Annotated in this window: 48 protein-coding genes (2 of these 48 running past the window's edge); 26 read left to right on the top strand and 22 right to left on the bottom strand. The window is 72.5% G+C overall.

Annotated features, from left to right (window positions below):
- The 5 genes from KGD83_RS21115 to KGD83_RS21095 all read left to right on the top strand — a co-directional run.
- Positions 1-573 carry the 3' portion of a YggS family pyridoxal phosphate-dependent enzyme gene (locus tag KGD83_RS21115; protein ID WP_212640816.1) on the top strand. The gene continues 156 nt to the left of window position 1, outside the view, so 573 of the gene's 729 nt are visible here — the last part of the coding sequence; its start codon lies off the left edge, out of view; the stop codon is at positions 571-573.
- A 127-nt stretch (positions 574-700) separates the two neighbouring features.
- Positions 701-1,219 (top strand): cell division protein SepF, encoded by a 519-nt coding sequence (locus KGD83_RS21110; protein WP_013151954.1) that lies wholly within the window; start codon positions 701-703, stop codon positions 1,217-1,219.
- Between the two features lie 39 nt (positions 1,220-1,258).
- On the top strand, positions 1,259-1,546 hold the full coding sequence (locus KGD83_RS21105; protein WP_212640815.1) for a YggT family protein: 288 nt from the start codon (positions 1,259-1,261) through the stop codon (positions 1,544-1,546).
- Positions 1,547-1,680: 134 nt separating this feature from the next.
- The gene (locus KGD83_RS21100; RefSeq protein ID WP_047869230.1) at positions 1,681-2,562 is read left to right on the top strand and encodes a DivIVA domain-containing protein; all 882 of its coding nucleotides are present in this window, start codon (positions 1,681-1,683) and stop codon (positions 2,560-2,562) included.
- A 91-nt stretch (positions 2,563-2,653) separates the two neighbouring features.
- Entirely contained in the window at positions 2,654-4,477 is a 1,824-nt protein-coding gene (locus KGD83_RS21095; RefSeq protein ID WP_249351986.1) for an AAA family ATPase, read from the top strand.
- Between the two features lie 373 nt (positions 4,478-4,850).
- On the opposite strand, the gene ileS is transcribed toward KGD83_RS21095, so the two are convergent.
- A complete protein-coding gene (ileS, locus tag KGD83_RS21090; protein ID WP_212640813.1) occupies positions 4,851-8,051 on the bottom strand; it encodes an isoleucine--tRNA ligase in 3,201 nt (1,066 codons plus the stop codon).
- A 353-nt stretch (positions 8,052-8,404) separates the two neighbouring features.
- Between ileS and KGD83_RS21085 the strand changes: the two genes are divergently transcribed.
- The 5 genes from KGD83_RS21085 to KGD83_RS21065 all read left to right on the top strand — a co-directional run bounded on the left by KGD83_RS21085 (position 8,405) and on the right by KGD83_RS21065 (position 11,567).
- Entirely contained in the window at positions 8,405-8,665 is a 261-nt protein-coding gene (locus KGD83_RS21085; protein ID WP_013151959.1) for a TIR domain-containing protein, read from the top strand.
- A gap of 147 nt (positions 8,666-8,812) precedes the next feature.
- Entirely contained in the window at positions 8,813-9,331 is a 519-nt protein-coding gene (locus KGD83_RS21080) for a GNAT family N-acetyltransferase (protein ID WP_212640812.1), read from the top strand.
- A gap of 252 nt (positions 9,332-9,583) precedes the next feature.
- A complete protein-coding gene (locus tag KGD83_RS21075; RefSeq protein ID WP_212640811.1) occupies positions 9,584-9,994 on the top strand; it encodes a TraR/DksA family transcriptional regulator in 411 nt (136 codons plus the stop codon).
- A 29-nt stretch (positions 9,995-10,023) separates the two neighbouring features.
- The gene (gene lspA, locus KGD83_RS21070; protein ID WP_212640810.1) at positions 10,024-10,644 is read left to right on the top strand and encodes a signal peptidase II; all 621 of its coding nucleotides are present in this window, start codon (positions 10,024-10,026) and stop codon (positions 10,642-10,644) included.
- Complete coding sequence (locus tag KGD83_RS21065; protein ID WP_212640809.1) at positions 10,641-11,567, top strand: RluA family pseudouridine synthase; 927 nt, start codon at positions 10,641-10,643, stop codon at positions 11,565-11,567. Before lspA ends, KGD83_RS21065 begins: the two co-directional genes overlap by 4 nt.
- Before the next feature lie 242 nt (positions 11,568-11,809).
- Here KGD83_RS21065 and KGD83_RS21060 read toward each other — a convergent pair whose 3' ends face one another.
- Positions 11,810-12,790 carry a DMT family transporter gene (locus tag KGD83_RS21060; protein ID WP_212640808.1) on the bottom strand — a complete coding sequence of 327 codons (981 nt, stop codon included), beginning with the start codon at positions 12,788-12,790 and terminating at the stop codon, positions 11,810-11,812.
- Positions 12,791-12,862: 72 nt separating this feature from the next.
- On the opposite strand from KGD83_RS21060, the gene KGD83_RS21055 reads away from it, so the two are divergent.
- On the top strand, positions 12,863-13,768 hold the full coding sequence (locus KGD83_RS21055; protein ID WP_212640807.1) for a LysR family transcriptional regulator: 906 nt from the start codon (positions 12,863-12,865) through the stop codon (positions 13,766-13,768).
- Between the two features lie 334 nt (positions 13,769-14,102).
- Here the strand turns inward: KGD83_RS21055 and KGD83_RS21050 are convergent, their stop codons facing one another.
- The 4 genes from KGD83_RS21050 to KGD83_RS21035 form a co-directional block, all read right to left on the bottom strand.
- Positions 14,103-15,785: a thiamine pyrophosphate-dependent enzyme gene (locus tag KGD83_RS21050; RefSeq protein ID WP_212640806.1), complete on the bottom strand. Its 1,683-nt coding sequence runs from the start codon at positions 15,783-15,785 to the stop codon at positions 14,103-14,105.
- A gap of 431 nt (positions 15,786-16,216) precedes the next feature.
- Positions 16,217-16,534, bottom strand: a complete 318-nt coding sequence (locus KGD83_RS21045) for an AzlD domain-containing protein (protein ID WP_212640805.1) — start codon at positions 16,532-16,534, stop codon at positions 16,217-16,219.
- Positions 16,531-17,283, bottom strand: a complete 753-nt coding sequence (locus KGD83_RS21040) for an AzlC family ABC transporter permease (RefSeq protein WP_394358079.1) — start codon at positions 17,281-17,283, stop codon at positions 16,531-16,533. The genes KGD83_RS21045 and KGD83_RS21040 overlap by 4 nt, the downstream gene beginning before the upstream one ends.
- 247 nt (positions 17,284-17,530) lie before the next feature.
- Complete coding sequence (locus tag KGD83_RS21035; protein ID WP_394358122.1) at positions 17,531-18,382, bottom strand: AraC family transcriptional regulator; 852 nt, start codon at positions 18,380-18,382, stop codon at positions 17,531-17,533.
- Between the two features lie 315 nt (positions 18,383-18,697).
- Here KGD83_RS21035 and KGD83_RS21030 point away from each other — a divergent pair, with 315 nt between their 5' ends.
- The 3 genes from KGD83_RS21030 (at position 18,698) to KGD83_RS21020 (ending at position 20,695) form a co-directional block, all read left to right on the top strand.
- Positions 18,698-19,135: a GNAT family N-acetyltransferase gene (locus KGD83_RS21030; RefSeq protein WP_212640803.1), complete on the top strand. Its 438-nt coding sequence runs from the start codon at positions 18,698-18,700 to the stop codon at positions 19,133-19,135.
- A gap of 146 nt (positions 19,136-19,281) precedes the next feature.
- Positions 19,282-19,959 (top strand): PaaI family thioesterase, encoded by a 678-nt coding sequence (locus KGD83_RS21025; RefSeq protein WP_212640802.1) that lies wholly within the window; start codon positions 19,282-19,284, stop codon positions 19,957-19,959.
- A 427-nt stretch (positions 19,960-20,386) separates the two neighbouring features.
- Positions 20,387-20,695, top strand: a complete 309-nt coding sequence (locus KGD83_RS21020) for a chorismate mutase (protein WP_212640801.1) — start codon at positions 20,387-20,389, stop codon at positions 20,693-20,695.
- A gap of 27 nt (positions 20,696-20,722) precedes the next feature.
- On the opposite strand, the gene KGD83_RS21015 is transcribed toward KGD83_RS21020, so the two are convergent.
- Positions 20,723-21,997, bottom strand: a complete 1,275-nt coding sequence (locus tag KGD83_RS21015) for an endonuclease/exonuclease/phosphatase family protein (RefSeq protein ID WP_212640800.1) — start codon at positions 21,995-21,997, stop codon at positions 20,723-20,725.
- 545 nt (positions 21,998-22,542) lie between these two features.
- On the opposite strand from KGD83_RS21015, the gene KGD83_RS21010 reads away from it, so the two are divergent.
- A complete protein-coding gene (locus KGD83_RS21010) occupies positions 22,543-24,783 on the top strand; it encodes a rhamnogalacturonan lyase family protein (protein WP_212640799.1) in 2,241 nt (746 codons plus the stop codon).
- A gap of 262 nt (positions 24,784-25,045) precedes the next feature.
- On the opposite strand, the gene KGD83_RS28790 is transcribed toward KGD83_RS21010, so the two are convergent.
- Positions 25,046-25,612, bottom strand: coding sequence for a hypothetical protein (locus KGD83_RS28790; protein WP_249351985.1), 567 nt, complete (start codon positions 25,610-25,612; stop codon positions 25,046-25,048).
- Between the two features lie 519 nt (positions 25,613-26,131).
- Between KGD83_RS28790 and KGD83_RS21000 the strand changes: the two genes are divergently transcribed.
- Positions 26,132-26,377 carry a DUF397 domain-containing protein gene (locus tag KGD83_RS21000; RefSeq protein ID WP_338036927.1) on the top strand — a complete coding sequence of 82 codons (246 nt, stop codon included), beginning with the start codon at positions 26,132-26,134 and terminating at the stop codon, positions 26,375-26,377.
- A gap of 129 nt (positions 26,378-26,506) precedes the next feature.
- On the opposite strand, the gene KGD83_RS20995 is transcribed toward KGD83_RS21000, so the two are convergent.
- A complete protein-coding gene (locus KGD83_RS20995; protein WP_013151975.1) occupies positions 26,507-27,868 on the bottom strand; it encodes a glutamine synthetase family protein in 1,362 nt (453 codons plus the stop codon).
- Positions 27,869-28,220: 352 nt separating this feature from the next.
- On the opposite strand from KGD83_RS20995, the gene KGD83_RS20990 reads away from it, so the two are divergent.
- The gene (locus KGD83_RS20990) at positions 28,221-29,993 is read left to right on the top strand and encodes an NAD+ synthase (RefSeq protein WP_212640798.1); all 1,773 of its coding nucleotides are present in this window, start codon (positions 28,221-28,223) and stop codon (positions 29,991-29,993) included.
- A gap of 333 nt (positions 29,994-30,326) precedes the next feature.
- Here the strand turns inward: KGD83_RS20990 and KGD83_RS20985 are convergent, their stop codons facing one another.
- On the bottom strand, positions 30,327-33,308 hold the full coding sequence (locus tag KGD83_RS20985) for a helix-turn-helix transcriptional regulator (RefSeq protein WP_338036926.1): 2,982 nt from the start codon (positions 33,306-33,308) through the stop codon (positions 30,327-30,329).
- A gap of 43 nt (positions 33,309-33,351) precedes the next feature.
- Positions 33,352-33,525, bottom strand: a complete 174-nt coding sequence (locus tag KGD83_RS20980; protein ID WP_200904083.1) for a hypothetical protein — start codon at positions 33,523-33,525, stop codon at positions 33,352-33,354.
- Between the two features lie 220 nt (positions 33,526-33,745).
- Here KGD83_RS20980 and KGD83_RS20975 point away from each other — a divergent pair, with 220 nt between their 5' ends.
- The 3 genes from KGD83_RS20975 (at position 33,746) to KGD83_RS20965 (ending at position 37,005) form a co-directional block, all read left to right on the top strand.
- A complete protein-coding gene (locus KGD83_RS20975; RefSeq protein WP_212640796.1) occupies positions 33,746-34,336 on the top strand; it encodes an LPXTG cell wall anchor domain-containing protein in 591 nt (196 codons plus the stop codon).
- Between the two features lie 107 nt (positions 34,337-34,443).
- On the top strand, positions 34,444-34,782 hold the full coding sequence (locus KGD83_RS20970; protein ID WP_212640795.1) for a hypothetical protein: 339 nt from the start codon (positions 34,444-34,446) through the stop codon (positions 34,780-34,782).
- Between the two features lie 390 nt (positions 34,783-35,172).
- Entirely contained in the window at positions 35,173-37,005 is a 1,833-nt protein-coding gene (locus KGD83_RS20965) for a carbohydrate-binding module family 20 domain-containing protein (protein WP_212640794.1), read from the top strand.
- A 209-nt stretch (positions 37,006-37,214) separates the two neighbouring features.
- Here KGD83_RS20965 and KGD83_RS20960 read toward each other — a convergent pair whose 3' ends face one another.
- A complete protein-coding gene (locus KGD83_RS20960; protein ID WP_212640793.1) occupies positions 37,215-37,844 on the bottom strand; it encodes a TetR/AcrR family transcriptional regulator in 630 nt (209 codons plus the stop codon).
- Positions 37,845-37,914: 70 nt separating this feature from the next.
- Here KGD83_RS20960 and KGD83_RS20955 point away from each other — a divergent pair, with 70 nt between their 5' ends.
- Positions 37,915-38,787 (top strand): ketopantoate reductase family protein, encoded by an 873-nt coding sequence (locus KGD83_RS20955; RefSeq protein WP_212640792.1) that lies wholly within the window; start codon positions 37,915-37,917, stop codon positions 38,785-38,787.
- A gap of 200 nt (positions 38,788-38,987) precedes the next feature.
- On the opposite strand, the gene KGD83_RS20950 is transcribed toward KGD83_RS20955, so the two are convergent.
- Both KGD83_RS20950 and glnA read right to left on the bottom strand, forming a co-directional pair.
- Positions 38,988-42,089 carry a bifunctional [glutamine synthetase] adenylyltransferase/[glutamine synthetase]-adenylyl-L-tyrosine phosphorylase gene (locus KGD83_RS20950; RefSeq protein ID WP_212640791.1) on the bottom strand — a complete coding sequence of 1,034 codons (3,102 nt, stop codon included), beginning with the start codon at positions 42,087-42,089 and terminating at the stop codon, positions 38,988-38,990.
- A 205-nt stretch (positions 42,090-42,294) separates the two neighbouring features.
- Positions 42,295-43,719 (bottom strand): type I glutamate--ammonia ligase, encoded by a 1,425-nt coding sequence (glnA, locus tag KGD83_RS20945; protein ID WP_013151983.1) that lies wholly within the window; start codon positions 43,717-43,719, stop codon positions 42,295-42,297.
- Positions 43,720-44,070: 351 nt separating this feature from the next.
- Between glnA and KGD83_RS20940 the strand changes: the two genes are divergently transcribed.
- The 5 genes from KGD83_RS20940 to KGD83_RS20920 all read left to right on the top strand — a co-directional run bounded on the left by KGD83_RS20940 (position 44,071) and on the right by KGD83_RS20920 (position 48,881).
- Positions 44,071-44,547, top strand: a complete 477-nt coding sequence (locus tag KGD83_RS20940; protein ID WP_212640790.1) for an RDD family protein — start codon at positions 44,071-44,073, stop codon at positions 44,545-44,547.
- Positions 44,548-44,829: 282 nt separating this feature from the next.
- Positions 44,830-46,272: an LCP family protein gene (locus tag KGD83_RS20935; RefSeq protein ID WP_212640789.1), complete on the top strand. Its 1,443-nt coding sequence runs from the start codon at positions 44,830-44,832 to the stop codon at positions 46,270-46,272.
- A gap of 195 nt (positions 46,273-46,467) precedes the next feature.
- Positions 46,468-47,844, top strand: coding sequence for an LCP family protein (locus KGD83_RS20930; RefSeq protein ID WP_212644531.1), 1,377 nt, complete (start codon positions 46,468-46,470; stop codon positions 47,842-47,844).
- 162 nt (positions 47,845-48,006) lie between these two features.
- Positions 48,007-48,657 (top strand): DUF2975 domain-containing protein, encoded by a 651-nt coding sequence (locus KGD83_RS20925; RefSeq protein ID WP_212640788.1) that lies wholly within the window; start codon positions 48,007-48,009, stop codon positions 48,655-48,657.
- On the top strand, positions 48,657-48,881 hold the full coding sequence (locus KGD83_RS20920) for a helix-turn-helix domain-containing protein (RefSeq protein WP_212640787.1): 225 nt from the start codon (positions 48,657-48,659) through the stop codon (positions 48,879-48,881). Before KGD83_RS20925 ends, KGD83_RS20920 begins: the two co-directional genes overlap by 1 nt.
- A gap of 83 nt (positions 48,882-48,964) precedes the next feature.
- Here the strand turns inward: KGD83_RS20920 and KGD83_RS20915 are convergent, their stop codons facing one another.
- The 8 genes from KGD83_RS20915 to KGD83_RS20880 form a co-directional block, all read right to left on the bottom strand.
- A complete protein-coding gene (locus KGD83_RS20915) occupies positions 48,965-49,690 on the bottom strand; it encodes a DUF4191 domain-containing protein (RefSeq protein ID WP_047867606.1) in 726 nt (241 codons plus the stop codon).
- A 215-nt stretch (positions 49,691-49,905) separates the two neighbouring features.
- A complete protein-coding gene (gene lipA, locus KGD83_RS20910; protein ID WP_047867607.1) occupies positions 49,906-50,859 on the bottom strand; it encodes a lipoyl synthase in 954 nt (317 codons plus the stop codon).
- 93 nt (positions 50,860-50,952) lie between these two features.
- The gene (gene lipB / locus KGD83_RS20905; protein WP_212640786.1) at positions 50,953-51,657 is read right to left on the bottom strand and encodes a lipoyl(octanoyl) transferase LipB; all 705 of its coding nucleotides are present in this window, start codon (positions 51,655-51,657) and stop codon (positions 50,953-50,955) included.
- A gap of 10 nt (positions 51,658-51,667) precedes the next feature.
- Positions 51,668-52,594, bottom strand: coding sequence for a TIGR01777 family oxidoreductase (locus tag KGD83_RS20900; protein ID WP_212644530.1), 927 nt, complete (start codon positions 52,592-52,594; stop codon positions 51,668-51,670).
- 559 nt (positions 52,595-53,153) lie between these two features.
- Positions 53,154-53,720 carry an NADPH-dependent FMN reductase gene (locus KGD83_RS20895; protein ID WP_212640785.1) on the bottom strand — a complete coding sequence of 189 codons (567 nt, stop codon included), beginning with the start codon at positions 53,718-53,720 and terminating at the stop codon, positions 53,154-53,156.
- A 304-nt stretch (positions 53,721-54,024) separates the two neighbouring features.
- The gene (gene sucB / locus KGD83_RS20890; protein WP_249352485.1) at positions 54,025-55,797 is read right to left on the bottom strand and encodes a 2-oxoglutarate dehydrogenase, E2 component, dihydrolipoamide succinyltransferase; all 1,773 of its coding nucleotides are present in this window, start codon (positions 55,795-55,797) and stop codon (positions 54,025-54,027) included.
- A gap of 121 nt (positions 55,798-55,918) precedes the next feature.
- A complete protein-coding gene (lpdA, locus tag KGD83_RS20885; RefSeq protein WP_212640783.1) occupies positions 55,919-57,295 on the bottom strand; it encodes a dihydrolipoyl dehydrogenase in 1,377 nt (458 codons plus the stop codon).
- Between the two features lie 138 nt (positions 57,296-57,433).
- Positions 57,434-57,671 carry the 3' end of a leucyl aminopeptidase gene (locus KGD83_RS20880; protein ID WP_212640782.1) on the bottom strand. It continues 1,262 nt past the right edge of the window, so 238 of the gene's 1,500 nt are visible here — the last part of the coding sequence; the start codon falls outside the window, past its right edge — the gene reads right to left on this strand; the stop codon is at positions 57,434-57,436.

The raw sequence follows: 57,671 nt of genomic DNA, 5'->3' as shown, positions 1-57,671 counted from the left end.
ATTCTCGCCTCACTCGGGGTGACCGACGTGGGCGAGAACCGCGACCAGGAGGCGGCGCCCAAGGCCGCCGAGACCGCAGACCTCGGCCTGACCTGGCACTTCGTGGGCCAGTTGCAGACCAACAAGGCGCGCTCTGTGGCCTCCTACGCCGACGTCGTGCACTCGGTGGACCGCGCCAGGCTGGCCCGGGCGCTGGGCGAGCGCGCCGCCGCGGCCGGACGGAGTCTGACCTGCCTGGTCCAGGTCAACCTCGACGAGGATTCGCGGGCCGGGGTGATCGGTCCGCGCGGGGGAGTCGATCCCGGGGACGCGCCCGAACTCGCCGAGCGGATCGAGGAGCACGAGGCGCTCGCGCTGGGCGGGGTCATGGCGGTCGCCCCCCGCGAGGGCGACCCCTCGGCCGCCTTCGCGCGTCTGCAGGAGGTCGCGGCCCGCATCCGCGATCGCTATCCTCGGGCGACGGTGGTGTCCGCGGGTATGAGCGGGGACCTGGAGGCGGCGGTCGCGCGAGGCGCGACACACCTGCGACTCGGTACGGCGTTGCTCGGCAACCGGGGACCGATCGTGGGGTAATGTCCCCACATAGACCTTGGAACCCGTCTGTGGAGTTCGCCCGAATGGACGCTCTCCCCGAGAGCGGACGGGACAGTACGGAGGAGTCGGCTGCGGTGAAGGCCGCGGGGACGACGGAGGACATGAGATGGCCGGCGCGATGCGCAAGATGGCGGTCTACCTCGGCCTCGTGGAGGACGACCGTTACGATCACCGCTATGCGGACGAATATGATGAGTTCGACGATTTCGACGAGGGGGTGGAGGAGCAGCGTGAACGCGACGCTGACGCCCCGCCCGGCGAGGAAGCGCGAGGCGACGTGATGGACACCGGCGGTTACCTGGGCTCAGGTCGCGGTGGCACGACCGCGACCGCCTCCACCGCCGACCTCGCGCGGATCACCACGCTCCATCCGCGTACCTACAACGAGGCGCGTACCATCGGAGAGCACTTCCGAGAGGGTACACCGGTGATCATGAACCTGACCGAGATGGTCGACAGCGACGCCAAGCGTCTGGTCGACTTCGCGGCTGGTCTGATCTTCGGTCTGCATGGCAGTATCGAACGCGTCACCAACAAGGTGTTCCTGCTGTCCCCGGCCAACGTCGAGGTGACCGCCGAGGACAAGGCGCGGATCGCCGAGCGAGGGTTCTTCAATCAGAGCTAGAACATCACATTTGTCCAGAGATTGGGTCGAGGAACGACCGTGAGTACCATCCTGTCCGTGCTGATCATCATCCTGCAGCTGTTTGTCTTCGTGCTGCTGGCCAGGGTGATCCTGGAGATGGTGCAGTCCTTCTCCAGATCGTGGCGCCCCACGGGGTTCGTGCTCGTGATCGCCGAGATCGTGTACACGATCACCGACCCGCCACTGAGGTTCCTGCGTCGGTTCATCAAGCCCGTACGCCTGGGGAGCATCGCGCTCGACCTGAGCGTCCTGGTGCTCTTCTTCGGCGTCTACATCTTGATCGCACTGCTCGGGAGCTTCGCCTAGCAGGAGAGTAGACGTAGGCGGAAGGAACCGCCCCGGATTCCGCTATGTGGTCTTGGTCATGATCTGGATTGCCGTAAGGTCACGATCATGTAGCGTCCCTACGGACAGACTCCAAGCGCGCCAAGGAGACGAACATGCCGCTGACACCCGCCGATGTGCGGAACAAGCAGTTCAGTACCACCCGGCTCCGACCGGGATACGACGAAGAAGAGGTCGACGCCTTTCTCGATGAGGTCGAGTCCGAGCTCGACCGCCTGATCCAGGAGAACGAGGAACTGCGCGGCAAGCTGGCCGAGTGCCTGCGGGGCAAGGTGCCCAACGCCGGCATGCAGGACTTCCAGCAGCAGGACCAGGCGCCCGAGCCGCAGCAGCACGAGCAGATGCGTCCCGAGCCGGTCCAGCCCCCGCAGGCCGTCGAGCCCCAGCCCCCGGTCCAGCAGCAGCAGATGCAGATGGCCGGCCCCGGCATGGGCATGGGCGGCGAGGAGAACATGGACACGGCCGCCCGTGTCCTGGCCCTCGCGCAGCAGACCGCCGACCAGGCGATCTCCGACGCCCGCCGCGAGGCCGACGAGACCCTCGGCCGCGCCCGCCACGAGTCCGAGGACATCCTCGGCAAGGCCCGCCGCCAGGCCGACCAGATCATCGGTGAGGCCCGCGCCCGTTCCGAGAACCTCGACCGCGACGCGCAGGAGCGCCACCGCCAGGTCATGGGCAGCCTCGTCCAGCAGCGCGAGGAGCTGGAGCACAAGGTCAACGTGCTCAAGGACTTCGAGCGTGAGTACCGCAGCCGCCTCAAGGACTACTTCGAGCGCCAGCTGCGCGAGCTCAAGAGCGAGGAGGAGAAGGCCCAGGAGCTGAACAACCCGAACACCACGGGCGGCTTCCAGACCATGGCTCCGCAGACCGGCGCCACGCCCTCGCTCCAGCACGGCCCCACGGGCAACCCGTTCGGGCAGCCCGAGCCGGCCCAGCACGGCGGGTTCCACCCGGGCGAGCCGCACGAGCGTCGCTGATCAGCACGGCGTCTGCTCGAACAACTGAAGACTCCGGCACAACACGTGTAAAGGTCCTGGTCGACCCGTGATCCTTAGCATCCTCGCAACCGTGGCGGTGCTGACGGCCATAGCCGTCATCGTGGCCGCCCTGGTGTTCGCCGAGACCGTCCTGGTGTACGTCGCACTGGGACTGGCGGGCGTCAGCGTCCTCCTCCTACTGGGGGCGCTGCTCCAGGGAAGGTCCGGCGGCGGGGGCAGACCGGATCGGACGGACGGTTTGGGGAAGGCGTCCGTCCCCGTCATGGCCGCCACGGCGGCATCGGCGGTGCCCATCGCGCACGTGGAGTCGGAGAACCCTGGGCGCGTACCCGCACCGGTCGCCGAACCGGTGCGGGAGCCCCACGTCCCGGAGCGGCCCGCCTGGCCGACTCCGGCCGCGGAGGACTCCGGCCACGGAGAACCCGAGTACGACGTCCCCCGCTGGCAGACCCCCACGGCCCACGACTGGCCGGAACCGGACACGGCGGCGCACGACGCCGCCCCCTCCGCTCCCCCCGCCGGGCCGAGCCCCTCCTGGGCGGCCTCGGAGCAGGAACCGCAGCTCCGCGCCCCGGCGCCCTGGGAGAGCGGAACCGACACCGCCGACACCGCCGCGGGGGCGGAGCGGGACGAGCCGAGCGGTACCGGCGCCGAGGACGGACCCGACACGGGGGACACCGGCGAGCGCACCGCGGCCGCCTCCGGTCCTGACTTCACCTATGACATTCCCGGTCGCGTGCCCCCGGCCGATGACGGTTCCTCCGCAGAGGACCGCTCCCCGTCCGGAGAGGACGGCGCCCCCGACGAGGACGATGAGCGGGAGCGGGGCGGCTCCGTGTTCGCCTCCGAGGAGCCCTTCGTCTACAGCATCCCCCGCCCGGCGCGGGCCGTGGAGGAGAGCTTCCCCGAAGGCGGGGACGACGATTCCGCGGGCGGGGACCGGGAGGCGTCCTCCTTCGCCTACGACGCTCCCGGAAACGGGGACCAGGACGGCGACGAGGACGGCGGTCAGGCGGCCGACGCCTCGGACAGGGCCTCGCTCTCCTACGACGTCCCCGATCGGGCGGCCACGGAGGAGACCGTCGAGGAGGACGCCTTCGCGGACGACGGCGACGACGGGGACCGTCCCGCCGAGGAGGAGACCGGGGTCTTCGCCTACGACCTTCCCGGCGCGTCCACCGCCGAGGACGACTCCTCATACGGTGACGAGTCCCGGAACGCGGTGGAAGAGGACGTCCACGACGCGCCCGCCACGGACGCCCCCGAGAAGCGTGACGCGGAGGAGCGCGACTCCGCTGAGCCCGGTGAGGACACGGCCACCGCCGGGGCTGACGGGGCTTCCGAGCCCGACGAGGCCTCCGTACCCGCCGCTGGCCACGATGACGCCCCGCAGGGCCAGCAGTCGCACGACACGGAGCGGCTGGAGGAACCGGACGAGGACTCCGACCCCGCCGACGACGCGGAGCACGCAGAGGACGCACCGCGGGCGCACGCCTCGGAGCAGGGCCCGGCCGGACCCGCTGCGGAGGGGGAGGACCCGGAGACGGCCGCCCTCCCGGTGGTCTCCGCGGACTCCGAGCCTGAGGAGCACGCCCCCGGCGGCGACCGCGACGACGCCCGGACCGGTGACGAGGACGCCGACGACTCCGACGGGCGAGGGGACGGCGGCGCCTTCTCCTACCGCATCCCCCGTGGCGCGGACGAGGAGGACGGGACGCGGGCCGAGGACGCCCAGGCCGACGCCGAACCCGACCAGCAGACCACCGGGGAGGACGGCTCCGACGCCCGTGCGGACCGCCCCGCCGACCGTTCCGGGGACGGGCCGGACGAGGACGCGGTGCGGGGCGCCGCCGACCGCGCCTCGGGCGACGACGCCGCCGACACCAAGCGCTGAGACCCGACGAGGGCGCCGCTCACCCGAGCGGCGCCCTCGCGTGTTGAGGGCCGGGTCCGGCGCGGACCGGTTACCGGACCGCGCGGCGGCGTTCTCGCACGGGGCCCGGTGCCGGTGCGGACCGGGGCTGCCCGAAACCAGCGGTGCGGCGCCCGCGCGCGTCGGACTTCCTCCCGGGAGCGGAGGAGGGCCGCCAAGGGTCCCAGCGGCGGACCGGTCCGACAAGCGGCGCCTAAGGTGTTGCCTCTGCGGCTCGGCCGCCCGGACGTCCGGGCGGTCACCGCGGCGCGCGCACCCGCCGCCGTGGAACGGGAGCGGCCCGGTCCGCCCGCCGACGGCGGGCGGACCGGGCCGCTCCGGCCACTGCCTCCGGTCAGGCCTTGCGGAACCCGAAGGTCACGCCGAACTCCTCCGAGGACGCGGTGTGCAGCTCCCGGCCCGGCTCACCGGCGACGAACACGTCGGCCAGCACCTCGGCGGCGATCGTCCGACCGTGCTCGGCCAGCGCCAGCTCGGTCGCCTCGTCCGTGACCGTCCACCACACCTCGATGCGGTCCGACACCTCCAGTCCGCTCCGCTTGCGGGCCTCCTGGAGCATCCGGACCATCTCGCGGGCAAGGCCCGCGCGGCGCAGCTCCGGTGTGAGCTCCAGGTCCAGGGCGACGGTCTCGCCCGCCTCCGAGGCCACCGCCCAGCCCTCGCGGGGCTGCTCGGTCACCAGCAGCTCGTCGGCGCTCACCTCCACCGGCTCGTCCTCGACGTGCACCCGCGCCCAGCCGGTGGCGCGCACCCGCCGCACCAGTTCGGCCGGGTCGGCGGCCTGGACGGCCTTGGCCACCAGCGGGGTGCGCTTGGCGAACCGCTTGCCCAGCGCACGGAAGTTCGGCTTCACGGTGAAGTCCACCAGGTCGCCGCCCACCGAGGACAGCGAGTCCAGGGAGGCCACGTTCAGCTCGTCCGCGATCTGTCCGCGCAGCTGCTCGGGCAGGTCCGCGAAGCCCGGGGCGCCCACCAGGGCGCGGGCCAGCGGCTGGCGGGTGCGCACGGCCGAGTCCACCCGGGCGGAGCGGCCCAGCTCCACCAGACGGCGGGTCAGCGCCATGTTCCGGGACAGCTCGGGGTCGATCAGGTCCTCGCGCACCTCGGGCCAGGACGCCAGGTGCACCGAGTCCGGGGCGCCCGGACGGCGCAGCGCCGACCACACGTGGTCGGTCAGGAACGGCACGATCGGCGCCATCAGCAGGGTGACGGTCTCCAGGGCCTCGAAGAGCGTCGCGAACGCCGCGGCGCCCTCGGGGGTGGCGGCCCCGCCCCAGAACCGGCGGCGGGAGCGGCGCACGTACCAGTTGGACACGTCGTCCACGAACGCGGTCAGGCGGCGCCCGGCGGCCGTCGTGTCGAAGGTGTCCATCGCCTCGGTGACGTCGCGGACGACCTCGTTCAGCTCCGAGAGCAGCCACCGGTCCAGCAGCGGCCGGTCGTGCGGCGCGGGCGCCGAGTCCAGCAGCGCGTGGTCCCAGCCCTCACCGGCGTTGGCGTACAGGGTGAAGAACGACACGGTGCTGTGGTAGGTCAGCAGCACCTTGCGGACGATCTCCTCCAGGGCGGCGTGGCCCACCCGGCGGGCGGTCCACGGCGAGCCGCTGGCCAGCATGAACCAGCGCAGGGCGTCCGCGCCGTGCTGGTCCATCACCGCGATGGGCTCCATGACGTTGCCCAGGTGCTTGCTCATCTTGCGGCCGTCCTCGGCGAGGATGTGGCCGAGCACGACCACGTTCTCGAACGAGTTGCGGCCGAACACCAGGGTGCTCACCGCCAGCAGCGAGTAGAACCAGCCGCGGGTCTGGTCGATGGCCTCGGAGATGTACTGCGCCGGGAAGTTCTCCCGGAAGGTCTCCTCGTTCTGGTGCGGGGCGCCCCACTGGGCGAAGGGCATGGATCCGGAGTCGAACCAGGCGTCGATGACCTCGGGGACGCGGCGGGCCACCCGCTCCTCCTCGGGCAGGGAGGGGTCGGCGTCCGGGTCGGGGATGACGATGTCGTCGACGTAGGGGCGGTGCGGGTCCAGGGAGGACAGGTCCCGCCCGCTGAGGCGGCCCAGCTCCTCCAGGGAGCCCACGCAGATCTGTCGCCCGTCGGGGAACTCCCAGATCGGCAGCGGGGTGCCCCAGTAGCGGTTGCGTGAGAGCGCCCAGTCGACGTTCCCGCGCAGCCACTCGCCGAAGCGGCCCTCCTTGACGTTCTCGGGCACCCAGTGGGTGGCCTGGTTCTGCGCGATGAGCTCGTCCTTGACCGCGGTGGTGCGGATGTACCAGGACGGCACCGCGTAGTACAGCAGCGCCGTGTGGCAGCGCCAGCAGTGCGGGTAGGAGTGCTCGTAGCTGACGTGGCGGAAGAGCAGGCCGCGGTCGCGCAGGTCGCGCACCAGCGTCTTGTCGGCCTCCTTGAAGAACACCCCGCCCACCAGCGGCAGGTCGGCCTCGAAGGTGCCGTCGGGGCGGACCGGGTTGACCACGGGCAGGCCGTAGGCGCGGCACACCACCATGTCGTCGGCGCCGAAGGCGGGGGACTGGTGCACCAGGCCGGTGCCGTCCTCGACCGTGACGTAGTCGGCGAGCACGACGTAGTGGGCGGGCTCGTCGAAGGGCACCAGGTCGAAGGGGCGCTCGTAGGTCCAGCGCTCCATCTCGTCGCCCTCGAAGCTCTCGCCGGTGAGCTGCCAGCCCTCGCCGAGGACCTTCTCGAACAGCGGGCGCGCCACGACCAGGCGCTCCTGGCCGTCGGTGGCCACCACGTACTCCACGTCCGGGTGCACGGCCACGGCGGTGTTGGAGACCAGCGTCCAGGGGGTGGTCGTCCACACCAGCAGCGAGGTGGGGTGCTCGGCGGCGGCCAGCGGGCCCGAGGTCACCGGGAAGCGCACGTACACCGACGGGTCGGTGACGGTCTCGTACCCCTGGGCGAGCTCGTGGTCGGACAGCGTGGTGCCGCAGCGCGGGCAGTAGGGGCTGATCCGGTAGTCGCGGACCAGCAGCCCCTTGTCCCAGATCTGCTTGAGCGCCCACCAGACCGACTCCACGTACTGGGGGTCCATGGTGCGGTAGGCGTCGTCCATGTTGACCCAGTAGCCCATGCGCTCGGTCATGGAGGTGAAGGCGTCCACGTTGCGCAGGACGGACTCGCGGCAGCGGTCGTTGAACTCGGCGATGCCGAAGGACTCGATGTCCTTCTTGCCGGACAGGCCCAGCTCCTTCTCCACGGCGACCTCGACGGGCAGGCCGTGGCAGTCCCAGCCCGCCTTGCGGTCCACGTGGTAGCCGCGCATGGTGCGAAAGCGCGGGAAGACGTCCTTGAAGGCGCGGGCCTCGACGTGGTGCACGCCGGGCTGGCCGTTGGCGGTGGGCGGGCCCTCGTAGAAGACCCAGTTGGGGCCGCCGCGGGTCTGGTCGAGCGAGCGCTGGAAGACGTTCTCCTTCGACCAGCGGCCGAGGATCTCGCGCTCCATGGCGGGCAGGTCGATCTGCGCGGGCAGCTGGGGCAGCGCGCGGGATTCGGGCCGGGGGTCGTTGGCCACCGTCGTACCTTTCCATCAGGTGTGTTCCTGACGGAGGGACGAGGCGTGCGGCCCCGCGGTACCACCCTCCTTGGACCGCGGCCGTGCCGCTGGGCGGCGGGCGGCGGATCCCTCTTCGTTGCGCTGTGCCGGTTCTACTGGGACGCGGCGCGTCCGTTCCTCCGGCGGCTCCGGGGTGATCTTCGCGCTGGTCGTGCCCCCGGGCTCGCACCGCCCCCGGGTCGCTTGGACGGTCCAGCCGTTCTAGGCTGTTGCGCGTCCGGTCGGGGCCAGCGCTACTCGTCCCCATCGACACCTGAGGTCAGGATAACGCAGCGGGGAGGGCCCCGCCGCTCGTTCGGGGGAGGGCCGCCGTGGCTGAGGACGTCCGGGGCGCCGTGCTGGTGACGATGGCGGACCGAGAGGACGCCGAGGAGCTGGCCGACCAGCTCCTGGAGCAGGGGTACGAGCCGTGCCTGGTGCACCGCGACATGCTCGCGGGCGAGGACGACGCCGAGGACGTGGACTGGGTGATCGAGGTGCACACCGGGCCGCACGGCGGTCCGGCGGTGTTCGACGAGCCCCACTTGGCGGCCCTGGCCGAGGACTACGGCGGTTTCGCGTTCGCGGAGTGAGCTAAGGTACCCGGACCGACGGGTGAGCGGGACGGGCTGGGCGCGGGGGCCCGGAGGGTTCAGCGGGTCGCGTGGGCCGGACGGGTCTCGTGCGTCGGCCGGAAAACCGGTTGGGCACGGGCCGGGGGAAGCGCGAGGATGCTCCCCATGCTGATACGCGAAGCCCTGCCCGAGGACGGCCCGGCCGTCGCCGACGTGGAGGTGCGCTCCTGGCGGGCCGCCTACCCGGGCATCGTCCCGCAGGACTACCTCGACGCCATGGACGCCGCGGAGCGTGGAGACCGGTGGTCGGACTGGATCGCCGGAGCCGTCCGGCCGGGAGCGGGGCTGCTGCTCGCCGACGACGGCGCGGGGGCGGTGGCCTTCGCCTGCTTCGCCCCCGTCGGGGAGGCGGCGGGCGGCACCGCCGGGTCCTGCGAGGTGGAGGCCTTCTTCTCCGTCCCCGAGGTGTGGGGGAGCGGGGTCAACCGGCGGCTGATCGCCGAGGTGCACCGGGTCGTCGCCGGGGCGGGGTACACCGAGGCCGTCCTGTGGGTGCTCCGGGACAACCCGCGCGCCCGGCGCTTCTACGCGGCGCACGGCTGGGAGGCCGACGGGGCGGTCACCGAGGAGGGGCCCCTCAACGGCGCTGTCCTGCCCCGCCTGCGCTACCGGCGGGGGTTCTGACCCGGAGCCCGTCGGTGCGCGGCCGCGCGGGATCCGCGCCCCCGGGACGAACGGCGCCCGTACCCCCGTAACCCGTGCCGGGAGTGTTCGGGCAGGTCGGAGCCTTGTCCGTGCGGAAGGCGCGTCGCCCCGGATCTTTGCCTTGTCCGGGCGGATTGCCTAGGCTTCCCACCACTCGCGGTACCGCCCAGGGGGAGAGTCCGCGCTCCGGCGGACTCCGGGACCGGTGCCGAGCCGTCTGGAGGGATTGCGATGAAGGCCACCGACGCCGCCCGGCTGCCGGTCCTGCCGGGGGAGGGCCCCTGGACGGCGGAAGAGGTCGCCGCTGTCCGCGCGCGGCTGGAGGAGGATGTCGCCGCGGCCAAGCGTGAGCTCGGGGAGGTCGAGGCCGAGTTCACCGAGCTGCTGGAGGACCCCGTGGAGGGGGCCGGGGACGACAGCGCGGACGCCGGGGCCAGGGCCTTCCAGCGCGAACAGGATCTGGCGTTGGCCTACAATACTCGTGACCTGCTCGCCGAGGGCGAGCGGGCGATCGAACGGATGGACGCGGGGACCTACGGGGTCTGCGGCTCATGCGGGCAGGCCATCGGGAAGGCGCGCCTTCAGGCTTTCCCGCGTGCGACCCTGTGCGTCACCTGCAAACAGCGCGAGGAGCGTCGCTGACTGAGGTAGAGCCCTCCGGGGACAGGAACATGACCACGACCGACAAGACGGGCGCGCGTCCGCGCAGGTACCTTCTCCTGCTGCTCGTCGCGCTCGCCGCGATCGGCGTCGACTTCCTCACCAAGGAGTGGGTCCTGGCGACCTTCGCCGAGGGCGAGTACCTCGACGTCATCGGCGACTTCGTCCAGTTCACCCTGGTGTTCAACACGGGCGCCGCCTTCTCCATGGGCACCGACTTCACGTGGGTGTTCACCTGTATCGCCAGCATCGTGGTCCTCGCCATCGGCTACATGGGTCTGCGGGTGCGCAGCGTGTGGTGGGGCGTGACGCTCGGACTGATGATGGGCGGCGCCGCCGGGAACCTGGTGGACCGCTTCTTCCGAGACCCGGCCCCCTTCCACGGCGCGGTCGTCGACTTCATCAGCGTGGGGACCTTCCCGGTCTTCAACGTCGCCGACTCCTGCGTGGTGGTGGGCGCCTGCCTGGTGGTGGCGCTGACCTTCAAGGGACTCAACCTGGACGGGACCCTCATCGAGGACGACCGCGACGCCAAGAAGGGCCCGGCCGAGGCCGGGAACGGCGAGAACGCCGGAGGCACCGGTGAGACCGGTGCCGCCGGAGACGACAGGACCGGAGGGAGGGACCAGTGAGCGACGTCCGAAGCCTGCCAGTGCCCGACGGGCTGGAGGGCGACCGGCTCGACTCGGCCATCGCCCGCATGTTCGGCCTGTCCCGTACCCGCGCCGCCGAGATCATCGGTGAAGGCGGTGTCCTGGTCGACGGCTCCGAGGCGGGCAAGTCCGACCGCGTCAGCGCGGGGGCCTGGCTGGAGGTCACCCTCCCGCCGCCGCCCACCGCCCCCGTGCCGCGCCCCGAGGCCGTGCCGGGCATGCGGATCGTGCACGAGGACACCGACATCATCGTGGTGGACAAGCCGGTCGGCGTGGTCGCCCACCCGACCGTGGGCTGGACCGGCCCCAGCGTCCTGGAGGGCCTTCTGGCCTCGGGGGTGCAGGTGGCCACCAGCGGCGCCGCCGAGCGCCAGGGCATCGTGCACCGGCTGGACGCCAACACCACCGGCCTGATGGTGGTCGCCAAGAGCGAGACCGCCTACAGCGTGCTCAAGCGGGCCTTCAAGGAGCGCACCGTGGACAAGCACTACCACACGCTCGTCCAGGGGCACCCGGATCCGCTCCGGGGCACCGTGGACGCGCCGATCGACCGCCACCCGGCGGGCGACGGCCGCTGGGCCGTGGTCGCGGGAGGGCGCCCGTCGGTGACCCACTACGACACGCAGGAGGCCTTCCGGGCCGCGAGCCTGCTGGAGATCAAGCTGGAGACCGGGCGCACCCACCAGATCCGGGTGCACATGTCGGCCCTGCGCCACCCGTGCGTGGGCGACATGCTCTACGGTGCCGATCCGACCCTGGCCGAGCGGCTGGGCGTGCGCCGCCAGTGGCTGCACGCGGTGCGCCTGGGCTTCGACCACCCCACCGAGCACCGCCCGGTGGAGTTCTCCAGCCCCTACCCGGACGACCTCGCCGCCGCCATCGAAACTCTGCGCGAGGACTGACCCGCTTCCGGACCGCTCCGCCGGTCACGGCGCCCCGGCCCGGTCCGTCCACAGGCGCGGACCGGGCCTTGCCGTGCGTGCGCGCGGCCAAGGACACTTGAAACGGGGGAAGCCCCACCCCCAGGGGGTGCGCGGCACCCCCGGTTCTCAGTCTGGCACGGAGCGTCGGCCCCGGCCAGGGCCTTTCCGGAGCTGTGGACGGCGGCCCGGCCCGGGCCGCCGCTCCAGCCCGAGGGGCCCGGTCACCTCCTCCGCGAGGGCGGGGTCACGTACCGGGTGCGGATCACGCCCTGGCACAGGGCGGCGCCCAGGATGATGACCACCGCGCCCAGCGGCTGGTTCCAGCTCAAGGTCTCGCCCAGCAGCACGACCCCGGCGGCGATCGCCACCACCGGCGCCACGTAGGTGACCGTGGTCGCCACCGTCGCCCCTGCCTCGCGCACCACCGCGTACTGGAGGATGTAGGCCACGCCGGTGCCGAAGACGCCCAGGGTGCTCACCGCCGCCACCACCTGCCACGTCACGCCTGTGGGCATCTCGGTGAACAGCGGAACCAGGACCACCAGCGGCACCGAGCCCAGCAGCAGTTGCAGGCTGCTCAGCTCCAGGGCGCCGTGGGAGCTGCCCGCCACGAACCGGCGCAGGTAGGGCGTGCCGATCCCATAGCAGACGGTGGCGCCCACCACGAACAGCATTCCCAGCACGGCGTCGCCGTCGCTGACGGCCACCTCGCCCAGCGATCTCCACACCCCGAAGACGGTGAGCACGCCCAGGAAACCGATGCCCAGGCCCATGACCCGGTCGCGGTCGGGCCGCTCGTCTGATAGCAGCAGCATCGAGAACACCACGCCGAACAGGGGTGTCGAGGCGTTCACGATGCCCATGAGCGCGGACGGGATGAGCTGGGCGGCGAACCCGAACAGGGTGAAGGGGACGGTGTTGAGCAGCAGCGCCGCCACGAACATGTGCCCCCACAGGCGGGGCGAGCGCGGCAGCCGGCCGCCCCGCAGCAACAGGACGACGAGCAGGGGCAGCGCTCCTGTGGCCATGCGCCCGAGCGTGAGCTGCGCGGGGGAGAGCGCCTCGGCCCCGATCTTGATGAACAGGAAGCTCATGCCCCAGATCAGGGAGAGCAGGACGAACTTGGCCCGCCAGTCGGAGAGCGCGCGGTGCGGGCTGCCGGGCGGGGCGGACACGGGGGAGACAGCGGAGGCAGCGGACATGGGACGTTTCTATCCCGAAGGATGTGTTAGGTCTACTTCGTATTTCTTAAGCCAGACCTTAGGCTTGCTTACATGCTCAGCGTCGACCGACTCCGGGTCCTGCACACCATCGCGGCCCACGGCTCCCTCAGCGCCGCCGCCGAAGCCCTCCACGTCACCAACTCGGCCGTCTCCCAGCAGCTCACCAAACTCGAACGCGAGGTCGGACAGCCCCTCGTCGAACGCAACGGCCGGGGCGTGCGCCTCACCGACGCCGCCGAACTCCTGGTCGAGCACACCGCCAGGATCCTGTCCATGGTCCAGCGGGCCGAGGCCGACCTGGAGGCGCACCGCGACGACGTCACCGGACACCTGCGCCTGTCCGCCACCCCCACCGCCGTCCGCGGCCTCCTGCCGCACGCGCTCTCCTCCCTGCGCGAGGCCCACCCCGGCCTGCGCGTGGAGCTGCACGAGGAGGAGCCGCACGAGAGCGTGCCCGCCATGGCCCGCGGGGACGCCGACCTGGCCATGGTCGTCGACTGGATCGGGGCGCCGCTGAACCTGCCCGGCGGCATGAGCCGCGCCCCGCTCATGGAGGACGTGGGCGACATCGCCCTGCCAGCCGACCACCCCCTGGCCCACCGGGAGATCCTCGCCCCCGAGGAGATCCTCGACCTGCCCTGGATCAGCTGGTCGCGCGGATCGATCTGCGACGACTGGCTGCACGGCCTGATCCGGGCGCACGGCGGCGAGCCCAACGTCATCCACAACGTGGAGGAGCACCAGACGAAGCTGGCGCTCATCGCCGCCGGGATCGGCGCCGCCGTCATGCCCCGCCTGGGATGCGGACCCCTGCCGGAGGGGGTGCGGGTGGTGCCCGTGCAGCCCGCGCTGGTGCGCCAGGTGTACGTGTTCTGGCGCACGGACGCCTCCCGCCGTCCGGGCATCCGCGCCACGGTGCGCGCCCTGCGCGAGGCGGCCGCCGTCTACACCGCCTGAGTGCTGGGCCCCCTTCCGGAGCGGTTCGGGTCCGACGAGGGCGCACGGGCGCCGTCCCGCGCCCGGCGGCCGGTACGGCGCCCGTGCGCCCGTGCACGCCGGGGGCGGGCCCGCGAGGCTCCGCCCAGCGCCCGGGAGGCGTTCCGTGGCCCGGAGGCCACTGGCGACCCCGAGGCGATCGGGCGGCCTGGAGGCGGCTGACGCCCGGGAGGCCGCCGTGCTCCGGTCGCCCGCAGCCGAGGCCGGCCATCGGGTCGGGGGAGCGGTGGCGACCGCCGGTCCGAAGGCCCGGACGGCCCCGCTGGGCGGCCCCCAGCCGTGCGGCGGTACCGGCTCAACCGTTCAGCAGGCCCGACAGGGTGGCGGCCGGGGTGATCACCTCCGGGTCCGTCCGCACGTCGACCAGGGTGGGCAGGTCCGCCTCCACCGCCTCCGCCAGTGCCTTCTCCAACTCCTCGCGCGTGTGCGCGGTCGCACCCCTGGCCCCCAGGGACCGGGCGTACCCGGCCAGGTCCAGCGGCCCGCTGATCCGGGTTCCGGCGATCCGCCCCAGCTCACGGGCCTGGTGCATGGCGATCGTGCCGTACAGCCCGTTCTGGAACACCACCACGGTGACCGGCGCGTCCATCCGCACCGCGGTCTCCAGCTCCTGTCCGGTCATCAGGACGCCGCCGTCTCCGGCCACCGCCACCACCGTCCGGTCCGGGGCGGCGATCTTGGCCGCCACCGCGGCGGGCACGGCGTAGCCCATGGCTCCGCTGGTCGGCGCCAGCTGGGTGCGCGGATGCCGGAACCACCAGCCCCGGTGCAGGAAGGAGGCGAAGTTGCCCGCGTCGTTGGTGATCAGCGCGTCCTCGGGCAGGACCGCCCGCATCCCCGCGACCACCGCCCACGGGTGCAACCGGGAACCGGTGTGCCCGGCGGCCTCGGGCGGCACCGTCGCGGTGTCCACCCACACCCGGCGGGCCGAACTCCAGTCGCGGTAGGGCGCCTGGACCGGTGCCCCGGCGAGTTCGCGCAGCGCCTCCCCGGCGTCGGCTACCGCGCCGAACCACAGGTCGGTACCGGCCCCGAGCTGCCCCGGATCCACGTCGATCTGCGCGACCCGGACGCGTCCGCCGCGTTCGGGCAGCCGGTACCCCTGGGTGGTGGTCTCGCTCATCCGGCAGCCGACCACGAGGACCGCGTCGGCCTCCGCCAGGGCGTTGAGCACCGGCGGAGAACAGCCCAACCCGAGGTGGCCCAGGTAAAGCGGGTGGTCGTTGGGGAACACGTCCTGGCGCCGCCAGGCGGCGTACACGCCCGTGTTGAAGCGTTCGGCGACCCGGATCAGGTCCTCCCGGGCCGCGCGGGCGCCGCCGCCCGCGACGATCACCGGGCGCACCGCCCTGGCCAGCCAGGTCGCCAGCCGGTCCCTGGCCTCGGTGCCCAGGACCGGCCGCGGGACCATGGGCGGTCCGGGCGGGTCCTGGGGGCCCACGCGTTGGCCGAACAGGTCGCCGGGCACCGCGATGGCGACCGGGCCGGGCCTGCCGGTGGTGGCGACGCGGACCGCCTTCGCGGTGACCTCCGCGAGCCGGTCGGCCCGGTGCACGGTGGTGGACCACTTGGTGATGGGCGCGTAGAACGCGGTGAGGTCCACCTCCTGGAAGGCCTCTCTGCCCAGGTACTCGGTCTCGGCCTGTCCGAGGAACACGATCATCGGCGTCGAGTCCTGCATGGCGGTGTGCACGCCCACCGCCAGGTTGGACGCTCCCGGCCCCCGGGTGGCCGCGGCCACGGCGGGAACGCCGGTGAGCTTGGCCTCGGCCTCGGCCATGAACCCGGCGCCGTTCTCGTGCCGGGTGGAGACCAGCTGCATGCGCGGGTGCCGGTCGATCGCGTCGGCGAGCTCCAGGAAGCTCTCACCGGGGACGGTGTAGCACCGTCTGATCCCGGCCGCGGCCAGCACCCCCACCACCGCGTGCGCGGCGGTGTCGTTGGGCGGGCTGGGGCGTTGTGCTGCGCCTGTGGCCATGGGGGCGGGGTCCTTCCATCGTCGCAAGGTCCACTCGGCGCGTCCGGGCGGGTCCAGACCGGGTCTGGCACGTCCGGACGCGTGCGGCCGGTGGTGACCGGCCGCTGCCGTTTCGAGCCTCGTGGGCTCCGTGGCGTTCCGGGTGCTGCCACCCGGAGGCCGCCCTCCCCGGGCGCCGCCGTCCGGCGCCCGGGGAGGGTCTTGGGCTTCCTTCCCAGGGGGTGGGGAACTTGCACTCCCCGCCCGCCGTGTACGGGGACGGTCGTGGTGGGGCGACCGGTCGGCACCCGCGCCGGGGCGGCTCCGGCACCGCACGGGCGGACCGGTAAGGCGCCGTCATCGGCTGGTACGCCGTCCTACGTCCCACCACCTCCAGGAAACCCCAGCGCGGCGGCCTGCGGTAGGGGATGTGGACAACCTCCACGGGCCGCTCAGCCGACGCCGAGGGCGCGCAGGCCCGCCGTGGTGGCCGCGGCGGCGACGATGACTACGAGGAAGGGCGCGCGCAGGACCAGGGCCAGGACGGCGGCGCCCAGGCCGCCCATCCGCGCCGCGTCCCAGGCCAGGGCCTGGCCCTCGCCGCGCAGCGCTTCCACCGCGATCAGCGCGGCGAGCAGGGCGAGCGGTACGGCGGTGGCGAACCGCCGCAGCCACGGGTTGTCCAGGAGCCGCCGGGGAGCGGCCAGGCCCGCGTACTTGAGCAGGTAGCAGCCCGCCGCGGTGGCGACGAGCACGATCCACAGGGTCATGACCGGGCCTCCCCGCGCTCCGCCTCGGACCGCCGGTCGCCCTCCTCGCTGGGCACGGCCGGACCGCTCTCCCCGGCGGCGGGACCGATCAGCGCCACGAGCGCGGCCGAGGCGGCCAGCAGCACCGGGACGCCCGAGGGCAGGAACGGGGCGGCCGTCAGGGCCAGGCCCGCGCCCAAGCCCGCGATCAACCACGTGCGGGCGCCGCCCTCCCGCAGCCGGGGCCACAGCAGCCCCAGGAAGACCGCCGGACCCACCGCGTCGAGCCCGAACGCGCTGATGTCGCCCACGCGCTCGGTGGCCAGTGCCCCGGCCAGGGTCGCCACGACCCAGGAGCCGCCCAGCACGGCGTAGGTCGTCACGAACGCCGTGCGCGCCGACGCGCGGTCCGGCTGGGCCAGCGTCACGGCGGTGGTCTCGTCGATCACCCCGTGCGCGGCCAGCGCCCGCCGCGCGCCCCGCCAGCCCAGCACGTCCGCCAGGCGCAGCCCGTACAAGGTGTTGCGGGCGCCCAGGAGCAGCGCGCCCGCCGCCCCGGCGACCAGGCTGCCGCCACCGGCGATCACCCCCACCAGGGCGAACTGGGAGGCTCCGGTGAACATGAACAGGCTCATGAAGACGGACTGCGCCGGGGACAGCCCGGCTGCCACGGCGGCGGTGCCGAACGCCAGACCGGCCGCGCCCACGGCGACGCCGATCCCCACGCTGTCGCGCACCGCGGGTGTACGGAGGGCGGAGAAGGATTTCACGCGCCCCACGCTAGGAAGGCCGACCTCGCGGTGTCTTGAACGTTCTTGCCCGGCCGCCGCCCGCTGCCGACCGCCCCCCGGTCGGCGCGGCCCGCTCCCGGTGGCGGCCGAAAGGCCCCTGCCGCCAGTGCGGGCGAAGAGCGGCCGGGCGAGCGGAACCGGTCCCGCGGGAGGGGAGACCGCCCGGATGCCGCCGCCCCTGACGCCACGGACCCCTCGGATACCTCGGCGCCGACCCGCCAGCGGCTCAGGTGGACAGCAGGGCGCGCTGGTAGGCCACCGGAGGAACCCCCAGGTGGCGCTTGAAGTGGCGGGTCAGGTGCGGCTGGTCGGCGAACCCCACCTCCACCGCGACCTCGCCCGCCCGGCGGCCCGAGGCCAGCAGCGTCCGGGCCCGGTCCACCCGCAACTGGTTGAGGTAGGCGTGCGGCGGCAGGCCGTGGACGGCGCGGAAGGCCCGCGACAGCGCGAACGGGCCGATGCCCAGTCCGGCCGCCAGCTCCTCCAGCGTCGGCGGGTCCACCAGGCGCCCGGCTAGGATCCGCCGTGCCCGCTCCACCTCGGGGCGCGCCGCGTGCCCGGCCGGTCCGGCCGCCCGTTCGCGGCCGTGGGAGCGCAGCAGCATGCCCAGGCCGTGTCTGGCCAGGGAGGATGCGGTGAGGCGGTCGCCGTTCTCGGCGGCCACGTGCGCGGTGGCCAGCACCCGGGCGGCCTCGGGCGCGTGGATGCCGGACTCGGTGAACGCCGGGGTTCCGCGCATGCCCAGTTCGCGGGCGATGTCGGCCACCACCTCGGGCAGGGGGTAGAACACGCGGTAGCTCCAGCCCTCGGGGATTCCGGCGTGGCCGGTGTGCACCTCCCCGGGGCCGACCACCGCCAAACCGCCCGGTCCCACACGGGCACGCCCCCGCCCGTGCGTGTACTCCTCGATGCCGCCGGTGATCACCCCGATCGTGTAGGTGGGGTGGGTGTGGCGGGTGAAAGCCGTGGTGACGAAGCGGGCGGTGAGCAGTTCCGTCTCGGGCAGCCCGGAGAAGCGCCAGTAGCGCGCCCGCTCCGCGCGCGGGTCCTCGATCCGGGGGTGAACGTCTCCGGGCATGCCCATCGCTCAAGGTTAGGCAGTGCGCTGCGCGGGCGCCGCCACGGACCTTGCGCGGGCGGGGCGGGAACGCCGCCACGGGTTCCGGCGGAGGTCGCTGGTAAACCGCCGCGGGCCCGGTCCCCGGGGAGACCGCCTGGATTTCCGCGGGCGGGAGCGGGATGGGCACCGATGCCTGAGGCGGAGCGGGCGGTGCGAGAGCACGGGCGCCGGGGACGACGCGGACACCGGCTGACGCCGCCCCCAGCTCCGCGCTAGCCGGGGAACGGCACCCACGATGCGTGTTTCGCCCTGTCATGGGACTAATCTGCCTGCATGACTACGACCGAGATCCGCCTGGCGCGGGACGAGCGCGACCGCGCCGCAGTGTTCGTCATCCGGGGAGCCGTGTTCGTCGCCGAGCAGCAGGTGCCCGTGGAGGAGGAGTGGGACGCGCGCGACGCCACCGCCGACCACCTCCTCGCCCTGGACGGCGGCATCCCCGTGGGCACGGTCCGCCTCGTGGACCTGGGCGGAGGCGTGGGCCTCCTCGGCCGCCTGGCCGTCCTGCCCAAGGGACGCGGCACCGGGACCGGCGCCGCGCTCGTGCGCGCGGTGGAGGAGCGGGCCCGCGAACGCGGTCTGTCCAAGGTGGAGCTGCACGCCCAGACCCACGCGCTGGGCTTCTACGCGCGGCTGGGCTACGCGGCCCACGGCGAGGAGTTCCTGGACGCCGGGATTCCGCACCTGCACATGGTGCGTGAGCTGGACTGACGCCGCCGCGCGTGCCGTCCGTCTCCGTGCCGTGTGACAGGGAGCGCACCGCCCGGCCCCGCCCCACCGGAATGCGACCGAGTAGGATTCGGTTTGACGGTGGTGCCCCCAGCCGCCCGTGCACACCCCGATCCGACGAGGAACACATGACGGTCAACACGCAGCCGGTAGCCGAGCGCCCCGACCCCCGCGCCTTCGGCCTCCCGGTGGTCGACCAGGCCCAGATCCCCGCCGAACTGCGCTCCCTCGTGGCCCGCGTCCACGATCTCGTCGACGCCGTCGCCAACACCGAGGTCGACACCGACACCCTGGCCGAGGCCGCGGCGACCGTCGAGGGCATCACCGGCAGGCTCAACGTCGCCCGCCGCCAGATCGGCACCATGGTCCAGCGCGACCTCCCGAGCGGAGACGTCGAGTACGGCACCATCACCAACATCGTCTCGGGCGACACCAACCCCGCCGCCCCGCCGCTCCTGCTGGAGCGCACCCCCGAGGGCCTGCGCGGCGAGGTCACCCTCAACACCGTCTACCAGGGCCCGCCCGGGCTCGTGCACGGCGGCTGGATCGCGGCCCTGCTCGACCAGGCCGTCGGCAGCGTCTCCGCCGTCGAGACCACCCCGGGGCTCACAGCCAAGCTGGAGGTGAACTACCGACAGCCCACGCCGCTGTTCACCCCGCTGGAGGTCACCGCGGAGGTGGACCGGGTGGAGGGCCGCAAGGTCTTCGTCTCCGGACGGATCCGCGCCCACGGCGAGGTCACCGCCGAGGCCACCGCCCTCATGGTCCAGGTCAGGATTCCCGAGGCCGAGGTCCAGCAGAGCTGAGCCGCCAGCCGGTGCACCCGGCCCGAAGCACCGTGGGGCGGCCCGCGCCGACGGGCGGGGCCGCCCCGCGCGCGTGCGCGGCGGAGAGGGCGCGCTCCCCCACACGCGCGGTGACGCGACCCCCGCAGGGGGCGGACCGTCGCGTCCTCACCGGCGGATTCGGTAGTATCTCCCCTATGACCCGCCGCTATCACGTGTTTAGCCAGCCGACGACCTCGTCGGCCGCTCTCACGTAGGCGGAACCAGGGGTCGTCGGCAACGGAGCACCAGGGCAGCAGCCCGGTGCTCCTCCCCGTTTTCAGGCGGCCGACGCCCCACGACACGCTCTCCACGCACCGCGCGCAGCCCGCGGGGGCGTCCGGCCGCACCGCGACCGCGACCGCGCCCGGCCCGTCGCCGGGGCCGCCCCACCCGAGGGAGAACCACCGTGTCCGAGCACCGCACCACCCCGCCCGCCGCCCAGGAGCAGATCCGCCGACTGCGCGGACGCATCGACCAGATGGACGCCGAACTGGCCTCGCTCCTCGAACGCCGCGCCCTCGTCGCCGCCCAGGTACAGCGGCTAAAGCCGGTCGGCTACTTCGCCGGGCGCGACACGCGGCGTGAGCGCGAACTGGTCGAGCGCATGGCCGAGCACGCCCCGCGCCTGGGCCCCGACCGGCTCGCCGCCATCATGGACAGCGTCATCAGCGCCGGGCTGGCCGCCGCGCAGGAGGAGGCCGCCCGCGCCGGGTGACCGCGTCCCGGCCGCGGGCGGACGCGGTCAGTGGCGGAGCACGTCCACCCACACCATCCGGTGGTCGGAGCTGGGGAAGGGGTAGTCGCCGGTCAGCCGGAACAGCGGGTCGTCCACGGTCGGCCAGAACACCCCGGACGACCGGGTCGGCACGGTCCGCGAGGGCAGCACGTAGTCCACGCGCAGGTTGCCCGGGCCGGGCTCGTCCGCGAAGTCGGCGCTGTCCAGCACGGGGTCGCCCCCGTGCCCGTCGTTGGCTCCGCCCTGGCGCTGGGCCGCGCCCCTGCCGCCCTGGCTGGAGGGGCGCACGTCGTTGATCCCGGGGTGCTCCAGGAGCTGGGTGATGGCGTTCGGGTGGCCGTCGCCGTCGTTGGGGTCGGCGTTGAGGTCCCCGGCGATCACGAACGGGGCGCCCACCGGCAGGCCGCCGCGCCGCCCCCGGTCGTCGTAGATGTAGGAGCCCGCGCGCGGGGTCACGTAGTCGGCCCAGAAGCGGATCTCGTCGTGGTTGCGGGCCACGTTGCGCTTCTCCGGGCCGTCGAAGGACGGCGGGGTCGGGTGGCTGGCCAGCAGGTGGACCGGGCGGCCCCGGCCCGTGTCGATCGGCAGGTCCCAGTGGCTCTTGGAGGACAGCCGCACAACCTCCAGGGCCTCGGGGGAGTAGTAGGACTCGCCCGTCTCGGGATCGGTGGGCAGGAGCGCGCCCGGCATGTCCGCCCACCGGAAGGTCTGGAACGTGCGCACGTCCTCGGTGACGATCGGGTACATCGAGTACACGACCATCCCGTACTGGCCGGGGAACAGCCCGTACCCGAAGGCGTCCTCGGCGTAGGCGGGGCTGCCGGGCTCGGTCACCGCCTCGCCGTCGCCGTTGAGGTCCGCGCCCGAGGCCACGCCCGTGTTGACGGGCGCCGAGTAGACGTAGGGGTACTCGATGGCGTCGGCGCCGTTCTGGCCCACGGACAGGTAGTTGTCCTGGAACCGGCGGGGCCCGTTCCCCTCCTCGTCGTAGTCGAACTCGTTGACCAGGAGGACGTCGGGGCGCACGTGCTGGATGATCTCGGCGACGTTGCGCGCCTGCTCGCTGTCGGGGGTGGCCAGCTCCTCGGCGAGCACTCCCCGGCCGGGGCGCTCCAGCGCGGTGTTGAAGGTGGCGAAGCGCACCTCGTGCGATCCGGGCGGCTGGGGTACCGACGGCGACGCCTCGGCGGACGCTGGGGCCGCCACCAGGGCGGACGCGGCCAGGACGAGGGTGGCGGTGGAGGCCGCCGGTCTGACCAGCGGGCGTGAACGCGGCTTCATGGAGGCATCCTCTCAGCGGTGGGCGGGGTGGGAAAGGCCGGGGCTCCTGCGGCCGCGGCTTCCGACGGCCGGGGGCCGCGACGGTGTGGGTTCGGTCGGCCGTTGGTGCCGACAGCCCTCGGCGGAGCGGGGGGCGGATCCGCGTTGTCCACAGGGGCAGAGACCCCGTAGCGGCGACGACCGCCTCCCTGCTTCCCTGTTTCCCTGTTTCCATGGTCCGCGAAGAACCCAACCTGCCCTTCCGCCGGGACGTCGCGTGCGCAGGCCCGCGCAACCCTCCGTCACGCCGGAGGCGCCACTCCGTTCGAAACGTTTTGCCCTCCACTGCGCCCCTCCCGTTTCCCCACGCGCACCGCGGTCGGATGTCCCATGTCAACTGGGACTCAGGTCCTCCGATCGGACGTAAATCGGTTTAGAAAGAGCCGTTGTCGCGTCGCTACTCCCCGTGTTACATTCGCGTTGTTTTCGGGAGCGCTCCCATCACATCGACGCATCCGGGCCGCCGCGACACGTCGGTACCGGATGCGGTGAGGAGTTGCCTGCCCATGCCCCCCGACCCCCCTGCCGCCCGTCATCGCGCACGGCGCGGCGCCTGCCTCGCCACCGCCCTCGCCACGGGCGCGGCGCTCGCCGCCGTGACGACCGGCCCCGCCTCCGCCGCCGTCGGCTGCGAGGTCGACTACACGATCCGGAACCAGTGGAACGACGGGTTCACCGCCGCCGTGTCCGTCACCAACCTCGGTGATCCCGTCGACGGCTGGACCCTGGAGTGGGACTTCACCGCGGGCGAGCGCGTCACCAGCGGCTGGAACGGCGAGTTCTCCGGTTCCGGGGAGCGCGTCAGTGTGGCCGACACCGGGTGGAACGCCGCCGTCGCCACCGGGGCCTCGGTCGGCTTCGGCTTCAACGGCTCCCACGGCGGCACCCCCGAAATCCCCGAGTCCTTCACGCTCAACGGCACCGTCTGCGCCGGCGACACCGGGGAACCGCCCGGAGAGGAGCCGCCCGACGGCGAGGACCCGCCCACCACCGGAGAGGGGCGCCAGGTCGAGGAACTGGGCCGCGGCCTGGTGAGCGTGCACGGCTCGCAGGGCAACCTGGTGAGCTGGCGGCTGCTGGCCACCGACCCCGAGGACGTCGCATTCAACGTCTACCGGGGCTCCACGCGCCTCAACTCCCGGCCCCTCACCGGAACCACCTCCTACCTGGACGGCGGAGCCTCCGCCGACGCCGACTACACGGTCCGCCCCGTGATCGGCGGCCAGGAGGCGGAGGCGTCGGGGACCTCGCTGGCGCTGCGCGACGGCTACCTGGACGTGCCCCTGGACGTCCCGTCCGGCGGCAGCGCCCACACCTACGACGCCAACGACGCCAGCGTGGGCGACCTCGACGGCGACGGCGAGTACGAGATCGTCCTGAAGTGGGAGCCCACCAACGCCAGGGACAACTCCCAGTCGGGACGCACCGGCCCCGTGCTGCTCGACGCCTACGAACTCAGCGGCGAGCGGCTGTGGCGGATCGACCTGGGGCGCAACATCCGGGCGGGTGCGCACTACACCCAGTTCCAGGTCTACGACTTCGACGGCGACGGTCGGTCCGAGGTGGCCGTCAAGACGGCGGACGGCGCCGTGGACGGCACCGGCGGGGTCATCGGCGACGCCGGTGCCGACCACCGCAACGGCGACGGCTACGTCCTGGACGGGCCGGAGTTCCTCACCATGTTCGACGGCCGCAGCGGGGCCGAACTGGACTCGGTGGACTACGTGCCCGGACGCGGTGACGTCTGCGCCTGGGGCGACTGCTACGGCAACCGGGTGGACCGGTTCCTGGCGGGCGTCGCCTACCTGGACGGCCAGCGGCCCAGCCTGATCATGGCGCGCGGCTACTACACGCGCTCGGTCATCGCGGCCTGGGACTGGCGCGACGGGCGCTTCACCCGGCGCTGGACCTTCGACAGCGACGAGGCCGGATCGCGGTGGGCCGGGCAGGGCAACCACCAGTTGAGCATCGCCGACGCCGACGGTGACGGCCGCGACGAGGTCGTGTACGGGTCGATGGCCGTGGACGACGACGGAAGCGGGATGTGGGCCACCGGCCACGGCCACGGGGACGCCATGCACGTGGGCGACCTGCTGCCCGACCGCTCCGGCCTGGAGGTCTTCACCATCACCGAGCGCACGGGAGGCGCGGCGGGCGCCTACGTGGCCGACGCCGACAGCGGGGACGTGGTCTGGCGCAGGCCGACCGCCAGCGGTGAGGAGGGGCCCGGCCGGGGCGTGGCCGCGGACGTGTGGCCGGGCAACCCGGGAGCGGAGTTCTGGGTCACGGGCGGCGGCATCAGCGGCATGTACGACGCCGAGGGGAACCGCCTGGGCGTTCGCGCCCCCTCGTCCGCGAACTTCGTGGCCTGGTGGGACGGCGACCCGCTGCGGGAACTGCTGGACGGCACCCGTGTCGACGAGTACGGGACCGGGGGCGACACCCGGCTGCTGACCGGCTCCGGGGTGGCCTCCAACAACGGCACCAAGTCCACACCGGCGCTGAGCGGGGACATCCTCGGTGACTGGCGCGAGGAGGTCGTCTGGCGCACCGAGGACAACCGGGCGCTGCGGATCTACTCCACGCCGCTGCCCACCGAGCTGCGGATGCCGACGCTGATGCACGACACCCAGTACCGGGTGGCCGTGGCCTGGCAGAACACCGCCTACAACCAGCCGCCGCACCCGGGCTTCTTCATCGGGGACGGCATGGAGCCCGCTCCCTGGCCGGAGGTGTACACGCCCTGATTCCCGGGCGGGCGGGGCGGGGACGGCCGTGCGGGTGCGCCCGTGCGGCCGCTCCGCGCCCGGCGGAGTTCCCCCGGGAAAGGTGGCTGTCGGATGAGGGACCGGTCGGACGAGGAGTCAGGCGGTGAAGGGTTCGGTCAGATAAGGGGGCCGTCGGACGAGAGGGCCGTCAGGGAACCAGCCGTCAGAGAACGGGCCCTCCTGCCGGTCGCGTCCTCCGGGGGAGGGCCCGTGGTCTTCCGTGCGGTCGCCACTGTGGGTCTCACCAATACCTGCGGGCGAGGTCACCCTCCTGGAGTTCGGCGAAGGTCACCATCCGCATGCCGGGGCGGGTGAGGACGGACCCGCCACGGGCGAAGAAGACGGTGCCTCCGGCCTTGCGCAGGTTGAGTAGGCCGACGGCCGAACAGAGGATCTGCCGGGGCGTCACCCTCTCCAGCCCGGTGCGGTGACGAGGGACGCGGCCGCCTCGGGGGAGACCTCGGCGAGGAAGCGGGGGAGTTCGTGCGCGCTCACGGGCCTCCTCCCCGGCCTCCGCGACCTCCAGAACGCTGAGGAGGAGGCGGGCCATGTCGTGCTCCCGGCCGATCGTAAGGCCCTGCTCGTACTCCCGGGCGTCCTGCGTGCGGAGGGGCTCCCACATCCAGAACCCGTGCCACTGGCCCGAGCCCGCCCGCATCAGACGCACCGACTGTTCCCGAGAACCCCGCTTCACCGCCAGCGCCATTCCCGGCTGGGGGAGTGGCCCAAGGCTCAGTTTGTCCAGTTCCAGGGCGAGCCGCTTGGCCGCCTCCCCGATCACTGTGGTCTCATTCTCGGGTTCTGGCATGTCCCTTTTCCTCCATCGAATGGTGGAATTTTCTCAAGGTCACTGTCGCAGGCCGTCGCTGGCCGTGAAACTGATCATCCGAGAGAGAAGTTCAGAACCATAGAGGGAATGGGTGCACGGGAGGATCCGAGAAGTGCTTTTTCCGGTGGTGCGGAGATGGTGGAGAAGGGTGAAGTAAGGCGAAACACAAGATCGGGCCCCACGCCCGGGAGCGGGGGACTGAGTCGAAGGTTCTGCGCGCCAGGGAAGGACCCAGAAGAGCCTGGCCGCCCCGCTGAAATGCTCTGACACCCTCGTCTGCGGCTTCGAGTCCGGTACGCACCGGCCCTCACGCGAGATGGCGGTGGAGTTGGACGACCTGATCGCGGGGGAAGGGGCTCTGGGCTCGCCTCAACTCCAAGAAGTCATATCCTGACCGGGTGGTTGACCTGGCAAAAGCTGAGCCCAGGGCGACTGTTGTGCGAGAGTTTGAGACCACGTGAGCCGGATGGATAGGATTTTCAGTGACCTCTTGGGGTCGTGCTGTCACCTGAGAAGTCGTTCAAGGCTCTCTGCCAGCACCGAAGGAAGCACGATGAGAAGCTCTCGACTGAGTGGAAGAAGTCCGCCCGAAGCGGTGGTAACGGTGGTCAGTGCGTAGAGGCGAAGCGGATTTCTGCGGGCGCGGCCGTCCGTGACACCCGTAACCGCCACCTTGGCCGCCTGGAAGCGGACAGCACCGAGTGGACCGCTCTCCTGGAAGCCGTGAAGGGCTCCGCCCCCTGAAGCCCTGACTCCTGCCCCTGACCCCTTCGAAGCATCCCTGAAGCGCCCCCGAGACGCACCGAGCCCCCTCCCCGGTACACCCGGGAAGGGGGCTCGCGCAGGCTCACGGTGCTACGGGGCCACCCGGCGCTACAGGGTCGGCAGGTACCTGTGCAGCTCGTACGGCGTCACCTGGCGGCGGTAGTCGTGCCACTCCGCCTTCTTGTTGCGCAGGAAGAAGTCGAAGACGTGCTCGCCCAGCGTCTCGGCGACCAGCTCGCTGTTCTCCATGATCCGCAGCGCCTCGTCCAGGCTCTGCGGCAGCGGCCGGATGCCCAGGGCCCGGCGCTCGGAGTCGGTCAGCGCCCAGACGTCGTCCTCCGCGCCCGGAGGAAGCTCGTAGCCCTCCTCGATGCCCTTCAGGCCGGCCGCCAGAATCACCGCGTAGGCCAGGTAAGGGTTGCAGGCCGTGTCCAGCGAGCGGATCTCGATCCGGCTGGAGTTGGACTTGCCCGGCTTGTACATCGGCACTCTCACCAGCGCCGAGCGGTTGTTGTGGCCCCAGCAGATGTAGGCCGGAGCCTCGCCGCCCATGCCCGCCGAGGCGGCGGGGTCGTCCCACAGGCGCTTGTAGGAGTTCACCCACTGGTTCGTGACGGCCGTGATCTCGTCGGCGTGCCGCAGCAGGCCCGCTATGAACCCGCGCCCGACCTTGGACAGCTGGAAGTCCGCCCCCGGCTCGTAGAAGGCGTTGCGGTCCCCCTCGAACAGCGACAGGTGCGTGTGCATGCCCGAGCCCGGGTACTGAGTGAACGGCTTGGGCATGAAGGTGGCGTACACACCCTGCTCCATCGCCACCTCCTTCATCACGAGCCGGAAGGTCATGATGTTGTCGGCGGTCGTCAGCGCGTCGGCGTAGCGCAGGTCGATCTCCTGCTGCCCCGGCCCGCCCTCGTGGTGGCTGAACTCCACGGAGATCCCCATGGCCTCCAGCATGTTGATGGCGTTGCGCCGGAAGTCGTGCGCGCTGTTGTGCGGCGTGTGGTCGAAGTAGCCCCCGGAGTCGTTGGGCTCTGGCAGCTCGCCCAGTTCGGGCATCTTCTTGAGCAGGTAGAACTCGATCTCGGGGTGCGTGTAGAACGTGAACCCCAGGTCGGAGGCCTTGCCCAGCGTGCGCTTGAGCACGTGGCGCGGGTCGGCCGACGACGGCGAGCCGTCGGGCATGAGGATGTCGCAGTACATGCGCGCCGTGCCGTGCGGCTCGTTGCGCCAGGGCAGCACCTGGAAGGTGGAGGGGTCGGGCTGGGCCAGCATGTCGGCCTCGTAGACGCGCGCGAACCCCTCGATGGCAGAGCCGTCGAAACCGATGCCCTCGGAGAAGGCCGCCTCCAGTTCGGCGGGGGCGACCGCCACGGACTTGAGGTACCCGAGCACGTCGGTGAACCACAGCCTCACGAACCGGATGTCGCGCTCCTCCAACGTGCGGAGCACGAATTCCTGCTGTCGATTCACGATCAACCTTCCTCGATGCGGTCGGTGTCCGGGCCCTCCCGGCGTACAGCGGGGCCGGTTCGGACACGGTCTCCCAGGTCCAGTGTGCCGTGCGGATATTTCCGGGGTATTTCCGCACCCGCCGAGCAGCCTGCCCGGTCCGTCACCCGCACACGCATTATGGCCCGTGACCGGGCGTTTCCGGCCATCCGCCCGCCGTCGGCGGCGGGACCCGCGTGGGCCCCGCGCGGAACCCGCGGCAGCCCCCGGCGCGCGCCCCCGCGCCCCGGCCGTCCGCGCCCGGTGCCGTGCCGCGTGCCCGGGCCCGCCGCGAACGCGCCCCCGGAAACATCCTGCGGCTAGGCTCGGGCCCGTGGCACAGCTCAGAATCGCACTGGCCCAGGTCAACCCCACCACGGGCGACCTGGACGGCAACCTGTCCCTCGTCGTCGACTCCGCGCACAGGGCCGCCGAGGAGGGCGCCCACCTGGTCGTCCTCCCGGAGATGGTCGTCACCGGCTACCCGGTCGAGGACCTGGCGCTGCGCAACTCCTTCGTGTCGGCCTCGATCAAGGCCACCCGCGCCCTGGCCGCCGACCTCGCCCGGGAGGGCCTGGGCGAACTCCCCGTCGTAGTGGGATACCTCTCCCGCCGCGAGGGCCCGGGCGCCCGCTACGGCCAGCCCGCCGGGGCACCGCAGAACTCCGTCGCCGTCCTGCACCGCGGCGGCGTCGTCCTCTCCTCGGCCAAGCACCACCTGCCCAACTACGGCGTGTTCGACGAGTTCCGCAACTTCGTCCCCGGCGACACCCTCTCCGTGGTCCGGGTCCGCGGCGTGGACGTCGCCCTGGCCGTCTGCGAGGACCTGTGGCAGGAGGGCGGCCCCGTCACCGCGGCCCGCGCCGCCGGGGTCGGCCTCCTGGTCTCCCTCAACGGTTCTCCCTACGAGCGCCACAAGGACGACGTGCGCTTGGAGCTGTGCCAGCGCCGCGCCCGCGAGGTCGGCGCCGCCCTGGCCTACGTCAACATGGTCGGCGGCCAGGACGAGCTGGTCTTCGAGGGAGACTCGCTGATCGTGGACTCCGAGGGGGAACTGGTGGCCCGCGCGCCCCAGTTCGCCGAAACCCTCCTGGTCGCCGACCTGGAGCTGCCCGAGGCCGGACCGGCGCCGGACGGTCCGGGCGCACGAGTGGACGGCCTGCGCGTCATGCGCCACACCGTCTCGGCCGATCCCGTCGCCCCCTACCCGCCGCGGGCGGCCGCCGTCACCCCGCGGCCCGACCCGCTCTCCGACACGGGAGAGGTCTACCGCGCGCTGGTCACCGGCCTGCGCGACTACACCGTCAAGAACGGCTTCGGTTCGGTCCTGGTCGGCGTCTCGGGCGGCATCGACTCCGCGCTGGTGGCCACTATCGCGGTGGACGCCCTGGGCGCGGACCGGGTGCACGGCGTGCTCATGCCCAGCGCCCACTCCAGCGACCACTCGGTCGGCGACGCCGAGGAACTGGCGCGCCGCCAGGGATTCGCCGCCCGCACCATCGCCATCGCCCCGGCGGTGGAGGCGTTCACCCGGTCCACGGAGGAGGCGGGCGTGCCGCTCACCGGCCTGGCCGCCGAGAACCTCCAGGCCCGCGTGCGCGGCACGCTCCTGATGGCGCTGTCCAACGAGGAGGGCCACCTGGTCCTGGCCACCGGCAACAAGAGCGAGGCGGCCACCGGCTACTCCACGCTCTACGGCGACTCCGTGGGCGGGTTCGCGCCCATCAAGGACTGCTGGAAGACCCTGGTCTGGGAGCTGGCCCGCTGGCGCAACGAGGAGGCCGACCGATTGGGGCAGACCCCGCCCATCCCGGAGAACTCCATCTCCAAGCCGCCCAGCGCCGAACTGCGCCCCGACCAGCTCGACACCGACTCCCTGCCCGACTACACACAGCTCGACGCCGTCCTGGACGCCTACGTCGGCACGGACAAGGGGGAGGCCGAACTGGTCTTCGCCGGGTACGACCCCGAGCTGGTGCGCCGGGTCATCCGCATGGTGGACCGCGCCGAGTACAAGCGCCGCCAGTCCGCGCCGGGCACCAAGATCAGCTCGCGCAACCTCAGCCGGGACCGCCGCGTGCCCATCACCAACCGCTGGACGGTCTGAACCGGGGCCCGCCCGCACCCTCCGGCGCGGGCGGCCCGCTCCTAGGCAGTGTTCTTTTGGACCCTCCGCTCCGCTTCGTCCCGCCCGTCGCCCGCCACCACCCCCAACGGACGCTGCGCGCGGTCCTTCTCGTGTCCGGGCGCCCGGAGAACGGGGACCTTCGGCGCCTATGACGGGTGACGGGTTCGCCCGCGCCCACCCGTCGCCCGCCACCACCCTCAACCGACGCCTACGGCGCGGTTCCCCCACGGGAACCCGTCTCCGGCACCTCCGGAACCCCGTGGGCGCCCGAACCAACCCTCCGCAAGCCGAGACCGGTTCGGAGAACAGACCTCAGGCCAGGCCCAGCGCCCGCAGCCTCGCTCCGGCCGCGGCCCGGTTGGGCACGTCGAGCTTGGCCAGGATGTTGGACACGTGCACGCTCGCGGTCTTGGGCGTGATGAACAGCCGCTCGGCGATCTGGGCGTTGGTGCTGCCCACCACCAGCATCCGCGCCACCTCCGTCTCGCGGGCCGTCAGCCCGGCGGGGACGGCGGACGGGGCGGTGTCCTCCTCCAGGCCGGAGCCCATCCTGCGCGCCAGGTCCGCTGAGGCGTCGGCCAGCGGCACCGCTCCGCACTCCCGCGCGGTCGCGTGCGCCTGCCGCACCCACGCCACGGCCTGTTCCCGCAGCCCGGCCGCCACGGCGGCCTCGGCGGCCCGCAGCCGGGCCCCCGCCAGGTGCAGCACCAGCGGCGTGGCCTCCCAGGCGGCCACCGCCTCCTCCCACGCCCGCCGCACCCGCTCGGCGGACGCGGTCCCCTCCGCCAGCCTGGCCCGGCACGAGGCCCGCAGCGCCTCCTGCACCGGGCCGAGCACCGGCATCCGCTCCAGCGCCGTGCCCACGCGCACGCGCAGGGGGTCGTCCCCGGGCGCGGCCGAGCACCGGACCGCCTCGGCGGCCAGGTCCAGCAGAGTCCACCCGTAGCCGGGGGAACCGGAGAACCTCAGCCGCCCCAGGACCTGCTCGGCGTAGGCGCGGGCCCCGCCGGTGTCGCCCTCGGCGAGCAGCAGGTCCAGCCAGGCCGTCGCCGCCTGCTGCGCCTGGTCCAGGCGCTCCATGCTCAGCACCGACATCCGGTCCACCCGGTCGATCCCCGCCCGGGTTCCGGCGAGGTCCCCGTGCGCGGTGCCGGAGCGGGCCGCGGCCAGGTCTCCTTGGGCCAGTGCGGCGCGGCACCCCGGCACCAGCAGGAACACCCGGTGCATGGGGGTGGGGCTGCGGCGCAGCGCCTCGTCCACGACCTCGCGCGTGCGGTCCAGGCGCCCAAGGTCGAAGAGGGTCTCGGCGATGTTCTGGTGGAGGAAGCTGGCGTGCACGGCGCCGACGCCCCCCGGCCGGTGCTCGGCCCGGAACCGCTCCAGCGACTCCAGGGCCTCCTGGTGCGCGCCCTGTTCGCGCAGGTAGTGCGCCAGGTTGTTCACCCCGCGCGCCTCCATTGCGGTGTCGCCCACCTCCCGGCTCAGCTCCACCGACCTCTCCAGGACCGGCCGCCCCCGCGCCGGGTCGCCGCGGCCCATGCGTACCGAGCCCAGCGTGACCAGCGCGGCCGCCTCGGCGCAGCGGTCGCCGGTGCGCCGGGCCACCCCGATCGCCTCCTCCGCCAGTGACTCCGCCGTCCGCCCCGGCCGGGTCCGCTCCCCGGCGCGGAACATGGTCTCCCGCGCCAGGATGGACAGCATCCGGCCGTACCCGGGCATGTGCGGCGGGTGCGTGCGCAGCGCCTCGGCCAGGTCGGCCTCGGCGCCCGCGTCCACGCAGTGGGTCCGTGCCTGGCCCCGGCAGCGCAGCAGCACCGCCCGCACCGTCATCGCGCGGTCGTCGCCGGGGGACTCGGGCACCGCGGCCAGACCCTCGTCGCACAGGCTCCATGCCTGGCGCGGGCGGCCCGACTGCAACGCGGACAGGGCCGCCTCGGCCAGCACCTCCGGCCGGGTGGCGCCCCCGACCCGCTCCCCGGCGTCGGGGACGCGGTCCCACAGGGCCAGGACCCGCTCCAGGACGGTCAGCCGCTCGCCGTGCGCGAGCGACTCCCCGGCCCGCAGCGCCGCCGACCAGGCCGCCTGGAGGGCCCGGGGCAGGTCCCGGGCGGCCTGGTAGTGGTGGGCCTGCTCGGCGGCGCGCCGCTCGGCGGGGAAGGCGTCGGGGAGTTCGTCGATGAGCTGGGCGAAGCGCAGGTGTAGCCGGGAACGCGCCCCGGGCAGCAGCGAGTCGTGGACGGCCTCGCGCAGCAGCGCGTGCCGGAACCGGTAGCCGTCGCCGCTCACCCGCAGCAGCCGGGCGTCCACCAGCGCGTGCAGCGCGGCCTCCAGGCCGTCCTCGGGCAGGTCCGAGACGTGCGCCAGCGGCCCGTGGCCCACCTCTCCGGAGACCGCGCCGACCGAGGCCACGCGCAGCACCGAGGCCGCTCCCGCCTCCAGCCGGTACACCGGGGCCAGCAGCAGGTCGCGGAAGTGGTCGGGCACGTCCTCCGCGGCCGCGTGCGCGGAACCGGTGCGCGACTCGGTCAGCGCCTCGACGTAGAGGGGGATGCCGTCGCTGCGCCGGTGCAGGTCGTCCAGCAGCTCGTCGGTGAGTTCTGAGCCGGTGATGGCGTGCGCCTGGAGGCCGACCTCCTCCCGGGTGAGCGGGCGCAGGTCCAGCCGGGTCACCGCGGGCAGGCGCTCCAGTTCGGGCAGCAGGCGGCGCAGGGGGTGGGTGCGGTGCAGGTCGTCGCTGCGGTACGTGGCGACGACCTGCACGCCCGGCAGGTCGAGGTTGCGGACGAGGAAGACGAGCAGGTCGCGGGTGGCGCCGTCGGACCAGTGCAGGTCCTCCAGGACCAGGGTCAGGCCCGCGTCCCCGGCGGCCCGCTGCACCAGGCGCAGCACCTGTTCGAAGAGCACGCCGCGCTCCTCGCCGCGGTCCTCGCCCGCGCCTGCGGTCAGGGGGCCCAGTTCGGGCAGGAGCCGGGCCAGTTCGCCCGTGCCCCCGGGAGCGGCCTCCTCGAACACCGTGCGTCCGCGCTCGCGCAGGAGCTGGCGCAGCACCGCCGTGAAGGGCGCGTAGGCCAGGCCGTCCACGCCCAGCTCCAGGCAGCCGCCGACGAACACCGTCCCCCTGGGCAGGCCCGAGGTGAACTCGGCGACCAGGCGGCTCTTGCCCACCCCCGCGTCACCGCTGACCAGCACCGTTCCGGAGGTCTCGGCGCGGCAGCGGCGGGCGTGCTCGCCGAGCAGCCGGAGCTGGTCGCTGCGGCCGACGAGGAGCGGGCTGGTCCTGGAGAGGAGGGGCATGCCCGACATTATGCGTTTCCTCCCTCCCCTCCCGCGTGCGCCCTCACGCGGCGCGGCCGTAGGAGCGCCGCCGGCGCTGGCGCTCACGGCGCTCCTCCCTGCGCCGCGCGCGCTCCTCGGCGCGTGCCCGCAGTGCCGCCCGCGCGTTCTCCGCCTCCCGGACGCGCCGCTCGGTCATCTCCCGGGCGTTGGCGTTGAGCAGTTCGCTGTGGAACACGGTGCTCTCCTCCTCACTCGCGCGGCGGAACCGGTGTCCCGCCGTGTGCTCCCCACGTTCTCCCTAAGACCCCGGGGCGCACATGGGGAGGAATCCCAGTCCTGGGAGGTCTGGGAGCCGGTACTCCCTAAGACCCGGCCCCCGACGGCGTGTCACACCGCGCCTTCGACCGCTCACCCGTAGTTGTCTAGGCGGCAACGACGCACGTGGGAGGCGCGACATGACGCGGAAGTACTGGGCTGGGACGGCGGGCGCGCTCGCAACGGGCGCGCTCACGGCGGGGCTGGCGGCGGGCGCGCTGGGCGCTCCCGCGCCCGCCGCCGCGGAGCCGGTGGAGGGGGAGGGGCGGGCGGGCCTGTTCCTGGAGGCGGGCGAGGCGCCGCGGCCGGGTGAGGAGTTCACGCTGAGCACCACCGTCGGCGACGGTCCGGTGGAGAACGCCCTGCTGGCCCAGCACGTTCCCGGGGAGCTGGAGATCGTCGAGGTCGGGCAGGAGGGTGTGGTCCGGGACGGGATCGTGAACTGGCGGGTGACGGTGCCCGAGGGGGAGGAGGCGGTGTACACGGTCCGCGTCCGCGCTCCGGAGGCGACGGGGGAGCGCCTGACCAGCACCGCCTGCCTGCTGCTGGAACGCGACGCCGACCCGGCCGCCTGCGCCAGCGACTCGGTCCTGGTCGCGCAACAGACCGCCATGTCGCGGGTCTCGGAGTACACCGACCCCGCGAACCTGCTGCGGGCCGCGGGGATCGCCCTCGCGGCGGGGCTGGCCTGGATGCTGTGGCGGCGCAGGAGGGCGGTTTCGCGCGGGTGAGGAGCCGTGCGGGCGTGCGGTCGCGCGGGCAGGGGTGCCGGTTTTGTTACGTCAGTGTGTCATGAACCCGGGGAGGGAAAACTACAGGGCGTAGTAGTGTTTCCGGCATGGACATTCTCTACTCCGCGCTCGTCTTCCTGCACATGATCGGCCTGGCCGGAATCATCGCGGGCTTCCTCATGCAGGTCATCACCAACCACCCCAAGTCGACCAAGGTCCTGCTGCACAGCTCCCTGCTCCAGTTCGTCACCGGCCTGCTGCTGGTCGGGGTGGCCGAGATGGCCGACCTCGGTGAGCTGAACCACGTCAAGATCGCGGTCAAGCTGCTGGTCGCGCTGGCCGTCGTGGTCGTGGGCGTGCTCAACCTGCGCAAGCCCGCCAAGAACCTCGCGATCATCGCGGGCGTGCTCGCCATCGTCAACATCGGTGTGGCCGTCTTCTGGTAGGCCCCCGGGGCGGTCCCCGCAGGCCGCTCCGGAGCCACCGCCGGTGGCGGCACGAACCGTGCCGCCACCGGTTTTTTCTGGGTGCGTTTCCGTAATCTTGCGAAATCTTTCCCGCGGACTTCGGGGTCTCGCGCGGGTGTCGTCCCAGCTCACGCGGGAGTGCACCCCGGGGGTCGGGCGGCAGGAGGGGCGGCTCGAAGCGCATAGCGGCAGGTGGAGACGGAGTCCGTCGCGCTGGGTGAGCGGTGTGACGTTCAGATCAACACCCGTTCACAAGAGCGTTCCGTTCTGTTAGCTTCGTCACGCTCACGCAAACTCTTGCAAACACTGCAAGGGGACAGCGGACGGGGCAGTGCAGCCCCGCCGCGCTACCTCCCCCAAGGAGCGCACATGAAGCACATCCGACCCGGCGCCGTCGCCGGGGCGGTCCTGATGGGGGTCGGCCTGCTGGCCGCCCCCGCGCAGGCCGCCCCCGCCCCGGAGGCCCCCACCACACAGGTCCCGGCAGCCCCCGCTCCCGCCGAGGACGCCCGGGCCGCCGACAACGGCGAGACCCTCGTCCAGCTCTTCCAGTGGAACTGGGACTCCGTCGCCACCGAGTGCGAGGAGTTCCTCGGCCCCCACGGCTTCGGCGGGGTGCAGGTCTCCCCGCCCCAGGAGCACGTGGTCATCCCCTTCGCCGAGGGCGGAGACTACCCCTGGTGGCAGGACTACCAGCCGACCTCCTACCGCATCGACAACACCCGGCGCGGCACCGCCGAGGAGTTCCAGGCGATGGTCTCCACCTGCGCCGACAACGGCGTGAGGATCTACGCCGACGCGATCATCAACCACATGACCGGCGACGGCTCGGGCACCGGCAGCGCGGGCACCGACTGGGCCAAGTACGAGTACCCCGACCTGTTCGGCGACGGCACCGCCTCCCGTACCGGGGAGGACTTCAGCTCCTGCCGCAGGGAGATCAGCAACTGGAACGACAAGTGGGAGGTGCAGAACTGCGAGCTCGTCGGACTGTCCGACCTCGACACCGGTGACCCCGAAGTGCGCGCCCAGATCCGCCGCTACCTCAACGGCCTGGTGGACATGGGCGTGGCGGGCTTCCGCGTGGACGCCTCCAAGCACGTTCCCGAGGCCCACGTCGACGCGATCTTCTCCGACCTGAACGAGGTGCCGGTCTTCGGCGGCCAGCCCGACGTCTTCCACGAGGTCTACGGGGACCAGACCATCCCCTACACCGCCTACGCGCCCTACGGCCGCGTGACCGCCTTCGACTACCAGCGCGACATCTCCAACAAGTTCGCCGATGGCGACATCTCCGGCCTGGCCCAGTTGCCGGACTACGGCGGGCTCACCGACGAGCAGGCCACCGTCTTCGTCGACAACCACGACACCCAGCGCTACCACCCGACGCTGACCTTCAAGGACGGCGACCGCTACCACCTGGCCGTGGCGTTCATGCTGGCCCACCCCTACGGGCGCCCCGTGGTGATGTCCAGCTACGACTTCGGCTCCAACGTCACCCAGGGCCCGCCCAGCGTCGGCGAGGAGCAGGGCAACCCGGCGGGCTGGATCACCGCCGACACCGACTGCTCCAGCGCGGAGTGGGTCTGCGAGCACCGACACCCGACCGTCGCCGGGATGGCCGCCTTCCGCAACGCGACCGGCGACACCCCCGTCGTCCAGCGCGCCGCCGACGGATCCTCCCGGCTCGCCTTCGACCGGGGCGACCGCGGCTTCGCCGCCTTCAACGCCACCGGCGCCGCCTGGAACCTGACCGCCGACACCGACCTGCCCGACGGCAGCTACGACAACGCCGCCGGGAGCGGAACCCTCACCGTCGCCGATGGCCGGATCAGTGCCCGGGTCCCCGCCGACGGGGCCGTCGCCCTGCACGTGGGCGGCACCTGCGACGACCCCGCCGAGTGCGAGGGCGGCGGCGACCCGGGCGAGCCGGGCCCGGCCAGCGTCTCGGCCACCGTGGAGACCTGGTACGGACAGGAGGTGTACGTGGTCGGCTCCACCCCCGCGCTGGGGTCCTGGAACCCGCAGAACGGGGTGAAGCTGTCCACCGACGCCTCCACCTACCCCGTGTGGTCGGGCACCGCCCCCATCGGCGCCGACACCGAGTGGAAGCTGGTCAAGGTCGACGGCGCGGGCAACGCCGAGTGGGAGTCCGGCGCCAACCGCGTCGGCCCCGCCACCAGCGTCGCCTGGCGCGACTGACCCGTGCGCGGCGCCCCGGCCGGGGCGCCGCGCACGGCCCTCCGGGAGGCCCTCCCCGGAGCCGCGAGCCGCTTCCGCGGGGTCGGCCGCTCCCGGCCCCGCCGCCCCCGCGTCCGACTCCTCCGGCGCGGGGGCGGCCACCGCGCCGAGACCGTCCAGACCCCGACCGGCGGGGCGGACGCCTCCCGGCCCGCGCCCGTCCCGGGTGGTCAGGTCCGGGTCGGTGGCGCACTCATCGCCGCGGTGAGGAACGTGACCGCCCACCGCCGGGCCGCCTCGCCCGCTGCCGGGTGCACGCAGCCGGGGGAGGGCCGCTGGTGGACCTCGAGGCGGTCGACGGCCGTCACGGCAAGGATCCCCCGCATCCTGAACCGCAGCTCCTCCGGTGAGAGGTCGGGCAGCACACGAGCGAAGGCCGCGAGGTAGCGCTCGCGGACCGAGTCCTCGGCCGGACCGGTCCAGGCGCGCGCCTCCTCGGCCGGGTCGCTGAGGATCGTCACGATCATCCGGGACGTCCGGGCGCCGCCCTCGTCGCCGACCGGCATCCCGTCGAACAGCGGCCCCGCGAACGCCTCCACCAGTTCGCCGACCGGCGGGTCGGGGGTCCGGGCGAGCAGCGCGTCGAGCCCGGCGCGCTGGGCGGCGCTGATGGGCTCGACCACGCGGCGGGCGACCGCGGCCATCAGCTCCGCCTTCGAGCCGAAGTGGTAGCCGACGGCGGCCAGGTTCGCCCCGGCGAGCGCGGTGATAGCGCGGACCGAGGTGCCGCGGTATCCGTGCTCGGCGAAGAGGCGCTCGGCCGCGTCGAGGATCTGGGTGCGGGTGTCTGTGGTCGCCACACGAGGGACTCTACATATGTTTGAATGAAACGAACGTATGAATCAAACGAACGTATGAAAGAGGACTGTCATGAAGCTGCTCGTGTACGGCGCCGGTGTCTGCGGCAGCCTGTTCGCCGCCCGCATGCACGAGGCCGGCCACGACGTCTCGCTCCTCGCCCGGGGCGAGCGTCTGACCGCCCTGCGCCGACACGGAGTACGGCTCGCCGAGGAGGACGCCCCGGCGGTCGAGCGGGTGCCGGTACCGGTGGTCGAGCACCCGGACGGCGGGTACGACCTGATCGCCGTCTTCGTCCGCACCCACCAGGCGGACGCGGCGCTGGGATCACTCGCCGGTGTCCGGGGCGACGTGCTGTCCCAGTTCAACTGGGCAGCCGGTCCGGAGGCGCTCGGCGCGGCGATCGGCCGCGAGCGGCTGCTGCTCGGCTTCCCCCCGTTCGGCGGCACTATGGACGGCGACGTGGTCCGCTACCGAGGAAGCGGCCCCGTCATCCGCCGGGTCGCGATGCCGGTCGGCGAGCCCGACGGCCGTACCACCCCGCGACTGGAACGGATCGTGGAGACGTTCCGTGCCGCCGGGATCAACGCCAAGGCCGAGCCGCGGATGGACGCCTGGCTCAGGACGCACGCCGCGTTCGAGGTCCCGCTCGGGCAGGCGGTACACGCGGCGGGCGGCCCGGTGGCGCTGGCCGAAGACCCGGACGCGGTCCGCGGCATGCTCCACCTCATGCGGCGCAACCTCGCCGCGCTGGAGACGCCGCCGGTGCCCCGCGCGTTCGCCGGGTTGCGGGCCCTGCCGCAGGGGCTCCTCGTGGCCGTGCTCCGGCGCTTCCTGAAGAGCCCGACGGCCGTGCACAGCGGACTCAACGACCGCTCGCCCGCCGCGGCGGCCGAACTGGAGCGACTGGCCGAACAGCTCCTTGCCCCTGGGGGAGTCCGCTAGCCGCTGCCACGTCCCTCGAACAGCGCGGCGCCACGGGTCGAGGGCCGGCCGACGCGGCACCGGGCCGTGTGCCTCGAACCGTTTCGGTCCCGCCCGCCGCCCTCAGCGGAGAGCCTTCGGCTCCAGGCCCGCGCGAACCGTCCTGCGGGAGATGGTCCGGACGGTCTCCCGCTGATCCGGAAGCCCGCGCGGAACACTCCCTAGTCGTCGTAGAAGACGCGCTCCATCACCGCCCGCGCCCGCCGCGTGGCGCGCAGGTAGGTCTCCGTCAACTGCTCGGCCGGGCCCTCACGCACGGACTCGGCGCCCTCCCCGGCGCCCTCCTCCTCGTCCTCGCCGTCTCCGCCGCAGGGGCAGCCCATCGCCTCCGCCAGCGACGCCCGCACCCGCAGGTCCGAGGGCAGCGAGTCCCCGCCCCGGCCGCGCACCAGCATCACCATGCCCCGCACCCGCGACGCCAGCCGCCAGGCCCGGCCCAGCACCTCGCCGTCCTCCGCGTCCAGCAGACCGTGCGCCACGGCCGCCTCCAGCGCCTCCAGGGTGCCGGTGGTCCGCAGGGCGGGGTATTCGTGCGCGTGGCGCAGCTGGATCAACTGGACCACCCACTCCACGTCCGACAGCCCGCCCCGGCCCAGCTTGGTGTGCAGCGTCGGGTCCGCGCCGCGCGGCAGCCGCTCCGACTCCATCCGCGCCTTGAGCTTGCGGATCTCCAGTACCGCCGAGGAGTCGATCCCGCCCTCCGGGTACCGGATCGGGTCGATCAGCCTCGTGAACGCCTCCCGCAGCTGCGGGTCGCCCGCGACCGGCTCGGCCCGCAGCAGCGCCTGGCTCTCCCACACCTGCGACCAGCGCCCGTAGTAGGCCGCGTAGGAATCCAGCGTGCGCACCACCGGACCGCTGCGGCCCTCCGGGCGCAGGTCGGTGTCCACCTTCAGCGGCGGCTCGGCCGCGGGCATCTCCAGCAGCCGCGCCAACTCCCGCACGACGGCCAGCGCCTGCCTGGTCGCCGCGCCCGTGTCCACGCCCGGCAGGGGGTCGTGCACGTACATCACGTCCGCGTCGCTGGCGTAGGTCAGCTCACCGCCGCCGAACCGGCCCATCGCCACCACGCACACCCGGGTGAGCGGCTCGTCCCCCGACGCCGCCACCACCAGGTTCTGCGCCAGCCGCAGCGCCGCCTCTATGGTCACCGCGGCGATGTCGGTCAGCGCCGCCCCCACGTCCTGGACCGGGGCGACTTCCAGCAGGTCGGCCGCGGCGGTGCGCAGCAGCTCGCGGCGGCGCAGCGCGCGCACCGCCGACACCGACTCCTCGGCCGTGTCGTACCGGCGCCGCGCCGCCTCCGCCTCCCCGGCCAGCACCTTCGGGTCGCGCCGCACCAGGTCGCCGTCGTCGTCGAACATCGCCACCGCCTCCGGGGCGCGCAGCAGCAGCTCCGTCACGTACCGGCTCGTCCCCAGCAGCCACGCCATCCGCTCGGCCACCCGCACGTCGTCGCGCAGCAGGCGCAGGTACCACGGCGTGGTGCCCAGGGCCTCGCTCACCTGCCGGAAGCCCAACAGGCCCGCGTCGGGGTCGGGGGAGTCGGAGAACCAGCCCAGCATCACCGGCAGCAGCGTCCGCTGGATCGCCGCCCTGCGCGAGACCCCCGAGGTCAGCGACTCCAGGTGGCGCAGCGCACCTCCCGGATCGACGAACCCCAGCGCCTCCAGGCGGTCCCTGGCCTGCTCCGGCGACAGCCGCGCCTCCTCACCCGGCAGCCTGGCCACCGCGTTGAGCAGCGGCCGGTAGAACAGCTTCTCGTGCAGGCGCCGCACCTCCGACGACACCCGGCGGCGCGCTTCGGTCAGCTCCCGCACCGGGTTCGCGGTCATCCCCAGCGCCCGCCCCAGACGGCGCAGCTGGTCGGGACCGTCCTCGGCGGCAGCGACGGGCATCAGGTGCGTGCGCCGCAGCCGCTCCAACTGCAACAGGTGCTCCAGCCGCCGCAGGAACCGGTAGGCCTCGGCCAGCCCCGCCGCGTCACTGCGCCCCACGTACCCGTGCTCCGACAGCGCGGCCAGCGCCTCCAGCGTGTTGCCCGACCGCAGCCGCTCGTCGGTGCGCCCGTGCACCAGCTGGAGCAGCTGCACGGAGAACTCGATGTCGCGCAGCCCGCCCGGGCCCAGCTTGAGTTCGCGCTCCGCCTCGCCCGCCGGGATGTGCGCCACCACCCGGCGGCGCATCGCCTGCACGTCCTCCACGAAGTCCTTGCGGCCCGCCGCCTCCCACACCATGGGCGAGATGACGTCCATGTAGGCCCGGCCCAGCTCCGGGTCCCCGGCGATCGGCCGGGCCTTGAGCAGCGCCTGGAACTCCCAGGTCTTGGCCCAGCGCTCGTAGTAGGCGCGGTGCCCCGACAGCGGGCGCACCAGCGGGCCGTTCCTGCCCTCGGGGCGCAGCGCCGGGTCCACCTCCCACAGGGCGCCCTCGGCGTCGGTCTCGGCGGGGATGCGCATCATCGCGGTGGCCAGCCGGGTCGCCGCGCGCATCGCCGCCTGCTCGTCCACCGGCCTCCCGGAACCCGCGCCCGCGTCCCCGTCCGCTTCCACGACCGGCTCGGCCACGAACACCACGTCCACGTCGCTGACGTAGTTGAGCTCGCGGCCGCCGCACTTGCCCATGCCGATGACGGCCAGGCGGCACAGCGCGGCGTCCTCGGGGTGCTCGGCGCGGGCCACCGCCAACGACGCGTCCAGCAGCGACGCGGCCAGGTCCGCGAGTTCCCCGGCGACCTCGTCCACCGTGCACAGCCCGGTCAGGTCGCGCCCGGCCAGGCGCAGCACCCGCCTGCGGTAGGCCACGCGCAGGACGTGCCGCAGGGCCTCCGGCGAACCGTCGCCGACCACGGCCGGGTCGGCGGTCGGCGCGGGGCTGTGGGGGTCGGCGCCCACGGTGTGCAACAGGCCGCGGCGCACCTCCTCCGGCCCGGGGGATCGGGCGGCGTCGGCGCCCCGCAGCTCCCGCCAGTCGCCCGGGTGGCGCACCAGGTGGTCGGCCAGGGCGGTGCTCGTGCCCAGCACCCGGCACAGCCGGGCCCGCAGCTCCCGGTCCTCGCGCAGCGCGTGCAGGAACTCGGCGGGGTCGGGTTCGGACTCCAGGATGCGGATCAGCCCGAGGAGCGCCTGGTCGGGGTCGGGGGCGGCCGCGAGCGCTCCGATGATCTCGGTGTCGGCCCGGGCGTCGAGCCCGGCCTCCTCCACCAGCCGCAGGGCCCGGGTGCTGTCGCTGAAACCGCGCCTGGCGAGTGCGCCTGCCGTCATGTTCGTCGTTCCGTCCCTCACCACGTGTTCAACGGTAACGGTCCGGCCGGTGAGCGGCCCCGGTGCCCCGGACCGGTCCAGCCCCCGGCGCACGGGGCGGACCGTCCCGCGCACCCGGAACCGGGTCGGGGCCGGTACCCGAACGGATACCGGCCCCGATGGGGGAGTGCGCGGTGCGCGCCCTCCCGGAGCTGCCGTCTACGCCTTAGATGTCGTAGTAGAGCTCGAACTCGCGCGGGTGCGGGCGCAGGCGCAGGGAGTCGATCTCCTCGGTGCGCTTGAAGTCCACGTAGGTCTCGATGAGGTCCTTGGTGAACACGCCGCCCTCGAGCAGGAACTCGTGGTCGGCCTCCAGGGCCTCCAGGGCCTCGTCCAGCGACGCCGGGACGGTCTTGATGGCCTGGGCCTCCGCCGGGGGCAGCTCGTAGAGGTCCTTGTCCACGGGCTCCGGCGGCTCGATCTTGTTCTTGATGCCGTCGATGCCGGCCATCAGCATGGCGGAGAAGGCCAGGTACGGGTTGGCCGACGGGTCCGGCACGCGGAACTCGATGCGCTTGGCCTTGGGGTTGGAGCCGGTCAGCGGCAGGCGGATGCAGGCCGAGCGGTTGCGCTGGCTGTAGACCAGGTTGATCGGGGCCTCGTAGCCGGGCACCAGGCGGTGGAAGGAGTTCACCGTCGGGTTGGTGAAGGCCAGCAGCGCCGAGGCGTGCTTGAGCAGGCCGCCGATGTAGTAGCGGGCCGTGTCCGAGAGCTGGCCGTAGCCGGACTCGTCGAAGAACAGCGGCTCGCCGTCCTTCCACAGGCTCTGGTGGCAGTGCATGCCCGAGCCGTTGTCGCCGAAGAGCGGCTTGGGCATGAAGGTGGCCGTCTTGCCCGCCGCGTTGGCGACGTTCTTGACGATGTACTTGTACAGCTGCACCTTGTCGGCCTGCTGGAGCAGGGTGCCGAACTTGATGCCGATCTCGGCCTGGCCCGCGGTGCCCACCTCGTGGTGCTGGAGCTCGACCTCGATGCCCGACTTGATCAGCTGCTGCACCATGTCCGAGCGCAGGTCGCTGTAGTGGTCGACCGGCTCGACGGGGAAGTAGCCGCCCTTGTAACGGGGACGGTAGCCGCGGTTGCCGCCCTCGATGGCCGAACCGGTGTTCCAGGCGCCCTCGATCGAGTCGATCTCGTAGTAGCCGGTGTTGGACCGGGTCTCGAACTTGACGTCGTCGAAGATGTAGAACTCGGCCTCGGGGCCGAAGAAGGCGGTGTCGGCCACGCCGGAGCCGCGCAGGTAGGCCTCGGCCTTGCGGGCGACGTTGCGCGGGTCGCGGCTGTAGGACTCCAGGGTCAGCGGGTCGTGGACGAAGAACGTCATGTTCAGCGTCTTGTGCTTGCGGAACGGGTCCAGCACGCCGGTGCTCAGGTCCGGAAGCAGCAGCATGTCGGACTCGTGGATGGCCTGGAAGCCGCGGATCGACGAGCCGTCGAACATCTGGCCATCGGTGAACGTCGACTCGTCGACGTTCTCGGTCGGGAGGGTAACGTGGTTCACGCCCCCGAAAAGGTCCGTGAATCGGACGTCGAGGAACTTGACGTCCTCGTCCCGGATGTAGGCGAGCACCTCGTCGACGCTGCTGAACAAAACGAACCTCCGTGCAGGTGGCTGAGACGGTGGACCGGGGTCCGCCCCATCGCGGACACGTCGGATCGCGAGCCGTCTCCCGGCTTCGTCTCCGAAGCTAGGAGCGGGTGGTTTCCGCGCCATGTCTCGATTGTTTCCTGTATGTTACGGACCCGGCTGTTGTCGCAGACCACCGGGTCTGACCCGGTGATTCCGCCCTGTAGAGGTCGAAAAGGGACACGAGACGGCACTGTTTGTGGCCCCCGCCACGATCTCCGGTGTGACCTCCGCCATGATCGGCCGCGCGGGCGGTCACGGCCGCTCCGCCGCCCCGGGTACGGGCCCTCCGGCCGGGTGGATACCGTGGAGAGCATGAGCGACGAGAGCCGGGGCTCCGCCACCGCGGCGTCCGGGGACGACTTCCAGTACCGGGGCAACCGGCTCGGCCTGCCCGAGAGCGGCCCGGGTTCGGTGCCCGGTGTGATGCGCCGCCTGGTGGGACTCGTCCTGGACTGGATGCTGTCCCTCGCGCTCGCCTGGGGGGCCTACGGCGTCGGGCTGGTCGGCGCGGACGCCAGCCAGGCGGAGGCCGTCCCGATGGTCAGCAACACCGCCCTGGTCGTCTTCGCGGTCATGAACGTCCTCCTGCTCACCCTCTTCGGCACCACCGTCGGCCGCCGCCTGGTCGGCGTGGGCATCACCGCCACCGGCGAGCGCTCCTGGCCCTGGTTCGTGTCCATGACGGTGCGCACCCTCCTGCTGTGCCTGGTCATCCCCGCCGTCATCTACGACCGCGACACCCGCGGGCTGCACGATCGGGCCGCAGGGACGGTCGCCACCCGCTACTGAGGCCTCACAGGGGGTTCTCGGCGGACTGGGAGCCCGGGGCGTGCGTGGGCGCGGCCCCTCCGAGCTGCTGTTAACATCCGTTCATTACTTGGCCCGGGAACGGACCGAAACCCTGCGCGCTCGACTCCCCGCCCCCACGGGCCCCGTTCGCGCGCGGGGAACCGGGTCCGGACCCCGCGCGGGGACCCGGTCCCGGCGCGGAGCCCGTTCCCACCGGTGGGCCCCGTCCCCGCCGGGGGACCCGGCCGCCTCCCACGCACGCCGCCGCACCCGAAGGTTCGCATGGCTGGAAAACGCTCCGCCCCCCGCCCCTCGTCCGCCGCCGTGCACGCCGTGCGCATGTCCCCGGGGCAGTGGGTCGCCTGCGTGGCCACCGCCCTGGCCATCATCGCCAGCCTCGGCGGCTACGGCTGGTACCAGGGCATCGTCGGCAACATCACCACGGCGCAGGTGGACACCGACGCCTGGGACCGTCCCACCAGCGTCGAGGGCGTGATGAACCTGCTCATCATCGGCTCCGACGTCCGGTCGGGGGAGAACGCCAACTACGGCGAGGCCGAGGGCGCGCGCCCGGACACCATGCTCATCGCCAGCATCAACGTGGACAACGGCGCGGCCACGCTGGTCAACCTGCCCCGCGACCTGGTCGTGGACCTGCCCGGCTGCGAAGCGGTGGAGGGCTACGAGGGGATGAGCCCGCACAGCGGCATGATCAACTCGGCGATGACCTTCGGCGGAGTGGGCTGCCAGTGGCAGACCGTCGAGGAGGTCACCGACGTGCACTTGGACCACTTCGTCATGATGGACTTCACCGGGTTCAAGGACATGGTCGACGCCATCGGCGGCGTGGAGATGTGCGTCCCCGCGCCGGTGGACGACCCCAAGGCGCACCTGACGCTGGACGCGGGGATGCAGACCCTCATGGGTGAGGAGTCGCTGGGCTACGTGCGCTCGCGCTATGGCCAGGGCGACGGCAGCGACCTGTCCCGGATCGACCGCCAGCAGGAGTTCATGGGCGCCATGCTGCGCCAGGTGCTCAGCAGCGAGGTCATGACCAGCCCGGTGACCATCACCAACTTCCTCAGCGCCGTCACCGACTCGGTGACCACCGACGAGGAGTTGACCGTGGAGACGATGACCGACATCGCCATCTCCATGCGCGAGGTGGACCTGGAGCGCATCCAGTTCGTCACCGTGCCCAACGGCCAGCACCCCGCCGACGCCAACCGGCTGGCCATGAGCCAGCCCGCCGCCTCCGAGCTGTTCGCGGCGATCAACTCCGGCGCCTACCTGGAGGACGAGGAGCCGGAGGACGAGGGGGAGGAGTCGGAGGAGGGGTCCGGCGGGGCCGCGCCGGCGCCCGCCGACATCTCCGTGCAGGTCCTCAACAACACCGGTGTCTCCGGTCTGGCGAACGAGGTCCAGGGCGTCCTGCTGGGGGAGGGGTACAACGTCACCGGTATCGGCGAACCCGTGGTGCGCTTCCCCGAGCTGACCACCGTCTACTACGCTCCGGGTGAGGCGGCCGCCGCCGAACTGCTGGCGGGTTCGCTGGAGAGCGCGGTCACCGAGGAGGTCGCCGACCTCCCGCAGACCCTGGAACTGGTCATCGGCCAGGACTGGAACGGCTTCACGGGCGGGGGCGGCTCGTCCGGGTCCGAGGTCTCCATCACCGAGGACCTGGGCGGCACCACCGCGGCCGGGGCCCAGGAGAGCGCCTGCTGAGGGCCGATCACCGGCACTCGGGGACCGGTTCCGATCTGACACGGTACGTACCCGTCCGGTACCATCCGGCCGTTACGTCCGTGTCAGCTCGCGCGCAGTACGGCCTCCCCCACCGACCGGACCAGCCCTTGTCCCATACCGAATCGCAGGTGCCCTTTGGCTCCCAGAAACGCGTCCTCAGCCCTGGCGGGCAAGATGAGTGCCGGCCAGTGGGTGGCGTGCGGGGCGACCGGTCTGCTCATCGCGGCCAGTCTCACCGTGTACGCGGGCTACCGCGACGTCCTCAGCATCGCCACCGAGGAGGTCAACACCGACGCCTGGGGTGACCGCCCGGCCCAGGCGGAGGGCATCCACAACGTCCTGCTGCTGGCCACCGACCAGCGCGCGGAGGAGAACGCCGAGTACAGCGTGGCCAACGGCGTCCGCCCCGACGTGCTCGTCGTGGTGAGCGTCAACGTGGACGAGGGCGGGGTGACGATGGTCAACATGCCCCGCGACCTTCTGGTCCCGATGCCCGACTGCCCGGCCAACGGCGAGAACCCCGGGGTGACGGCGGGCACGGTGGACCAGCTCAACCACGCCATGACCTACGGCGGGATGGACTGCCAGGGCAACACGGTGGAGACGGTCACCGACATCCACCTCGACCACATGGTGATGGTCGACTTCGCGGGCTTCCAGGAGATCGTGGACTCCATCGGCGGCGTGGAGATGTGCGTCCCCGAGCCGATCGACGACCCCAAGGCCCACATCACGCTCGACGCCGGGACGCAGACCCTCGACGGCGAGCAGGCGCTGGGCCTGGCCCGCTCCCGGGCCAGCACGGAGCAGGGCAGCGACCTCAACCGGATCGAGAACCAGCAGCGCATGATGGGCGCCATCCTGCGCAAGGTCACCAGCGGCGAGATCATGTCCAGCCCCGCCACGCTCTACGACTTCATGGGCTCGGTCACCGACAGCCTGGTGACCGACGACGGGTTCACCGTGGACAAGATGACCGAGCTGGCCATCTCCATGCGCGAGGTCGACCTGGGCCGGATGCGGATGGTCACCGCCCCGGTCCTCGAGGCCCCGAGTGACGCGAACAAGCTGGTGCTCAACGAGGGCCCCGCCCAGGAGCTGTTCACCGCAATCGCAGCGGGTGAGTCCCTGCCCGAGGAGGAGGGCGGCGGCGAGGGCTCGGAGGAGGCCGTCGAGCCCGCGGACGTGTCCGTGCGGGTGCTCAACGGCACGGGGATCACCGGCCTGGCGAGCCAGGTCGGGACGCTGCTCACCGAGCAGGGGTTCAACGTCACCGGAGAGGGCGACCCGGTCGAGCGGACCCCCGCCGTCACCACGATCTACCACGGCCCCGATCAGCGCGCGCAGGCCGAGGAACTGGCCTCGGCGCTCAGCGTCGCCCAGCTGGAGGAGGTCCCCGACTTCGGCCCGGAGCTGGAGCTGGTGATGGGCGCGCAGGACTGGGACGGCCTGGCCGTGAGCGGAGGCGGCTCCGGCGGCGGGGGCGGGGGCGACGCCCTGGCCGGTCTGGGCGCCACCAGCGCCGCCGAGGACGAGGTCAGCTGCGAGTAGGCCCCCCGGAGGGCTCCAGGGCTCCGCAGACGCCGCACAGGCGTCCGCGGGGCCCTTTTTGTTCCTACGCCCTTGCGCCGCCGCAGGGCGGCCCCGAGGGGATGACAGGACCTGGCTTATCGTTTATCGTTACTATCGAATAGCGATAAGAGAAAGGCCGTCATGTCCCTTCGCAAGGCCCTGGACTGGTCCGGGGCGGACTCCGCTCTGCTCCGGTTCGTCCTTATTGTCCTCCTGGGCTTCCAGGTGGTCCACGGGCTCTTCCTGCTCGCCTGGAGCACCGGTCTCGTCCCCGCCGCCACGAGCGCGGGCCTCAACGTGCTCGTGCGGGACCTGCCCCCCGGCACGGCGCCGCGGCCGCCGGACGTCGCCGTGCGCGGCGACGTCACCGTCGAGGGGGCGGGCGGCATGGAGATCGCCTTCCACGACCCCTCCGTGGCCGAGCGCGTCATGCTCGTCGCCCCCGCCCTGCTCACCGCCCTGGCGGCGGGGCTGGTCGCCTATCTGCTGCTGCGCATGGTCCTGACCCTGGACGGGGGAGACCCCTTCGTCCCGGCGAACGTCCGTCGCATGTACGCCATCGCCCTGACGGTGGTCACCGGCGCCCTCGCGGTCCCGGCCGCGGAGGCCCTCCTCGGCGCCGTCCTGGAGCACCGGGCGCTGGGCGCGGACGCCACAGCGGTGTTCTCCCTCAGCCTGGACCTCGACGGCGGACTCCTCCCGCTGGTCGCGGTCGGCCTCGTCATCGCCGCCCTCGCCGAGGTCTTCCGCCGGGGCACCCGGCTCCGCGAGGACGTCGAGGGACTCGTCTGATGCCACCCGAGGAGGCCGCCGGCGTCCGTGTGCACCTGGACAAGCTCCTGGCCGAGCGCGGCATGACCCTCACCCAGCTGGCCGAGCGGGTGGGCGTCACCGTCGTCAACCTGTCGGTGCTCAAGAACGACCGGGCCAGGGCGATCCGCTTCTCGACCCTGGCCGCCCTGTGCCGCGAACTCCGCTGCCAGCCGGGCGACCTGATCAGCTACGACCCCGACTGAGCCGCGCCCGGGCACGTGCGAGAGGGGGCCGCCGCACCCGACGGTGCGACGGCCCCCTCGTCCGACTGCGGCCCCGGTCGGGGTCAGCCGCCCATCTGGCCGCGCATGCCCCGGGGCATCTTGGCGTTCTTGGGCATGGGCCCCTTGGGCATCTGCATCTTGGCGGGCAGCGCCTTGAGCCGGTAGTTCAGCTCGGCGGTCCCGGCCTTGTCCAGGTTGCGCGGGAGCCTGACCAGCGTGCGCTGGAGCTTGGAGACCGGCACCTGGTCCTCGCCGTTGCCCACCTTGAAGTCGTAGATGGGAGTGTCGTAGGCCACGCGGGCCACGCGCTTCTTCTCACCGGCGATCAGCGGCTTGAGGCGGCCGGGGTCGCCCTCGCCGACCAGGATCACGCCGGGGCGCCCCACCACGCGGTGCACGACGTCCATCTGCTTGTTGGCCGCCACACCCGGCTCGACCACCCAGTTGCCGCGCATGTTGTCCAGGATCGCCATGCCCGCGCCCAGGCGTCCGTCCAGCATCTTGTACTGCACGCGCTGCGCGGAGCGGGTGAAGATGATGAACCCCACCAGGAAGGCGACCGGCAGACCGGTCAGCGGCCACAGGATCCACGACCCGGTCCAGATGCCGATGCCGACGAACACCGCGAGGATGACCAACGCCGCCGTGACCGCCAGCGGGATGCTGCGCGGACTCTGCTGGTGGACGACCTTGGCGACCATGCCGATCTGCTTGAGACGGCCCGGCTGCTTCTCGGCACCGCCCTTGCCTTGGGCCGTGTTCTGTGAACCCTTGGGCTTTTTCGCCATCGTGCTCTCAGGCAGCTCACGCCGACGCCGGATCGGCGGGGAAGGAGATCCCTCGGCTGCCTTGCCTCCTCTTCGCGGTCGTCGTGGGTGCGGCGCCTCGCGGCGCCACCGACGGGCGCCTGTCCACATCAGGATATGTGCGGGTGCCCGTAACTGAGGAACGGTGGCCAGCGGGCCACCGTTCCAGCTTGGTCACGACTCGGGTGGAAAATCCGTTACGCGTTGTTCGCCAGGGCGGCGTTCTCGGCGTCCCTCTTCTCCCGGGCCTGCTTGTACAGGCGGCCCGCGCGGTAGGAGGAGCGCACCAGCGGCCCGGACATGACACCGGCGAAGCCGATCTCCTCGGCCTCCCGGCCCAGCTCCACGAACTCCTCCGGCTTGACCCACCGGTCGATCGGGTGGTGCAGCTTGGAGGGGCGCAGGTACTGGGTGATGGTCAGCAGGTCGCACCCGGCCTCGTGCAGGTCGCGCATGGCCTCGCTGATCTCCTCACGGGTCTCGCCCATGCCCAGGATCAGGTTCGACTTGGTGACGAGGTTGTCCGCGCGCGCCTCGGTGATCACCTTGAGGGAGCGCTCGTAGCGGAAGCCCGGACGGATGCGCTTGAAGATCCGCGGCACCGTCTCGACGTTGTGCGCCAGCACCTCCGGACGCGAGCCGAACACCTCGGCCAGCTGGTCGGGGTCGGCGTTGAAGTCGGGGATCAGCAGCTCCACGCCGGTGCCCGGGTTGAGCTCGTGGATCTTGCGGACGGTCTCGGCGTACAGCCAGGCGCCGCCGTCCTCCAGGTCGTCACGGGCCACACCGGTGATGGTGGCGTAGCGCAGCCCCATGGTCTTCACGGAGTTGGCGACCTTGGTCGGCTCCATGCGGTCCAGGGCGGTGGGCTTGCCGGTGGCGATGTTGCAGAAGTCGCACCGCCGCGTGCACTGGTCGCCGCCGATGAGGAAGGTGGCCTCGCGGTCCTCCCAGCACTCGTAGATGTTGGGGCACCCGGCCTCCTGGCAGACCGTGTGCAGGCCCTCGCTCTTGACCAGGGAGTGGAGCTCGGTGTACTCGGGCCCCATGTGCGCCTTGATCTTGATCCACGGCGGCTTCTTCTCGATGGGGGTCTCGCTGTTGCGCGCCTCCACGCGCAGCAGCCTGCGGCCCTCAGGAGCGATGGTCAACGTGAACCCGTTCCCTTCTGTGCCCCGTGCCGGGGACCCTTCCCCTCGTGGGGGCTCGGCGTCCCCGCGGGGACTGGCTCATGGTGTGGTGTGTCATCCACGCGCGGTGGCGCCGGAGAGCAGGTCCGCGCCGTCGGTGTGGCGGTACTCCCGCGCGCCGAGCAGGTCCGCCAGGTGGCGTTCCATCCGGGGCCGCGCGTCGGCCACGGACACGTCGCGCCCCAGCTCGGCGGAGAGCGAGGTGACCCCGGCGTCGGTGATTCCGCACGGGACGATCCGGTCGTACCACGACATGTCATTGTTGCAGTTCAACGCGAGCCCGTGCATCCCGACCCCGCGGGCGATCCGGCAGCCGATGGCGGCCACCTTGCGCTCGATGAGGCCGCGCTCGGGGTCGGCGGCCAGCCACACCCCGGTGCGCCCCTCCACCCGCATGCCGGTCAGGCCGTACTCCGCGACGGTGCGGATGACGGCCTCCTCCAGCATCCGGACGTAGGCGATCACGTCGACGGGGTCCGGCAGCCGGACGATGGGGTACACCGTCAGCTGGCCGGGGCCGTGCCAGGTGATCTTGCCGCCCCGGTCGATGTCCACCACGGGCGCCCCGGGATCGGTGATGGGACGATCCCACCTCCCGGTGCGCTTTCCGGCGGTGTACACGGGCTCGTGCTCCAGCAACAGGACGGTGTCGGGCACCTCATCGGCGACGCGGCTCTCGTGGAGCCGCTTCTGGAGATCCCAGCCCTGGTGGTAAGGGACGGGAGCGTCGCCCAGCCATGCGTAAACGAGATCACTCACACATCCAACCTTACGCCCCGGTGGACTGCGCGGGTCTGGCCAGGATGTCGGATAGCGCACTGTCCACGGTGGGCAGCGCGAAGGAATAACCGGCCTCCGTGAGGCGTTCGGGCTCGGCCCTCATGTCGATCAGCGCGGTCTCCTCGGCGAAGTCCCCCAGCAGCGCGCGCATCGCCAGCGCGGGGACCGGCAGGACGGCGGGGCGCCTCAGGGCGCGGCCCAGAGCCCTGGTGAACTCGGCGTTGGTCACCGGTTCGGGAGCGCACATGTTCACCGGCCCGGTGATCTCGGGGTGCTCCAGCAGGAAGCGCACGGCACCGATCTGGTCGCGCATGGCGATCCAGCTCATGTACTGGCGCCCCGACCCCAGGCGCCCGCCCAGCCCCGCCCGGTACAGCGGCAGCAGAGTGCCCAGCATCCCGCCCGAGCGGTCGAGCACCACCGAGGTGCGCATGTGCGCCACCGACAGGCCCGCCTCCTCGGCCGGGGCGGTGGCCTCCTCCCAGTCCCGGCAGACCCCGGCCAGGAAGCCGGTGCCCGGCGGGGAGGCCTCGGTGGCCGCCCGCCCGCCGGTGTCGCCGTAGAAGTGCATTCCCGAGGCGCTCAGCAGGCGCGGGGGAGGCGAGGACATCCCCGCCAGGGCCTGGCACAGGGTGCGGGTGCCGCGCACACGGCTGCGTCGGATGAGGGTGCGCCGGTGCCGCGTCCACAGGGCGGGGCCGACCGGCGCCCCGGCCAGGTGCACCACGGCGTCCGCCTCGTGCAGGGCCACGGTGTCCACCCGTCCCTGTTCGGGGCGCCACTCCGCCTCCTCCACGTCCGGGTGGTGCCGCCCCCGCGGCAGGTGGCGCACCATGCGCACCACCGTGTGCCCGTCGCCGAGCAGGGACGCCTCCAGCGCCCTGCCGATGAGACCCGTCGCCCCCGTGATAGCCACTCGCATGGTCCTGGGTCTACCCGAAGGAGGGCGGTCCTCGCGCGTGAAGACACACCAAACGGACGACGGAGGACACCCGCCCGGTTTTTCTTCGGCTTTTTCCTCGAAAGAGCTGCGCGAGGGGGCCTCGGTCTTCTAGTTTGAACGTGGGACAGGAACTCCGCGTCAACGCGGGGCTACTGTGGGCGACGCGCTGTCGGGCTGACTGCCGCGTCCCCGACCACAGACCTTTGATGATGGGGATCATCAGGGGATGGTGATTGGTGGGGTAGAAAGACGGGGCGGTGCCGAGAGGCGCCGCCCCGTCCACTTTCCCGCCGCGGGGCTCCGCGCCGCCCCCGAGGAGGCGCGGACCGCGGGTGCCTGAGAAGCCCGCGGGCCCCTCAGCCGGTCAGTCCAGGGAGTGTTCCGCGGAGGCTTCCGGAGCAGCGAGCGGCCGTCCGGGCCATCTCTCGCAAGACGGTTCGCGCAGGTCGGCCTGGTCGGCTTTTCAAGCGAAACCGGCGCAGCGAGAGGCAGCCCGGTGGTCGCGAGTCCGAAATGATCCGAGGAACACGACCTAACCGGGGTAGGGGCGCCGCTCCCGGGCTTCGCGCAGGGCCAGCGCCCACCACGCCAGCTGGCGCAGCATCCGCTCCACGGCGGCCTCCGCGGACGACATGTCCACCACCGGGGTCCCGTCCGGGCCGAACATCGTCTGCGCGTTGTGCAGGCTGACCGTGTCGCGGATCGTGGCGGTGTGCAGCTCCGAGAAGACCGACCGCAGCTGCTCGATCGCCCGCAGGCCGCCGGACATCCCGCCGTAGGAGACGAAGCCCACCGCCTTGCCGAACCACTCCCGGCGCGCGGCGTCGATGGCGCTCTTCAGCTCGCCCGGGTAGCCGTGGTTGTACTCCGGTGTCAGCACGACGTACCCGTCGGCCGCCTCCACCGTGCGCGCCGACTCCGGGGCCATCGGGCCGCCGTGGCCGTCCTGCGGGCTGATGTCCTCCACGTCGAGGAATTCGAACGCCACGGAGGGGTCCGGGTACTTCCGGGCCCGGTCCACGAACCAGCGGGAGACGGCGGGTCCGGTGCGGCCCCGGCGGTTTCCGCCGAGGATGACCGCGATCCGAAGGTTGTCCATGTGGGTCCTTGCTTCTCTGGTGCCGTCTCGGCCCACACGTGAGCGGGCACGTCGGGCGGGCACGCGCGGACCGGCTCAGGGAGCCGCGCGGCGCACCGTCGGTTCTCGGGTCGTGTTCCTCGGAGCATCTCGCTGATCCGAAAGCCTCCGCGGAGCACTCCCCAGGGGACAGGCCAACGCTAGGACCTCAACAGGTCTTGAGGTCAAATCGGACAACACATTCCCCTATAAAGGACGCGCCGGGCCGGGTGCCGACATGCGGCACCCGGCCCGGCGGGTGGTGTGGGGGCCTTCGCGGCCGGGCCTAAAGGCCCAGGTCGTCCTCGAAGGCGCCCTCCTCCAGACGCGCCTTCACGCTCTGGAGGAAGCGCCCGGCGTCGGCGCTGTCGATCAGGCGGTGGTCGTGGGCCAGCGACAGGTACACCATCGAGCGGACCGCGATCACCTCGTCGCCCATGGCGGTGTCCTCGACCACGACGGGGCGCTTGACGACCGCGCCGGTGCCCAGGATGGCCACCTGCGGCTGGTTGATGATCGGCGTGCCGAACAGCGCGCCGGTGCAGCCGGTCTCGGTGATGGTGAACGTGCCGCCGCCCAGCTCGTCCGGGCCGAGCTGGCCGGTGTGCGCGCGCTCGGTCAGGTCCTTGAGCCTGCGCGCCAGCTCCCCCAGGCCCAGCTTGCCCGCGTCCTTGACAACGGGGGCCAGCAGACCGCGCTCGGTGTCCACCGAGACGCCGAGGTTCTCCACGTCGTGGTAGGTCACCTCCTGCTTGTCGCTGTCGACCACGGCGTTGAGCTTGGGGTGGGAGCGCAGGGCCTCCACCGCGGCCAGCGCGAAGAACGGGAAGAAGTCCAGCCGCACGTCCTCGCGCTCGGCGAAGCGCTCGGCGGAGTGCTCGCGCAGGCGGGCGATCTTGGTGACGTCCACCTCGATGACCTGCGTGGTCGTGGCCGAGACGTGCAGAGACTCCACCATCCGGTCCGCGATGGACAGGCGCAGGCGGGTGAGCTTCTCGGTACGGCCGCGCAGGGAGGTGTCGGTGGCCCCCTTGCGCGGGGCCGAGGACGGCGCGGGGGCGGCGGCGCGCGCGGCGTCGGCCTTCTGCTCCTCGGCGGCCTTGAGCACGTCCTGCTTGCGGACGCGACCGCCCACGCCGGTGCCCTTGACGCGGCTGAGGTTCACGCCGTGCTCGGAGGCGAGCTTGCGCACCAGCGGGGTCACGTACGCCTCGGTGCCGGCGTCGGTGCCCGAGGCGCGGCCGGTGCCGCTGAGGGTGCCGATGTCCACGGACGGGCTCTCGCCGTCCTCGCCCCGGTCCGCGGCGGGCTCGGCCCCGGGCTCGGGCTCGGGGGCGGCGGGCTTGGCGGGTTCCGGCTTCGGCTCGGCCTTGGGCTCGGCCTCGGCCGGGGCGGCGCCCTCGGAGACGGCCGGGGGCTCGTCCCCGGTGCCGCCGATGACGGCGATCTCCGCGCCGATCTCCACGGTCTCGTCCTCGTCGACGAGGATCTTGGTGAGTACGCCCGCGACGGGTGAGGGAATCTCGGTGTCCACCTTGTCGGTGGAGACCTCCAGGAGCGGTTCGTCCACCTCGACGGTGTCGCCCACGCTCTTGAGCCACTGGGTGACGGTGCCCTCGGTGACGCTCTCGCCCAGGGCGGGCATGGTCACCGACGTGGTCGGTCCCTGCTCGGAGGACGAGGCCTGCGCGTCGGACCCGGACTGGGGCTCGGGCTCGGGCTCGGGCTCGGGGGCGGGCTCCTCGGCGGCCTCCTCCTCGGGCTTCTCGGTCTCCTCGGGCTCCCGCGCGGACTCCTCGGCGGCGGGCTCGGCGCCGCCCCCGTCGTCGGCGCTCTCGCCTTCACCGCCGATGACGGCGATCTCCGCGCCGATCTCCACGGTCTCGTCCTCGTCGACGAGGATCTTGGTGAGTACGCCCGCGACGGGTGAGGGAATCTCGGTGTCCACCTTGTCGGTGGAGACCTCCAGGAGCGGTTCGTCCACCTCGACGGTGTCGCCCACGTTCTTCAGCCACTGGGTGACGGTGCCCTCGGTGACGCTCTCACCCAGGGCGGGCATGGAAACGGAAGTCGGCATGGGTTTCCTCGTTGGATCTGGGCGCGGTCTCTGCCCAACCCCTTGATGGGCAGCGCGGATGTGTGCGGGGGCGGGCCCTTGCGGCCCGCCCCCGGTGGTGCGGTCAGTCGTGGACGTGCAGCGGCTTGCCCGCCAGTGCGAGGTGGGCCTCGCCCAGCGCCTCGGACTGGCTCGGGTGCGGGTGGATCAGCTGGGCCACCTCGGAGGGCAGGGCCTCCCAGTTGTAGATCAGCTGCCCCTCGGCGATCAGCTCGCCGACGCGGCTGCCGACCATGTGGACGCCCAGTACGGGGCCGTCCTTCTCGGCGATGACCTTCACCGCGCCCTGTGTCTGCAGGATCTGGCTCTTGCCGTTGCCCGCGAGGCTGTAGTTCATCTCCACGACGTCGTGTCCGCGCTCCTTGGCGACCTTGGTGGTCAGGCCCACGGACGCGACCTCGGGCTCGCAGTAGGTGACGCGGGGGACGCCGTCGTAGTCGATCGCGGGCGGGTTCTGCCCGGCGATGTGCTCGGCGACGAAGATGCCCTCGGCGAAGCCGACGTGGGCGAGCTGGAGGGTGGGGATGAGGTCGCCCACGGCGTAGACGTCGCCCACGCCGGTGTGCAGGTTCTCGTCCACCCGGACGAAGCCGCGGTCCAGGGTGATGCCCTGCTCCTCGTAGCCCAGGCCCTCCGAGACCGGCCCGCGGCCGATGGCCACCAGCAGGACCTCGGCCTCCAGGGTCTTGCCGCCCTTGAGGGTGACGGTCACGCCGGAGTCGGTGGTCTTGACCGACTCGAACGGGGTGCCCAGCTCGTACTTGATCTTGCGCTTGCGGAAGGCGCGCTCCAGCAGCTTGGAGCTGGACTCCTCCTCCACCGGCACCAGGTGCGGCAGGGCCTCGACGATGGTGACGTCGGCGCCGTAGGAGCGCCACACGCTGGCGAACTCCACGCCGATCACGCCGCCGCCCAGGACGATGACCGACTCGGGCACGCGGTCCAGGTCGAGGGCCTGGTCGCTGGTCATGACCTTCTCGCCGTCGATGTCCAGCCCCAGGGTCTTGGGCTTGGAACCGGTGGCCAGCAGGATGTTGCGGCCCTTGTAGACGGTGCCGTCGACGGTGACCTCGTCCTTGCCGGTGAGCTTGCCCTCGCCCTCGACGACGGTGATCTTGCGCGACTTGACCAGGCCGGTCAGGCCCTTGAACAGGCCGCCGATCACCTTGTCCTTGTAGGTGTGCACGGCCTGGATGTCGATGCCCTCGAACGTGGCCTTGACCCCGAAGTTCTCGCTCTCCTTGGCGGAGTCGGCGACCTCGGCCGAGTGCAGCAGGGCCTTGGTGGGGATGCAGCCGCGGTGCAGGCAGGTGCCGCCGAGCTTGTCTTTCTCGATCAGGACGACGCTCATGTCCAGCTCCGCGGCGCGCAGTGCCGCCGCGTAGCCGCCGCTGCCGCCGCCAAGGACGACGAGGTCGAAGGTGCCGCCGCTCTCACTCACGGGAACGAACTCCTTGTTGTGGCTGGTGATGGGTGGTGGCCGCGGCCGGGCCCCGCGCGGGCGGAGGGAGGGTGTGCGCGGCCGCGGTGGCCGGGAGGGGCGGCGCTCCGGCTCGGGAGGCCGCCCCCTGGGCGGGTGCTATCCGGCGTACTCCTCGGCGATGCGGACCAGGGTGCGGGTGCCCGCGCCGGTGCCGCCCTTCGGGGTGTAGCCGTGCGGACCGCCCTGGTTGAAGGACGGTCCGGCGATGTCGAGGTGCGCCCAGGTGACGCCCTCGTCGATGAACTCCTTGAGGAAGACGCCCGCCGAGAGCATGCCGCCCCAGCGCTCGCCCGCCACGTTGGCGATGTCGGCGACCGCGGAGTCCAGGCCCGCG

It is taken from the genome of Nocardiopsis akebiae (assembly GCF_018316795.1).
In the GTDB taxonomy this organism is placed as follows: domain Bacteria; phylum Actinomycetota; class Actinomycetes; order Streptosporangiales; family Streptosporangiaceae; genus Nocardiopsis; species Nocardiopsis dassonvillei.
The sequence above is the reverse complement of the archived record's forward strand: the minus strand, read 5'-3'. Positions and strand labels throughout refer to the sequence as shown.

Excerpts from the sequence above, each read along its gene's own strand:
- KGD83_RS21110 (WP_013151954.1), top strand. The coding sequence starts at position 701 with ATGGCCGGCGCGATGCGCAAGATGGCGGTCTACCTCGGCCTCGTGGAG.
- KGD83_RS21100 (WP_047869230.1), top strand. The coding sequence starts at position 1,681 with ATGCCGCTGACACCCGCCGATGTGCGGAACAAGCAGTTCAGTACCACC.
- KGD83_RS21080 (WP_212640812.1), top strand. The coding sequence starts at position 8,813 with ATGCTGATACGCGAAGCCCTGCCCGAGGACGGCCCGGCCGTCGCCGAC.
- KGD83_RS21075 (WP_212640811.1), top strand. The coding sequence starts at position 9,584 with ATGAAGGCCACCGACGCCGCCCGGCTGCCGGTCCTGCCGGGGGAGGGC.
- lspA (WP_212640810.1), top strand. The coding sequence starts at position 10,024 with ATGACCACGACCGACAAGACGGGCGCGCGTCCGCGCAGGTACCTTCTC.
- KGD83_RS21060 (WP_212640808.1), bottom strand. The coding sequence starts at position 12,790 with ATGTCCGCTGCCTCCGCTGTCTCCCCCGTGTCCGCCCCGCCCGGCAGC.
- KGD83_RS21055 (WP_212640807.1), top strand. The coding sequence starts at position 12,863 with ATGCTCAGCGTCGACCGACTCCGGGTCCTGCACACCATCGCGGCCCAC.
- KGD83_RS21050 (WP_212640806.1), bottom strand. The coding sequence starts at position 15,785 with ATGGCCACAGGCGCAGCACAACGCCCCAGCCCGCCCAACGACACCGCC.
- KGD83_RS21045 (WP_212640805.1), bottom strand. The coding sequence starts at position 16,534 with ATGACCCTGTGGATCGTGCTCGTCGCCACCGCGGCGGGCTGCTACCTG.
- KGD83_RS21035 (WP_394358122.1), bottom strand. The coding sequence starts at position 18,382 with ATGCCCGGAGACGTTCACCCCCGGATCGAGGACCCGCGCGCGGAGCGG.
- KGD83_RS21030 (WP_212640803.1), top strand. The coding sequence starts at position 18,698 with ATGACTACGACCGAGATCCGCCTGGCGCGGGACGAGCGCGACCGCGCC.
- KGD83_RS21025 (WP_212640802.1), top strand. The coding sequence starts at position 19,282 with ATGACGGTCAACACGCAGCCGGTAGCCGAGCGCCCCGACCCCCGCGCC.
- KGD83_RS21015 (WP_212640800.1), bottom strand. The coding sequence starts at position 21,997 with ATGAAGCCGCGTTCACGCCCGCTGGTCAGACCGGCGGCCTCCACCGCC.
- KGD83_RS21010 (WP_212640799.1), top strand. The coding sequence starts at position 22,543 with ATGCCCCCCGACCCCCCTGCCGCCCGTCATCGCGCACGGCGCGGCGCC.
- KGD83_RS28790 (WP_249351985.1), bottom strand. The coding sequence starts at position 25,612 with ATGCCAGAACCCGAGAATGAGACCACAGTGATCGGGGAGGCGGCCAAG.
- KGD83_RS20985 (WP_338036926.1), bottom strand. The coding sequence starts at position 33,308 with ATGCCCCTCCTCTCCAGGACCAGCCCGCTCCTCGTCGGCCGCAGCGAC.
- KGD83_RS20975 (WP_212640796.1), top strand. The coding sequence starts at position 33,746 with ATGACGCGGAAGTACTGGGCTGGGACGGCGGGCGCGCTCGCAACGGGC.
- KGD83_RS20970 (WP_212640795.1), top strand. The coding sequence starts at position 34,444 with ATGGACATTCTCTACTCCGCGCTCGTCTTCCTGCACATGATCGGCCTG.
- KGD83_RS20965 (WP_212640794.1), top strand. The coding sequence starts at position 35,173 with ATGAAGCACATCCGACCCGGCGCCGTCGCCGGGGCGGTCCTGATGGGG.
- KGD83_RS20955 (WP_212640792.1), top strand. The coding sequence starts at position 37,915 with ATGAAGCTGCTCGTGTACGGCGCCGGTGTCTGCGGCAGCCTGTTCGCC.
- KGD83_RS20950 (WP_212640791.1), bottom strand. The coding sequence starts at position 42,089 with ATGACGGCAGGCGCACTCGCCAGGCGCGGTTTCAGCGACAGCACCCGG.
- KGD83_RS20940 (WP_212640790.1), top strand. The coding sequence starts at position 44,071 with ATGAGCGACGAGAGCCGGGGCTCCGCCACCGCGGCGTCCGGGGACGAC.
- KGD83_RS20935 (WP_212640789.1), top strand. The coding sequence starts at position 44,830 with ATGGCTGGAAAACGCTCCGCCCCCCGCCCCTCGTCCGCCGCCGTGCAC.
- KGD83_RS20930 (WP_212644531.1), top strand. The coding sequence starts at position 46,468 with ATGAGTGCCGGCCAGTGGGTGGCGTGCGGGGCGACCGGTCTGCTCATC.
- KGD83_RS20925 (WP_212640788.1), top strand. The coding sequence starts at position 48,007 with ATGTCCCTTCGCAAGGCCCTGGACTGGTCCGGGGCGGACTCCGCTCTG.
- KGD83_RS20920 (WP_212640787.1), top strand. The coding sequence starts at position 48,657 with ATGCCACCCGAGGAGGCCGCCGGCGTCCGTGTGCACCTGGACAAGCTC.
- KGD83_RS20915 (WP_047867606.1), bottom strand. The coding sequence starts at position 49,690 with ATGGCGAAAAAGCCCAAGGGTTCACAGAACACGGCCCAAGGCAAGGGC.
- KGD83_RS20895 (WP_212640785.1), bottom strand. The coding sequence starts at position 53,720 with ATGGACAACCTTCGGATCGCGGTCATCCTCGGCGGAAACCGCCGGGGC.
- sucB (WP_249352485.1), bottom strand. The coding sequence starts at position 55,797 with ATGCCCGCCCTGGGTGAGAGCGTCACCGAGGGCACCGTCACCCAGTGG.